This is a genomic window from Pseudomonas putida (genome assembly GCA_041071465.1).
Classification (GTDB): Bacteria; Pseudomonadota; Gammaproteobacteria; order Pseudomonadales; family Pseudomonadaceae; genus Aquipseudomonas; species Aquipseudomonas putida_P.
In genome coordinates this window covers 1,387,672-1,445,342 of the sequence record CP163498.1, presented here as the reverse complement: position 1 = coordinate 1,445,342, position 57,671 = coordinate 1,387,672, and the positions used below count along the sequence as shown (strand labels likewise).

At 59.7% G+C, this 57,671-nt stretch carries 47 protein-coding genes, 1 other RNA gene and 6 pseudogenes (2 of these 54 only partly in view); 26 read left to right on the top strand and 28 right to left on the bottom strand.

Annotation, left to right across the window (positions count from 1 at the left end; translation table 11 throughout):
* The 4 genes and pseudogenes from AB5975_06710 to AB5975_06695 all read left to right on the top strand — a co-directional run.
* Positions 1-1,327 carry the 3' portion of an MFS transporter gene (locus tag AB5975_06710; protein XDR21541.1) on the top strand. The gene continues 26 nt to the left of window position 1, outside the view, so 1,327 of the gene's 1,353 nt are visible here — the last part of the coding sequence; its start codon lies beyond the left edge, outside the window; its stop codon occupies positions 1,325-1,327.
* 19 nt (positions 1,328-1,346) lie between these two features.
* Positions 1,347-2,702, top strand: a complete 1,356-nt coding sequence (gene gudD / locus AB5975_06705) for a glucarate dehydratase (protein ID XDR21540.1) — start codon at positions 1,347-1,349, stop codon at positions 2,700-2,702.
* 387 nt (positions 2,703-3,089) lie between these two features.
* Positions 3,090-4,409 (top strand): amino acid permease, encoded by a 1,320-nt coding sequence (locus tag AB5975_06700; GenBank protein XDR21539.1) that lies wholly within the window; start codon positions 3,090-3,092, stop codon positions 4,407-4,409.
* A 110-nt stretch (positions 4,410-4,519) separates the two neighbouring features.
* Positions 4,520-5,130, top strand: a pseudogene (locus AB5975_06695) (PDDEXK nuclease domain-containing protein).
* Positions 5,131-5,137: 7 nt separating this feature from the next.
* Here AB5975_06695 and AB5975_06690 read toward each other — a convergent pair.
* Positions 5,138-6,007: a LysR family transcriptional regulator gene (locus tag AB5975_06690; GenBank protein ID XDR21538.1), complete on the bottom strand. Its 870-nt coding sequence runs from the start codon at positions 6,005-6,007 to the stop codon at positions 5,138-5,140.
* 126 nt (positions 6,008-6,133) lie between these two features.
* Between AB5975_06690 and AB5975_06685 the strand changes: the two genes are divergently transcribed.
* Together AB5975_06685 and AB5975_06680 are read left to right on the top strand one after the other, a co-directional pair.
* Positions 6,134-7,678 (top strand): MFS transporter, encoded by a 1,545-nt coding sequence (locus AB5975_06685; GenBank protein XDR21537.1) that lies wholly within the window; start codon positions 6,134-6,136, stop codon positions 7,676-7,678.
* Between the two features lie 119 nt (positions 7,679-7,797).
* A complete protein-coding gene (locus AB5975_06680; protein ID XDR21536.1) occupies positions 7,798-10,191 on the top strand; it encodes a TonB-dependent siderophore receptor in 2,394 nt (797 codons plus the stop codon).
* A gap of 98 nt (positions 10,192-10,289) precedes the next feature.
* On the opposite strand, the pseudogene AB5975_06675 reads toward AB5975_06680, so the two are convergent.
* A pseudogene (locus AB5975_06675) lies at positions 10,290-11,164 on the bottom strand (WYL domain-containing protein).
* A 119-nt stretch (positions 11,165-11,283) separates the two neighbouring features.
* On the opposite strand from AB5975_06675, the gene AB5975_06670 reads away from it, so the two are divergent.
* Complete coding sequence (locus AB5975_06670) at positions 11,284-11,544, top strand: hypothetical protein (GenBank protein ID XDR22931.1); 261 nt, start codon at positions 11,284-11,286, stop codon at positions 11,542-11,544.
* 109 nt (positions 11,545-11,653) lie between these two features.
* Here AB5975_06670 and AB5975_06665 read toward each other — a convergent pair whose 3' ends face one another.
* The 13 genes and pseudogenes from AB5975_06665 to AB5975_06605 all read right to left on the bottom strand — a co-directional run bounded on the left by AB5975_06665 (position 11,654) and on the right by AB5975_06605 (position 21,296).
* Positions 11,654-12,550: a hypothetical protein gene (locus AB5975_06665; protein XDR21535.1), complete on the bottom strand. Its 897-nt coding sequence runs from the start codon at positions 12,548-12,550 to the stop codon at positions 11,654-11,656.
* Positions 12,444-13,289, bottom strand: a complete 846-nt coding sequence (locus AB5975_06660; protein XDR21534.1) for a DUF3944 domain-containing protein — start codon at positions 13,287-13,289, stop codon at positions 12,444-12,446. The genes AB5975_06665 and AB5975_06660 overlap by 107 nt, the downstream gene beginning before the upstream one ends.
* A gap of 10 nt (positions 13,290-13,299) precedes the next feature.
* A complete protein-coding gene (locus AB5975_06655) occupies positions 13,300-13,629 on the bottom strand; it encodes a YkgJ family cysteine cluster protein (GenBank protein ID XDR21533.1) in 330 nt (109 codons plus the stop codon).
* Complete coding sequence (locus AB5975_06650) at positions 13,622-14,986, bottom strand: GTP-binding protein (protein XDR21532.1); 1,365 nt, start codon at positions 14,984-14,986, stop codon at positions 13,622-13,624. The genes AB5975_06655 and AB5975_06650 overlap by 8 nt, the downstream gene beginning before the upstream one ends.
* The gene (locus AB5975_06645; protein ID XDR21531.1) at positions 14,953-15,255 is read right to left on the bottom strand and encodes a GTPase; all 303 of its coding nucleotides are present in this window, start codon (positions 15,253-15,255) and stop codon (positions 14,953-14,955) included. Before AB5975_06645 ends, AB5975_06650 begins: the two co-directional genes overlap by 34 nt.
* Positions 15,252-17,015, bottom strand: coding sequence for a dynamin family protein (locus AB5975_06640; protein XDR21530.1), 1,764 nt, complete (start codon positions 17,013-17,015; stop codon positions 15,252-15,254). Before AB5975_06640 ends, AB5975_06645 begins: the two co-directional genes overlap by 4 nt.
* A gap of 7 nt (positions 17,016-17,022) precedes the next feature.
* A complete protein-coding gene (locus AB5975_06635) occupies positions 17,023-17,616 on the bottom strand; it encodes a hypothetical protein (GenBank protein XDR21529.1) in 594 nt (197 codons plus the stop codon).
* An 11-nt stretch (positions 17,617-17,627) separates the two neighbouring features.
* Positions 17,628-18,497, bottom strand: coding sequence for a GTPase (locus tag AB5975_06630; protein XDR21528.1), 870 nt, complete (start codon positions 18,495-18,497; stop codon positions 17,628-17,630).
* A gap of 84 nt (positions 18,498-18,581) precedes the next feature.
* Entirely contained in the window at positions 18,582-18,815 is a 234-nt protein-coding gene (locus tag AB5975_06625; protein XDR21527.1) for a hypothetical protein, read from the bottom strand.
* Positions 18,816-18,872: 57 nt separating this feature from the next.
* Complete coding sequence (locus AB5975_06620) at positions 18,873-19,082, bottom strand: hypothetical protein (protein XDR21526.1); 210 nt, start codon at positions 19,080-19,082, stop codon at positions 18,873-18,875.
* A gap of 315 nt (positions 19,083-19,397) precedes the next feature.
* Complete coding sequence (locus AB5975_06615) at positions 19,398-19,667, bottom strand: DUF3077 domain-containing protein (GenBank protein ID XDR21525.1); 270 nt, start codon at positions 19,665-19,667, stop codon at positions 19,398-19,400.
* Between the two features lie 87 nt (positions 19,668-19,754).
* Positions 19,755-19,997: a hypothetical protein gene (locus AB5975_06610; GenBank protein ID XDR21524.1), complete on the bottom strand. Its 243-nt coding sequence runs from the start codon at positions 19,995-19,997 to the stop codon at positions 19,755-19,757.
* Between the two features lie 733 nt (positions 19,998-20,730).
* A pseudogene (locus AB5975_06605) lies at positions 20,731-21,296 on the bottom strand (WYL domain-containing protein).
* A gap of 416 nt (positions 21,297-21,712) precedes the next feature.
* Here AB5975_06605 and AB5975_06600 point away from each other — a divergent pair.
* The 10 genes and pseudogenes from AB5975_06600 to AB5975_06555 all read left to right on the top strand — a co-directional run bounded on the left by AB5975_06600 (position 21,713) and on the right by AB5975_06555 (position 33,408).
* Positions 21,713-22,003, top strand: a pseudogene (locus AB5975_06600) (helicase-related protein).
* Between the two features lie 454 nt (positions 22,004-22,457).
* A complete protein-coding gene (locus AB5975_06595; GenBank protein ID XDR21523.1) occupies positions 22,458-23,396 on the top strand; it encodes an N-6 DNA methylase in 939 nt (312 codons plus the stop codon).
* Positions 23,285-24,940 (top strand): N-6 DNA methylase, encoded by a 1,656-nt coding sequence (locus AB5975_06590; protein ID XDR21522.1) that lies wholly within the window; start codon positions 23,285-23,287, stop codon positions 24,938-24,940. Before AB5975_06595 ends, AB5975_06590 begins: the two co-directional genes overlap by 112 nt.
* Positions 24,931-25,875, top strand: a complete 945-nt coding sequence (locus AB5975_06585; GenBank protein XDR21521.1) for a restriction endonuclease subunit S — start codon at positions 24,931-24,933, stop codon at positions 25,873-25,875. Before AB5975_06590 ends, AB5975_06585 begins: the two co-directional genes overlap by 10 nt.
* Before the next feature lie 62 nt (positions 25,876-25,937).
* Positions 25,938-26,147: a restriction endonuclease subunit S gene (locus AB5975_06580; protein XDR21520.1), complete on the top strand. Its 210-nt coding sequence runs from the start codon at positions 25,938-25,940 to the stop codon at positions 26,145-26,147.
* A 139-nt stretch (positions 26,148-26,286) separates the two neighbouring features.
* Complete coding sequence (locus tag AB5975_06575) at positions 26,287-27,552, top strand: DUF262 domain-containing protein (protein ID XDR22930.1); 1,266 nt, start codon at positions 26,287-26,289, stop codon at positions 27,550-27,552.
* The gene (locus AB5975_06570; protein ID XDR21519.1) at positions 27,545-29,518 is read left to right on the top strand and encodes a DUF262 domain-containing protein; all 1,974 of its coding nucleotides are present in this window, start codon (positions 27,545-27,547) and stop codon (positions 29,516-29,518) included. The genes AB5975_06575 and AB5975_06570 overlap by 8 nt, the downstream gene beginning before the upstream one ends.
* A gap of 10 nt (positions 29,519-29,528) precedes the next feature.
* Positions 29,529-30,770 (top strand): annotated as a pseudogene (locus AB5975_06565) (type I restriction endonuclease).
* Positions 30,771-30,886: 116 nt separating this feature from the next.
* The gene (locus AB5975_06560) at positions 30,887-32,692 is read left to right on the top strand and encodes a hypothetical protein (protein ID XDR21518.1); all 1,806 of its coding nucleotides are present in this window, start codon (positions 30,887-30,889) and stop codon (positions 32,690-32,692) included.
* On the top strand, positions 32,692-33,408 hold the full coding sequence (locus AB5975_06555; GenBank protein ID XDR21517.1) for a M48 family metallopeptidase: 717 nt from the start codon (positions 32,692-32,694) through the stop codon (positions 33,406-33,408). Before AB5975_06560 ends, AB5975_06555 begins: the two co-directional genes overlap by 1 nt.
* Before the next feature lie 58 nt (positions 33,409-33,466).
* Here the strand turns inward: AB5975_06555 and AB5975_06550 are convergent, their stop codons facing one another.
* The 10 genes and pseudogenes from AB5975_06550 to AB5975_06505 all read right to left on the bottom strand — a co-directional run bounded on the left by AB5975_06550 (position 33,467) and on the right by AB5975_06505 (position 45,718).
* Positions 33,467-33,742 (bottom strand): hypothetical protein, encoded by a 276-nt coding sequence (locus tag AB5975_06550; GenBank protein XDR21516.1) that lies wholly within the window; start codon positions 33,740-33,742, stop codon positions 33,467-33,469.
* Positions 33,739-34,719 carry an integrase domain-containing protein gene (locus AB5975_06545; protein XDR21515.1) on the bottom strand — a complete coding sequence of 327 codons (981 nt, stop codon included), beginning with the start codon at positions 34,717-34,719 and terminating at the stop codon, positions 33,739-33,741. Before AB5975_06545 ends, AB5975_06550 begins: the two co-directional genes overlap by 4 nt.
* Positions 34,697-35,056, bottom strand: coding sequence for a hypothetical protein (locus AB5975_06540; GenBank protein ID XDR21514.1), 360 nt, complete (start codon positions 35,054-35,056; stop codon positions 34,697-34,699). Before AB5975_06540 ends, AB5975_06545 begins: the two co-directional genes overlap by 23 nt.
* A complete protein-coding gene (locus AB5975_06535; protein XDR21513.1) occupies positions 35,040-36,437 on the bottom strand; it encodes a YfjI family protein in 1,398 nt (465 codons plus the stop codon). The genes AB5975_06540 and AB5975_06535 overlap by 17 nt, the downstream gene beginning before the upstream one ends.
* A 966-nt stretch (positions 36,438-37,403) precedes the next feature.
* Positions 37,404-38,660 (bottom strand): integrase domain-containing protein, encoded by a 1,257-nt coding sequence (locus tag AB5975_06530; protein XDR21512.1) that lies wholly within the window; start codon positions 38,658-38,660, stop codon positions 37,404-37,406.
* A gap of 189 nt (positions 38,661-38,849) precedes the next feature.
* Positions 38,850-39,248, bottom strand: a transfer-messenger RNA (tmRNA) gene (gene ssrA, locus AB5975_06525).
* Between the two features lie 99 nt (positions 39,249-39,347).
* On the bottom strand, positions 39,348-39,638 hold the full coding sequence (locus tag AB5975_06520) for a hypothetical protein (protein XDR21511.1): 291 nt from the start codon (positions 39,636-39,638) through the stop codon (positions 39,348-39,350).
* Between the two features lie 316 nt (positions 39,639-39,954).
* A pseudogene (locus tag AB5975_06515) lies at positions 39,955-42,763 on the bottom strand (FAD-binding and (Fe-S)-binding domain-containing protein).
* Positions 42,764-42,838: 75 nt separating this feature from the next.
* The gene (gene lldD / locus AB5975_06510) at positions 42,839-43,984 is read right to left on the bottom strand and encodes an FMN-dependent L-lactate dehydrogenase LldD (GenBank protein XDR21510.1); all 1,146 of its coding nucleotides are present in this window, start codon (positions 43,982-43,984) and stop codon (positions 42,839-42,841) included.
* Between the two features lie 63 nt (positions 43,985-44,047).
* Positions 44,048-45,718, bottom strand: a complete 1,671-nt coding sequence (locus AB5975_06505) for a lactate permease LctP family transporter (protein XDR21509.1) — start codon at positions 45,716-45,718, stop codon at positions 44,048-44,050.
* Positions 45,719-45,973: 255 nt separating this feature from the next.
* On the opposite strand from AB5975_06505, the gene AB5975_06500 reads away from it, so the two are divergent.
* Positions 45,974-46,741, top strand: coding sequence for an FCD domain-containing protein (locus AB5975_06500; GenBank protein ID XDR21508.1), 768 nt, complete (start codon positions 45,974-45,976; stop codon positions 46,739-46,741).
* A 132-nt stretch (positions 46,742-46,873) separates the two neighbouring features.
* Here the strand turns inward: AB5975_06500 and smpB are convergent, their stop codons facing one another.
* Entirely contained in the window at positions 46,874-47,356 is a 483-nt protein-coding gene (gene smpB / locus AB5975_06495) for an SsrA-binding protein SmpB (GenBank protein ID XDR21507.1), read from the bottom strand.
* A gap of 163 nt (positions 47,357-47,519) precedes the next feature.
* Between smpB and AB5975_06490 the strand changes: the two genes are divergently transcribed.
* On the top strand, positions 47,520-47,954 hold the full coding sequence (locus tag AB5975_06490) for a type II toxin-antitoxin system RatA family toxin (GenBank protein XDR21506.1): 435 nt from the start codon (positions 47,520-47,522) through the stop codon (positions 47,952-47,954).
* A gap of 60 nt (positions 47,955-48,014) precedes the next feature.
* On the opposite strand, the gene AB5975_06485 is transcribed toward AB5975_06490, so the two are convergent.
* Positions 48,015-48,551: an outer membrane protein assembly factor BamE gene (locus AB5975_06485; protein ID XDR21505.1), complete on the bottom strand. Its 537-nt coding sequence runs from the start codon at positions 48,549-48,551 to the stop codon at positions 48,015-48,017.
* 97 nt (positions 48,552-48,648) lie between these two features.
* Between AB5975_06485 and fur the strand changes: the two genes are divergently transcribed.
* Positions 48,649-49,053: a ferric iron uptake transcriptional regulator gene (gene fur, locus AB5975_06480; GenBank protein ID XDR21504.1), complete on the top strand. Its 405-nt coding sequence runs from the start codon at positions 48,649-48,651 to the stop codon at positions 49,051-49,053.
* A gap of 116 nt (positions 49,054-49,169) precedes the next feature.
* Here the strand turns inward: fur and recN are convergent, their stop codons facing one another.
* A complete protein-coding gene (gene recN / locus AB5975_06475) occupies positions 49,170-50,843 on the bottom strand; it encodes a DNA repair protein RecN (GenBank protein XDR21503.1) in 1,674 nt (557 codons plus the stop codon).
* Between the two features lie 190 nt (positions 50,844-51,033).
* On the opposite strand from recN, the gene grpE reads away from it, so the two are divergent.
* The 6 genes from grpE to carB form a co-directional block, all read left to right on the top strand.
* Complete coding sequence (grpE, locus tag AB5975_06470; protein ID XDR21502.1) at positions 51,034-51,588, top strand: nucleotide exchange factor GrpE; 555 nt, start codon at positions 51,034-51,036, stop codon at positions 51,586-51,588.
* A gap of 101 nt (positions 51,589-51,689) precedes the next feature.
* Positions 51,690-53,615 (top strand): molecular chaperone DnaK, encoded by a 1,926-nt coding sequence (dnaK, locus tag AB5975_06465; GenBank protein XDR21501.1) that lies wholly within the window; start codon positions 51,690-51,692, stop codon positions 53,613-53,615.
* Between the two features lie 194 nt (positions 53,616-53,809).
* The gene (gene dnaJ / locus AB5975_06460; GenBank protein ID XDR21500.1) at positions 53,810-54,934 is read left to right on the top strand and encodes a molecular chaperone DnaJ; all 1,125 of its coding nucleotides are present in this window, start codon (positions 53,810-53,812) and stop codon (positions 54,932-54,934) included.
* A gap of 13 nt (positions 54,935-54,947) precedes the next feature.
* Positions 54,948-55,751, top strand: a complete 804-nt coding sequence (gene dapB / locus AB5975_06455; protein XDR21499.1) for a 4-hydroxy-tetrahydrodipicolinate reductase — start codon at positions 54,948-54,950, stop codon at positions 55,749-55,751.
* Positions 55,752-56,015: 264 nt separating this feature from the next.
* Entirely contained in the window at positions 56,016-57,152 is a 1,137-nt protein-coding gene (gene carA / locus AB5975_06450) for a glutamine-hydrolyzing carbamoyl-phosphate synthase small subunit (GenBank protein ID XDR21498.1), read from the top strand.
* Between the two features lie 105 nt (positions 57,153-57,257).
* On the top strand, positions 57,258-57,671 hold the 5' end (the start) of the coding sequence (gene carB, locus AB5975_06445) for a carbamoyl-phosphate synthase large subunit (GenBank protein ID XDR21497.1). Its footprint extends 2,808 nt past the window's final position; only the first 414 of its 3,222 coding nucleotides appear in the window; its start codon is at positions 57,258-57,260; its stop codon lies off the right edge, out of view.

Sequence of the window (57,671 nt, the reverse complement as noted above, 5' to 3'; positions counted from 1 at the left end):
CCGACATGACGGCGACGCGTTGGCCAGCGCCGTGGCCAAGGTCAAGCGCCACGTACTGCCGCTGTTCGTCATCATGTTCATCGTCAACTACCTCGACCGCGTCAACATCGGCTTTGTCCGCCCGCACCTGGAAAGTGACCTGGGCATCAGCGCTGCGGCCTTCGGCTTTGGCGCCGGCTTGTTCTTCATCGGCTACGCACTGTTCGAAGTGCCCTCCAACATGCTGCTGCAAAAGGTCGGTGCCCGCCTGTGGCTGACCCGCATCATGTTCACCTGGGGGCTGGTGGCCACGGCCATGGCCTTTGTGCAGAACGAAACCCAGTTCTATGTGCTGCGCTTTCTACTGGGTGTGGCCGAAGCGGGGTTCTTCCCAGGGGTGATCTACTACTTCACCCGTTGGTTGCCGGCTGCCGAGCGCGGCAAGGCCATTGCCATCTTCCTCAGCGGTTCGGCACTGGCTTCGTTGATTTCCGGGCCGCTGGCCGGGGCGCTGATGCAGCTTCAGGGCTTGGGCCTGCATGGCTGGCAGTGGATGCTGTTCATCGAAGGCATGGCCTCGGTGGTGCTGTGCTTCTTCGTGTTCTTCTGGCTCGACTCCAAGCCGCAAGATGCCAAGTGGCTGAGCAAGGCCGAACAGGACGCACTGGTCGCCACCATCGACCGCGAGCAGCAAGCACGCGAGGCCGTTGGCGCTGTCAAACCGTCGGCCTGGAGCCTGCTCAAGGACCGCCAGATCGTGCTGTTCTGCCTGATCTACTTCTGCATCCAGTTGACCATCTATGCCGCCACGTTCTGGCTGCCGAGCATCATCAAGCGCATGGGCGATCTGAGTGACATGCAGGTCGGGTTCTTCAACTCGATCCCGTGGCTGATCTCGATCCTGGCCATGTACGCCTTCGCCGCCGGTTCCACACGCTGGAAATTCCAGCAGGCCTGGGTGGCGGGTGCCCTGCTGGTCGCCGCCATCGGCATGTTCATGTCCACTACCGGTGGGCCGGTGTTCGCCTTCGTCGCGGTGTGCTTCGCCGCGATTGGCTTCAAGTCGGCGTCGTCGCTGTTCTGGCCAATCCCCCAGGGCTACCTGGATGCCCGTATCGCGGCAGCGGTCATTGCCCTGATCAACTCGGTCGGCAACCTCGGCGGCTTCGTCGCCCCCACCACCTTTGGCCTGCTGGAGCAGCAAACCGGCTCGATCCAGGGTGGGCTGTACGGCCTGGCGGTAACCTCGGTGCTTGCAGCCATCGCCATCTTCTTCGTACGCATGCGCCCCAAAGGCGCCCCTTCCGATGACCTCAAGGCCCCTTCGGCCCTGGGCCAGACCCACTGATGACTGCGAGACAACAACCATGAACATGCAGACCAACCCAGCCGTTCACACCAGCACCCCGGTGGTCACCGACCTGCGCGTGATCCCCGTCGCCGGCCATGACAGCATGCTGCTCAACCTCAGTGGCGCCCATGGCCCGTACTTCACCCGCAACGTGGTGGTGCTGCGCGACAGCGCCGGCAACACCGGCCTTGGCGAAGTGCCCGGCGGCGAGAAGATTCGCCAAACCCTGGAGGACGCCCGCAGCCTGGTGGTCGGCCAGCCAATCGGCCATTACCAGCGTGTGCTCAATGCCATGCGCCACACCTTTGCCAACCGCGACTCGGCCGGCCGTGGCCTGCAAACCTTCGACCTGCGCATCACCGTGCACGCGGTGACCGCCATCGAGTCGGCGCTGCTCGACCTGCTCGGCCAGCATCTGAACGTGCCGATGGCGGCACTGCTGGGCGAGGGGCAGCAACGCGATGCAGTGAAGATGCTCGGTTACCTGTTCTATATCGGCGACCGTCAGCAGACCGACCTGGCTTACCGCAACGAAACCGATAGCGATGAAGACTGGTTCCGCCTGCGTCACGAAACGGCGCTGACCACAGAGGCGGTGGTACGTCTGGCCGAGGCCGCCAAGGCGCGTTATGGCTTCAGCGACTTCAAGCTCAAGGGCGGGGTATTGCGCGGCGAAGAAGAGATGGACGCGGTAACGGCCTTGGCCGAGCGCTTTCCCGAAGCGCGCATCACCCTCGACCCGAACGGCGCCTGGTCATTGCAAGAGGCCATTGCCCTGTGTCGCGACAAGCACGGCGTGCTGGCCTACGCCGAAGACCCGTGCGGTGCCGAGAACGGTTACTCGGGCCGTGAAGTGATGGCCGAGTTTCGCCGCGCCACTGGTCTGCCCACCGCCACCAACATGATCGCCACCGACTGGCGACAGATGGGCCATGCCATCCAGTTGCAGTCGGTGGACATCCCGCTGGCCGACCCGCACTTCTGGACTTTGCAGGGTTCGGTGCGGGTGGCGCAGATGTGCAACGACTGGGGGCTGACCTGGGGTTCCCACTCCAACAACCACTTCGACATTTCGCTGGCGATGTTCACTCAGGTGGCGGCTGCGGCGCCGGGTGAGATCACCGCCATCGACACCCATTGGATCTGGCAGGACGGCCAACGCCTGACCCGCGAGCCGCTGCGTATTGTCGACGGGCATGTGCGGGTGCCGGCGCGGCCAGGGCTGGGGGTGGAGTTGGATGAAGACCAACTGGCCAAGGCGCATGAGTGCTACCGCAACATGGGCCTTGGCGCGCGGGATGACAGCGTGGCGATGCAGTACCTGATACCGGGGTGGTGCTTCGATAACAAGCGGCCTTGCCTGGTTCGTTAAGGCGGGTTCAAGACTTTGCAAGGAAGGCCTCGGGAAACCGGGGCTTTTTTGTATCTGACCGATAGGGCCAGTGCAGGCAACACACATCCAAATGAAAAACAAAAGCGCCAAACGGCCCGGTGACGCGATCGGGCATGCCATTCGCGACATCTGGCGTTAATGGAAACGCCCTGTCGTGATCGAACAGTTCCGGGGCGTTCTCGTGTAATTACCCACAGCCATGCGGGGCTTAAATGAAGCCCGTCCTGCACTGACAGCTGCTCTGTGATGCGTGCCAAAGATCAACAACAGAACGCGAGTAAGCTGTCGACTTATTGAATTCAAAGGAGATATTTTCGCCTACGCCTGCCCGTCCATCCTTGTGTCAGCAAAAAGAGAACAACATCAATGAACACCGTGGGATCTGATGGCAACCTTGCACAAGGTTTCAAGCCACGTCATGTAACGATGCTGTCCATCGCCGGCATCATCGGCGCCGGACTTTTCGTAGGCTCCGGCCATGCCATCGCGGCAGCCGGGCCAGCAACCATAATTTCCTATTTCGTGGCCGGGACCCTGGTGGTACTGGTCATGCGCATGCTCGGCGAAATGGCCGTGGCACACCCTGACACCGGATCGTTTTCCACCTATGCCGACCAGGCCATTGGCCGCTGGGCCGGGTACACCATCGGCTGGTTGTACTGGTGGTTCTGGGTGCTGGTCATCCCTATCGAAGCGCTGGCCGCCGGGCATGTGCTGAACGCCTGGTTCCCGCAGGTGGACAGCTGGATCTTCGCCTTGGCTTCGGTGCTGTTGCTGGCCGGTACCAACCTGTTCAGTGTGGCCAAGTACGGCGAGTTCGAGTTCTGGTTCGCCATCCTCAAGGTCACCGCCATTCTGGGTTTCATCGGCCTGGGTTTCGCCGCGCCGAAGGGCTGGTCGGCCGTGGTCGGTGCGTTCATTACCGTGATGTTCAGCTTCATCGGCACCGAGGCGGTGACCATCGCGGCCTCCGAGTCCAGCGACCCATCGCGCAACATCGCCAAGGCCACCCGCTCGGTGATCTGGCGTATCAGCACCTTCTACATCCTGTCGATCTTCGTGATCATCTCGGTGGTGCCGTGGAACGACCCGCAGCTGGCGGTGGTGGGTTCGTACCAGCGTGCGCTGGAAATCATGAACATCCCCAACGCGGCGTTCATGGTCGACCTGGTGGTGCTGGTGGCCGTGACCAGTTGCATGAATTCGTCGATCTACATCGCTTCGCGGATGATGTACTCGCTGGCCAAGCGCGGTGACGCCCCGGCCTTCCTCAACAAGACCTCCAAGGTCGGTGTACCGCGTGCCGCGGTGTTCGGCAGCACGCTGATCGGTGCGGCCATCGCTGTGCTCAACTACTTCGCGCCGAAGGGTGTGTTCGAGTTCCTGCTGGCAAGCTCCGGCGCCATTGCCTTGCTGGTGTACATGGTCATCGCCATCTCGCAGCTGCGTATGCGCCGCCGCCTGGAGCGGGAAAACACCGAGCTGAAGTTCCGCATGTGGCTGTTCCCGTACCTGACCTGGGCGGTGATCATCTTCATTGCCGGGGCGCTGGCGGTGATGATGTACACGCCTGAGCACCGGGCGGAAGTGAGTTCCACGTTGGGCCTGGCGATCGTGATTTCCTTCCTGGGGATCGTGACCTCGCGGGGCCATGCGCAACCGGTGGGGGCGCGGTCGATGGGGTGATTGAGTTCACCGGGTGGTAGGGCAAAGGGCACTCGTGGATGGGTGCCCTTTGTTTTTTGAAACACTTGTTTGGCAGCACGAGCGGTCGGCGTGGGGCTTGCCAGGCGTAGACGCGGCGTGAGCTTGAGCGTCAACTTAAAGCCGCTCTGTATGAGCGCTGCGTTGCTAACCCGGCAAAAGTTTCGGCAGCGCTGAGGCAGAACTATCCTGCGGCCATGGACGTTTTTCGGGATACCTACATGGTCGAATTTCTTGGTCTGCCTGGTGTGCATGCCGAATCAGACCTGCATTGCGCATTGATGGACCGGCTCAAACAGTTCCTGATCGAGCTGGGCCGGGATTTCTGCTTCGTCGGCTCACAATACCCGCTTCAGGTCGGCGGCCGTGACTTCGCACTCGACTTGCTGTTCTTCCACCGTGGCCTCAACTGCCTGGTAGCGATCGAACTGAAAGTCGGTCGCTTCGAGCCAGAGTACCTGGGCAAGCTGGATTTCTATCTTGAAGCACTGGACTGCAATGAGCGTAAGCCTCATGAAAACCCGGCCATCGGTGTGTTGCTATGCGCCAGCAGAGACGACGAGGTGGTTGAGTACGCACTCAATCGCTGTTTGTCCCCGCGCTGATTGCCGAGTATCAAACGCGCTTGCCAGACAAGGCACTGCTGCAAGCCAAGCTGCATGAGTTCTATGCCTTGGGTACTGCAGACGATCCGAGCGTTTGAGCAGCCATCAAGTGCCGCCCATCACGCTTTGCACATACCGCATCACTGCCGGCGCTTTTTCGAAGCGTCGATGGATCAGGCTCAGCCACGAGCTGGCCTGGCAGTCGACTATTCGCCGGAAGTTCACCTGCGGCAGGCTAATGCGCTGCACGACCGATTCCGGGACCACGGCAATGCCTTGGCCAAGGGACACCAGGGTAATCACCGCCACCAGGCTGCCAGGTTGCGGGCCGAGCCGTGGCACGAAACCACCTTGCGCGGCCACCTCCAGCGTGCCGGAGATCTGCTCGGGCAGGATGAAGGTTTCATTGGCCAGGCGCGCGGCCGGGATCTGTGGTACTTCATTGATGCGCGAGCTGGCGGGCAGGGCGAGCACGAAGCCTTCCTGGCGCAAGGCAATGGCTTCGAGCGCTTCCGGCAGCTCCATGGGCGAGCGCACATAGGCCAGGTCGAGCAGGCCATCGCGAACCATGCCGGGCAGATCGGCCATGGGCAGTTCGCGGATATTCAGGCGCACGCCGGGGCAGGTTTCGCTGTAGTGGCTGACTTGCTGCTGAAGCATGCCCGAGTAGGCGGCCGAGGCCACGTAGCCCAGCTCGATGCGCCCGCTTTCGCCACGGGCGGCGCGCTGCGCGCCCAGTTGTGCGGCGTCGAACTGGCGCACGGCCTGTTCAGCCTCGATCAACAGCGCCTGGCCGGCGGCGGTAAGGTTGACCTCGCGCTGGTTACGCTCGAACAGGCGCACGCCCAGCTCGCGCTCCATGTCCTGGATCTGCCGGCTGAGGGTGGGCGGGGCGATGCCCAGTTGCTCGGCGGCCCGGGTGAAATGGCCGTGGCGGGCGACGCAGAGGAAGTAGCGGAAATGGCGGATTTCCATGGGTGTTACCTACAGGGTAATGACGCAGGCCGCCGGGGCTAACAAGGCTTGGTGTTGGCGGCGTTATGGTGGGGTCAACACTACAAGGCTGGCGCTGATACGACCAGCCTGCTTCTGGAGCCTGCCATGCCTGCCCCTTCAGCACGCTTTACCTTGCTTACCGCTTCCCTGGTCTGCGCCCTGATCATCCTCGACACCAACATTGTTGCGGTCAGCCTGCCCAGTATCGCGCGAGACCTGTCCGGCTCGTTCGCCGACATCGAATGGGTAGTCAGCGCCTACCTGCTGGCCTTCGCCGCTTGCCTGTTGCCCGCCGGTAGCCTGGCCGACCGCTTCGGCCGGCGGCGCATGCTGCTGCTCGGCCTGGTGCTGTTCGGCGTGGCTTCGCTGGCCTGCGGTGCGGCGCCCAGCCTGCTGTTTCTCGACCTGGCCAGAGCCGCCAAGGGGGTAGGCGCTGCGTTGCTGCTGACCTCGGCCCTGGCGGCGATTGGCAACCGGTTCCATCAGCCACAAGAACGCATGCGTGCCTGGGCCTTCTGGGGCGCCTGCATGGGCGCCACCATCACCTTCGCGCCGCTGCTGGGCGGGGTGATTGCCAGTACCTTGGGCTGGCGCTGGATCTTCTACATCAACCTGCCGCTGGTGGCACTGCTGGCGGTAATGGTCATGCGCAGTATCGAAGAGTCTCGGGACAGTGCGGCGGCACGCCTGGACCCTTGGGGCAGCCTGACCTTCGCCGGCAGCCTGGGCTACCTGATCTGGGCGATGATCGATGCCAACCAGGTGGGCTGGGGCAGTGCGCAAACCCTTGGCCGGTTGGTGATCAGCGCCTTTCTGTTCAGCCTGTTCATCATGGTCGAGCGCAGCCAGCAGCGGCCGATGATCGACTTGCAACTGATGCGTAGCGGGCGTTTTGTAGGGGCTCTGCTGGGCATGTTTGCCTACGCCGCCTGCGCCCAGGTGATGATGACCCTGCTGCCGCTGTATTTGCAGAACGGCCTGCAACTGTCGGCCCTGGCCGCGGGGGCGGGCATGTTGCCGTTCGCCGTTGCCATGCTGCTGACGCCGCGCCTGGGCATGCGCCTGGCTGCCCACTGCAGCCCGGCGCAGGTGTTTGCGCTGGGCCTGGTGCTGGTGGGCACGGGCAACTTGCTGTGTGCCTGGGCCACGCGCCACGGCGGTTATGGGGCATTCGCCCTGGCCAGCGTGGTGTTGGGGGCGGGCGCCGGGCTGCTCAATGGCGATACGCAGAAAAACATCATGGCCTGCGTACCGCGTGAGCGTACCGGTATGGCCTCGGGCCTGAGCACCACCACGCGGTTTGGTGCGATCGTGCTGGCCATTGGTGTGCTCGGGGGTGTGCTCGCTGCCCGTAGCGGGCAGTTGCTGCAGGAGGCCATGGCCACTGTGGCACCCGCACAATCGAGCCAGGTTGCCGCGATGGCCACGCGGGTTGCAGCGGGCGACTTGCAGGCGGCGCTGGCCCTGCTTGAGCCAGGCTTGCGTGAGGCGGTGACGCCATTGGCCCGCCAGGCATTCATGGGCGGTTTCGAGGCTGTGTTACAGGTCGCGGGTGTGGCGGCGTTGCTGTTTGCGCTGCTGGTCGGCGTGTTGCTGAGCCGGCCACTGCCTGCCATGCAGGAGGGGCTGATGGCCGAAGGGCGACCTTGAAACGGCCAGGGTCCGTGCAACGATCTAAAAATAAATGAGGTGTTTTATCATTCTCGTTCGGCTTGTAGAGAAGGCCGGAATACAGGCCAGCCCGCCGACCCCTCTACGGAGCGAGAAAAATGAGTTCGACCCCGGTTCCACAGCGCCACCCATTGAGTCGTGCTGTGCACGGTGCTTTCCTGGGCCTGGTTGTCAGTAGCTGTGCGCTGCCTGCCCTTGCGCAATCTGCAACTGCTGAACACAGCAACCAGGCGCAGCAATGGAACATTCCTGGCGGCCCACTGGCGCCGGCGCTTGACCGCTTTGCACGCCAGGCGGGCATTAGCCTGTCCTTCGACGCGCAGCGCATAGCCGACCGCAACACGGCAGGTGTGCAAGGTACGCTGGGCACGTCGGCGGCTCTCTCGCAGTTGTTGCAGGGGACCGAGCTTCAGGCGCAGCAGCAAGGCCCCAGTGCTTACCTGGTGGTACCGCAGCCCAAGCCTGCCGGCCCGCTGGAGCTGGGGGCGACCGAGGACTACCGCCTGGCGCCCGTCATCATCAATGCCAAGGTCAAAGCCAGCGCCGACGAAGACAGCAACTCGGTGGTTGCCAAGGAGCTGTGGGTAGGCGGCAAGGTGGCGACCAGCATCCTCAACACGCCAGCCTCCGTGTCTGTGGTGACCAACAAGGAAATGCAGCAGCGCAGCGTCAGCACCACCGAAGAGGCGCTGCAGTACACCCCCGGCGTGGTCAGCGACTACTACGGTTCGGACGACCGCAACGATTACTTCCTGATCCGCGGCTTTCAGGCCACCACCTACCGTGACGGCCTGACCCTCAGCTCGATGCGCGGTGTGCGTGAAGACCCTTACGCCTACGAGCGCATAGAAATTCTGCGTGGTGCCAACTCCACGCTGTTCGGCCCGGCAGACCCAGGTGGCTCGGTCAACTTCGTGACCAAGCAACCGCGCTTCGAGAAGTTTGGCCAGGGCTACGTGACCTACGGCTCCTACAACCATGCCGAAACCGGTATCGATGTAGGTGATGCCTTGAACGACGAGCAAACCCTGGCCGGCCGCTTCACGGCCAAGATGCAGAACAGCGACCGCGAGTACGACCACTCCCAGGACGACAACCGGTTCGTGATGGGCGGCCTGACCTGGGCGCCCACCGACTTTACCTCGGCCACCATGGTGCTCGACTACCTGAAAACCGATAGCTCGCCGAACAGTGGCGGCTACCCGCTGGACAAGGAATACGACCGCAGCGATTTCTATGGCGAGCCCAGCTACAACTTCCACAATGTGGAGCGCACCAGCCTCAGCGGCAACATCACCCACGACTTCGACAATGGCTTCGTATTGCGCAGCAACCTGCGTTACAGCGAGCTGAGCGATGACTTTGGCTACGCGTACCTGAGCGACAGCACCTCGCGTGTCGGCACTACGATTCCACGCTACATCTTCGGCACCGACAGTGATGCTGATCAGCTCAATGGCAACCTGATGCTGCAGTACGATGCCCAATTCGAGCATATCGACAGCAGCACCCTGGTGGGCGTGGAGTACCTCGACTCGACGTCCAAGCAGAGTTCGGTCTACGGCCTGGCGCCTTCCATCGACATCGCCAACCCGGTATTCACCGGCGTGCCAGGCGGCATCACGCCCTATACCCGCAAGAAGAATGATGCCACCACCAAGGCGGTGTTCCTGCAGCAGAACCTGTCGTTCTTTGACCGCGTCATCGCCACCGCAGGCGTGCGTAATGACTCGATGGACCTGTCCAGCAAGGAGTACATCGGTGGCGAGCAGACGGAAAAGGACAACTTCTCCGAAACCTCTTATCGCGCGGCACTGACCTATATCGTCAACGATGAAGTCTCTACCTATGTGAGCATGGTGGAGTCCGTATCACCCCCGCAAGTTGGCGTTACGCCGCAAACGGGCAGGCAGTATGAAGTGGGCGTGAAGTATTCGCCCTTGGGCATGGACGCACTGTTCTCGGCTGCCGTTTACGACCTGACCCAGGAGAACGTGACCATTGCCGTGGTGCTGCCAAGCGGCATCATCGAGCAGCAGACAGTGGGCGAGTCACGCGTGCGCGGTCTGGATCTGGAAGCCAAGGCGCAAGTCACGCAAGACATCAGCGTGATCGGTGCTTACTCCTACATGGAGTCCGAGGTGCTGCGCGGGTCGTTGTGGAACGGCGACTCGCTCAAGGGCAATGAATTTGCCACTGCACCGAAGCACACCGCATCGCTGTGGAGCTATTACGACGTACCGGGCACGGATGTGAGCGTGGGTCTGGGCGCGCGGTACGTGGGTGCCTACTACATGGATGCTGCCAACACCAAGAAGAGCGACGGCACAACACTGTTCGACGCGGCGCTGAACTACAAGATCGCCAAGGGGACCGACCTGGCGCTGAATGTCAGCAACCTGTTCGACGAGCAACATGTGGTTGGGTCGGGGACGGCGAACTACTACAACCCGGGGCGCGAAGTGACGGCCAAGTTGAGTTACAGCTGGTGAGGTGGGGCGGGCTGGCACGGGCTTCGCCCGTGTTCGCGGGCAAGCCCGCTCCCACAGAACAACACATGACGCGTTGCAGCTAGAGCAAGCGCCCTGCGTCAGTACTTCATCAACCACGGTTGCAGTTCCTGGAGGTTGCTCACCACCAGTTGCTGGGCCTCGGGCAGTATCGCCATGTTGCGGTGGTCGATTTGATACCGCTGCAACACATACTTCACCAATGCCCTGCGGCTAGGCACCACCAATTGGCCATCGGTCATGCCGAAGTCGGTTTCGATGATTGCCTGCTGCGCCGTGTTCAACCGCCCATCAGGCGCGAAGATGACCGGCACCTCGACATTCCAGTCTTCATCCTGCTCACGCGTGTTCGGCGACGCGTCGAGCAAGCCTGGCTGCCCACGCAGGCGGCTGAGGACGAAGTCGCGGTACTGGCCGTTCTTTTCGCAGTAGGCCCGCACGTGCCAGCGCATGCCGGTGTACACCAGCGTGTGCGGGGCGATCAGGCGCACCTCGACGTTGGGGGTGTTGAAGGATACGTATTCGGTTTCCAGGCGCAGGCCTTCACGGCAAGCCTTGAGCAATGGGCGCAGCACCTCTGGCCGAATAGGGCGGTCAGGCACCTCCAGTACACGGGGTGCGCGTAGGCCAGTGCCAACCCGTCGATGTGCGGCGCCCGTTCGTTGTTCTGGTAGAGCAGGTGCAGATAGGCGCTGGCGCTGTTATCGATGAACAGCGGCTCGAACTGCTCGCTCGGTACATAGCCCTTGATCTGCTTGTCATACGTCAAGTTTTCGGGCGCATGTTCGGTGATGTAGGTATTGATGTCCTTCGACGCCTGCTGGCGGCTGATGCCAAAGCTCTGCATCAGGTGGCCCGTGGTCAGCCGGCCTTCCCACCAGGCAACGGTTTCGATCAAACGATAGCGAAGTGCCAGGTCCCAGCGTACCTGCTCGATGGATTGCTTGCGTTTCATACCCTCTCCATGTGCGCGATTACTTTACCTGTATAAGTCTACATTCTAGACGTGTAGTTATGCATTACATATCTTTGGTTCGTCTTCGGAACGCTCCGAAGGTAGCAAAGGACATGAGCATGACGATGCCGGAAGTGGTTGCGACGGGTGCCTTGGTGGCGATGGGGATCATCTTGCTGGTGCTGATTCAGCAGGGGTTGAGGCTGGGCGAGCTGGGCAAGAAGGTGGAGCACTGCCAGAAGGATTTGCGCTGGTTGCAGATTTGGGAAATGGAGAACCGCGAGCTGAGGGCGGCGTTGCGGGCGGAGCGGGAACATGTGGGGCAGTTGCGGCGCAAGGTGGAAATCTTGCAGGGCATGACCCATGCGAATGAGCGTTGAGTATGGGCAAAACTGAACGGATTGGAGGCTGCTCAGGCGAGCCATGCTTGAACTGGCCGGGCATGGGGCTCATGTTCGAGCCCCTTATCAACGGTGCTGGCCAGTGAACTTACGCAGCTTCGAGCACTGCCATACGGCCATTGGGCAACGTGAGCAATAGTTGATTTTCTGTCGACTGAATCAGTTGCCGTGCCCTATCTTCGATGCGCTGCAGGACTACGGTCTTGTCGCCCATGTTTCCCCGCACCAACTCGCGATGTTGGGCATTGAGGAACCCCTTGTACTGTTGCATTGCACCCTGATACCGCTCTGCGCCATCTTCCAGTATCTGCTGGGCGAGCATCGGCTTGCCTACACGGGCGGCCAGCAAATATTCCGTGTGAATGCCCAGCGGCATGATCTCCAGCATCATGTGGGCGAAGTTGACCACCAGCTCGTAGTGCTTACTGCTTACCTCGCTGCTGTTTTGCGCCAATGCCAGGACGTTGTCGATGAACGACATCGCATGGTTACGCTTGGCTGCAGCTGATGCCAGCAAGGGGTAAGCCACATCCTTGATTTCGCTTGCCAGGCTGCGGTCTTTGAGCAAGGTGCGGGCGACTTCGATACTGCCGATGTAGTCGGTGACCTTGTCCATGTAATAGACGATGTTCTGGGTATGCAGCTCTTTGGCGATTTCGTCGACCGTGTTCTGAATCTTGTCGAGTTTTGCCGCCAGGTACTTGGTCTGGATGATCAGCGCCCCGAGAATCACGCAGGTGGACGCGGCGGTGGCCATGACGGTAGTCATCTGCGCGGCCTTGAGTGCTTCTTCGGCGGACTTGAACACGGCTTCTTTGAACGGCAGGTGCTGGATGACGCCCGTCTTGCCACTGCCCGCCGCGTAATACGCCACGCCGTCATGGATGACTGCCTTGCCTGCCGCCAGCGCATCCAGGAGGGGCTTCGAAAAGGCCGCCTCGTCGAGTACCCAGATTTTGCTCAGAAGTTCTGCTGCTGCCTGCATTAGAAGTGATCCTCTTTTCATACTGGCGCCGCATGAACGCGATTTGAATGACTGCCGGGATCGTGACCCGATAGGCCGTACCGCTGAGCAGAGGAACGGTCACAGCGATCGCTGCCAAAGGCCCGGCGATGGCCGCTACCGCGCGCCCGCCTACCAGCGCTGCAGCACCGCCGAGGGTCACCCCGATCGCATTGCTGAATGACGCAGTGGTACCCCTTGCAAGCCACGATGACCACTGCAGCGAACCCAGACCACCTGCACGAATGGCATTGATGATCGCGGCCAGCGGCAGCGCGCCGAGCGCGCCATTGAGGTTCATTTCCTCGGCTGTGCTACGCCGCTGTTCCGGCGACATTTGTTCCCAGCTCTTTTCTACCAGTTTTTCGATGAGCTGGTTTTCGATGGCGTAGGCGCTGGCTTTGCTGTCGTACTTCACATCGGTCTTGTCGCAGACGTCGCAGAGCATTTCCTTGTAGAGCACACCCTGACGGCGGAACAGGTTGACGATGGAGTCACCCGCGAAATGCTGCAACTCACCGGCAACCAGTTGCCAGCAGCGACGCCATTGATCTGGCTGGCCCTGCAGTTTCTTGAATTGCGGCTCATCGGCGATTTCGCTTGCTCTGCGCTTTTCTCCGTCCTTGTCGAACATGAGATAGGCCGCCAGGTTGCGGATGTCGTCTTCCCGGCAGTATTGCAGGAAGGCCAGGTCATCATCCGCGCGGTAGCTGATACCCATTCTGAAGTCCCTATGGTTGTGTAAAGCGGTTGTCTGTAGAAGCCAGGATTACCCGGGTGGCCTCGCCAGCGCCGAGCGCCTGCAATTGCTTGCACCCGGCTTCGTTCTTCTTGACGTACGTTTCCCAACTCATTGCCTGGCGATAATGCAGTTCGTACTGCCTATCGATGCGACAGGCGTCCGGCCGCTGGTCGTAGATGCGGCACCCGGCGTTGGCTTCATCCAGGTGCCGGCATACACCGTCGCCGCGGTCCATCACCGCGGTTTCAGCAAGCAAGTGCACACGTCGGCAGCATTCCATGCAGCGGCTGCAGGCAAAGGGCGTGGGGGTATCAGGCATACTCACCCATCGCGGCCTGGGCCTGGACCAACCGTTCACGGTCCTCGCTGAGACGGCGCTGGTCCTGGCCAAGGCTGCCACGCAGGCTCTGCAGTTTGTCCTTGATATCGGCAAAGTTGGTCTTCAGGTGACTATCGACCATGGCGTTCAGCGACCGCGAGAATTCCCAGGCCGTTTCGTCGGCGAATGCTTGGATTGCCTGTTCGCGGCGCTCGCGCTCCTGCTCCTCGCGTTTGGCTTGTTCTTCCAGTCGCTGCTGCTCAGGGTCGCCGGCAAAGGCGGAATACAGCGCACTGCCTACCTGGAAAGCAATACCGATGACGGGGATGACCTTACCGACGATCTGTTCGGCAACCTTGCCCATGGTGACCGGCCCGACCCCTTTGAACAGTGTCGGCAGCCACTGTTTGCCGACTTTCAGCGCGCTGACGACATGCTCGGCCTTGAGCATGCTGCTGGCCTGACGGACACCGGATTCGAGCAGGCTCAAGTCGACGCCCTGCGATGCGGGCAACTGGTTGGCGGGGGCCTGCGCTGTATCGAGGTCGGGTGCAGCCTGAGCGTTGTAAGCCTGTGGTTGTACCTGTACCTCTCGAATGACCTCGTCGAGCATCTCGGAGGCGTCCAGGCCCAGGCGGGTGAGTGCGTCTTCGAGCTCGCTGCAGACTTGTTCGTTGGCCTGCCCGATAAGCTGCTCGACCTTGCCTTGAGCGCCTTCGATGTTTTGGTTAAGCGCTGTGATCGTGCTCTTGGCAATGTAGGCGGCCTTGGCTTCGATCAGCGATTTCAAACCATGGCGAATATCGATTTCGCGGCGCGCGATCTCGCCATAGAAGGCGTCCAGGCGTTTGATCGCAGCTTGGTCCTGGCGTTTGTCCAGCTCGGCTACCGTTGCATCGAGGAAGCTGCGCAGTTCGTTAGCGACACGCGCCACGATTGCCTTCTGCTCCACGGATGCGAAGAACCCTTCCAGATCGCGTTCAAACTTTGGAAAGCCCGAGCTGTTCAGCAGGTTCTGCTTGTTCTCCAGTTTCGCCTTGAGCGCGGAGCGGGCGTTAACCTCGACGATCGGGATATGCCCCAGCACCTTCTGGGAGCCGGCCTTTTGTTGAATGCGCTCGCTGAGTTCGTCCTTGATGCGGGCCAGGTCGATCGGGTCGAAGCGGCTTTTGCAGTTGAGCACCAGAAAGATCATCTTGCCGGCAAGCACCAGTTCCAGCAGCACATCGAGGGTTTTTTCCTCCTCGACCACACCCAGCGGGTTGACCACGAAGATCACCACATCCGACTGCACCAGCTGTTCGCGCGTGATGGCCTCGTGCTCTAGCGGCGCGTCGATGCCGGGTGTATCGAGCACTTCGAAGTCCCCCAGCGATAGCCCTGCACACGGGCGGTCTCCGGCACATCGGCTACCGCAGCCAACTCTTTGCCAAGCAAGGCGTTGATCAGCGTGCTTTTACCGGCGTTATAGACGCCGTACACCATGATGCTCGCACCCGCTTGCGCCTTCTTCGCCCGGCTCAGTTCGCGAATGCTGGCGACAGTGTGCGGGTTGTAGGTTTCACACAGACCATCCACTTCGTCGTAGAGGGCTAGCAGTTGGGTCATCGGGCCTGGTTGAGTCATTGCGCGGTGCTCGTTTCAAGGGTTATGAGCGCCTGACGCAGGCGCTCCATTTCGATGGTCAGGATTTGGCAGTATTCGAGCATGGAGTCCCGTAGGGGATCGTAGATGCCACGTACCTGCTCGTTGAGGTAGGCAGGCAGGGCGTCGGCGTACTGCTCGAGAGCTGCCTGGCGTTGTTCTTCCAGGTTGTCGCCGACCACCACATTGTGTTTGGCGCGGATGGCCTCGGCGCTGCGACCAATCATGCTCGCGGCACTGCCCAGCGAAGCCCCGGCTGCGGCGCCTGCGGGGCCGCCGACGAAGAAGCCAATGACACCACCGACAACCGCCCCGCCCGCTCCCCAAGCGGTTTTGGTGCTGCTGCGAGTGCCGCTGATGTATTCCTTCTCGACCGTGACCTCGCGGTACGCCGGAATGGCGCCGATGCGGCTGGTATCGAAGGCACGTTGCAGCGCATTTTGCTGGCTTTCGCCGATACCCTTCATGGCCTCGCCGGTCAGGCGGCCCAGCAGGGTGGCCAGGCGCTCGCGCAGCTGAGGCTGTGCGTCGCCGGGGCGTGGCCCGTTGTAGAGCTGGTTGACGAAACTGCGCATTTCCGTGACGCCCTTCTGGCTCAGGGTCCGCAGCTCGCGCTCCACTGCCTGCTCCTGCTTCTGGATCTGCAGCTCGAACGTCTCGGTCAGTTCCTTGATCAAGCTCAGGTCGTCGCAGGTTTCAGCCACGGCCTTGCGCAGGTTGTTCAAGGGGGTGGTCAGCTTGAGGTTGAGACCTTCACCTTGCGACAGCGTCTTGAGGGTTTGGAACAGGGTGCCCAGGCCACTTTCCTGCAAGTGCGAGGGGTGGCGCTCGGCGAAGCGGGTCGAGATGGGCAGGATGCGGACATGGCTGGCAGCGTCCTTCTGCATCTCCACCAGGTTGCCGGTGACTTCCTGGATTTGCCGCTGCTGGGTTTCCTTGGATTTCATCAATACTTCGGTGACGAGTTGCCCATCATCGTCTTCGTCTTCTTCGGTGATATCGCTGCCGGTCAGCAGAATCATCAACGAGCGTTTGCCATCGAGCAGGCTCCTGACCTCGCTCATGTCCGACTGGCGGCCAGGCGCTTGCGAGTTCATGGTGTAGAGAATCAGGTCCGCCTGGTCGACATACTTGCGCGCCAAGTTGCCATTGGCCGCATTGGTGGAATGCAGCCCAGGCGAGTCGACCCAGGTGAACCCAGGCAGCTTGAATCCTTGAATCGAACTGGTGGCCTCAGTGGCACCGACCCTGAATTGCTTGGAGCTGCATGCCTCGCCTTCTTTGTCGCCACTGGCGACGTCGGTTCGGTCATGAGAAAAGTAAGTGGGTTTCAGCGTGGCCTGGGCTTTCAGTTGCGCAGTGGGTTCACTGTGCCCCCAAGCCACGTAGTTGCCCAGCGAGCTTTTGCCTGATTTGACCTTGCCGTACACGAACACCAGTAAGGAGTCGTTGAAGTTCTCACGAAAGACCGCGCCCTTCGCACGCACCTCGGCGCGCTCTTCCCAGACCATGAATTGGTCAGTCAGGCGCTGCGCCATCTGGGTCGCACCTTCCTTGAGCGGATTGTTGTCACTGACCGCGCTGGCCATGCTTTCGGTCTGCTGACGCAAGTGCTTTACAAAACCGGTGCGCAGCGTGTCGAAGCGTTGCTGAGCTTGCGCGAGGTTTTGCTTCTGGCTGGAGAATTGCCCCTGCAGTTGTTGAAAGACCTGCATCAATTCATCACGAGTAACGGTGCTCATCGATCTATCACGCCTTAAGCAGAAGTTGACGTTTCAGTTGCTGCAGGCGCTCGATACGTGCCTGGGCGACTTGCGCTTGGGCGAGCGCCGCCTGGTCGGAGGCAGATGCTTCGGCAGGCGCGGTCACGGATTCGAGCAGGTTCACGCCCTGCATGAAATGAACGATGTGCCCACCTTCCATAGTGGGCGACGCTTGGAGAATAGCTTTGACCGTCTTACCGTAATTGGACGTCGACGACGCGGTGCTGCGGATACGTTGTTCAAGCTGATCCCCCGTCACCCCTTCGAGCGTCAAGCGCGTCATCTTGGTTACGCCTTCAGAGACCGGGTTGTGCTTGTCCAGCGAGGCGGCCAGTGTCGATGCCGCCCCTCTGAGCTGGGCCTTGAGCTGTTCCCGCCGCTCGCCGGCCAGAGACTGGACGCGGGCTTTGAGGTTTTCTTGCTCGCGCAGGCGCTTGGCTTCCCGCTCCTGCTCAAGCCGCTCGCTATCGTCGTAGTGGGTGGTGGTGCTTGAAGACGAAGGGGTGTCGTCACTGACCGCTTTAGCAATGGCGGCGGCAGCAGCGACTGCCGCAACGCCGATCAACCAAGGTAGAGGCATTGCAAGTCTCCTTACTTGAGGCTGTCGAGTTTGGTGCGTGCTTTCTGCATGTCGGACGTATGGGTCTTGAAGGTCCGGCGAGCGCTGTCGATGTGCTCGACGAAGGCTTTGGCCTTGACCACATACGGCTCGGTGATCTGCTCGATCAGCTTGAGGTCCTGTTCAATCAATGCGTCGATACGCGTGCCCAGCTCCAAGGCGCGCCGTGCCAGGCGCTGTTGCCGGGCGTCAGCGAGCGACTTGGCGAGGCGCTTCGAAAGCGATTGCAGGTGTTGCGCCAGCTGTGGAATGCCGCTTTTTTCGCAGAGCCCTTGCTTGTTTTTCTCTACACCGCTTTTGAAACGCGTGTTGGAAATGACAAAGCATTCAGGCGCCGTGCCTAGATGGATCAGGGCCTGACGTTCGATGGTGTCCTTGACTGCGGCGAGGTCGGCGTCTTGCAGCTTGTCCAGCTGGCTGATCACCAACACCACGCGTTCACCCACGTCTTGGCCATAGGCGCTGCGCAACTGATCGAGCAGGGCCACTTCTTCCTGGTCAAGCTCACCAGGTGGGGCATGGACGAACAGCACGACATCAGCGGCATCAAGGCCCTGGTTCGCTTGCAGAGTGTCGTCCTGGTCATAGCCCAAGCCTGGGGTGTCCACTAGCACGTAGTGGTCTAGTTCCAGTGCCTGGTTGGTACGGGTGGTACGCACATCACCCGTTTGGAAATGCTCGTCGCTGGCATGGCCGCTGAGCATATTGAGCAGGGAGCTTTTCCCTGCTTTGACCAGGCCCCAGGCGGCAATGCGGGGCTTGGCCGGGGAAGCCTCGTCGCGCTGGCTGGCAAACAGCTGGTACTCCGCCTCCAGCGCCTCAAGTCGTTTGGTTCGGTCCATCAGTCAGCGTCTCCTGTCGCATCACTGTTGCTGCAGTGCATCAGCCCACTGCAAGGCTCCGGGTGCCGGCATGATGTCATATGGCTAGTAACTTTGCTGTTTGACTTTTGTTGGGCGGGAAGGGGCACTGCTATGGTCTTTTGCTGAAAGCGAACGGCTTGGGTGGGAACGGGGAATGACTGCAGCGATTACCGGCACCATCCGTTCGGTCGTCATGACTTTAGGCAGCAAGGTTTGGTCGAAAGTGACCATCTGGCCTTCGTGCAGCCCCTGCATTTTCTTCAGGTAAGTGGCGAAGGCTTTTTGGCTTTCGAGCATGGTGATAATCCTTTAAGTGCCGGGCGTGTTCGCAACAACAGGGCTAGTGCAAGGCGCTTAATGCTTGCGGATGTGCAGATGCCGGGCGGCTTTGGCCAGCAGGCCGGCAAGGGCACCGGCCCGAGCAACTTGCAGGTTGGGGTTGCCACACTTAGGGCAGCTGTGATGCCAGTCTCCTGGGCCCAGCGCGTCACTGGCTGGGGCCACGGTCATGCTCCAGTTGCATTGATCGCAGTGGAAGGTCATGGGGCTAGGAGGGATAGGCATTCACACATCCTGTATGAGTTCAGAGTGGGCGCATGATGGCACTCTGATTACCCTTCGTAAACTGTCAATAAAACGCACTGTTATTGGCGAGAGTAGGGGCTGGAAGCGGCTTTTTTGACGGGTTTTTTGAAGTTATGTGTGCGGATGATTTACCTGTTTATCTAGACAGGTTTGGGCTGATGGATTGTTGTTGAAGCGTTGACCTGTTGCAGGTCGGCTCTTGGACATTTATGCGGGAGCTTGGACCGCTAGGGCCGCTTTGCGGCCCTTTCGCGACATGAGGCTGCTTTCAGAACGCGGGGCTGTAGGGCTATTTCAAGGCGTTTTCATCATGCCCAGCTCGGCATCGTCCAGCAGCGCTTTGCCCAACGCGCACAGGTAGTGCGCCGCCCAAATCAGCTTGGGTTTATCTTCCATCAGACCGTCGATGGTCAGGTCCCGCGCGTAGCCCATCAGTTCCGAGGCCTGTTCGCGGGCGTTCTGGCAAGGGATGCCGGCCTCAATGCGAAACAGTGGGTGGGTTTGGTTTTCGCCTTGAAAGAAAATGGTTTTACCGACAGTGCATTGGGGGGCTTCGGTGGTCATTGATCAATCTCCCTGGTCTTTTTGATGCCTGGGTTGGCCCCGTCGCCGATGAGCCGGGCTTCCACAGGTTTTGGTTCGGCATGTGCATCAATGCATCGGTTGCCGGTTCGCGGGCTGCTGCATTTGCGCCAGCGCTGATTCGAGGAGTCGGCGCAAGGTTTCAAGCTCGTGCATCGAGGCCATGATCAAGGCCGATGCGGGTGATCTGGGCTGCAGCAGCATCGCTTGCTGGGCTACGGCTTCTGCACAGAGTGCGTAGTCCGAGGCCAGGATGATTGTGTCTTCCAGGGAATGGAGATGGTGGGGTGGGGCGGGGACAATTTTTAGCATGGTGTGGCTCCTGTCGTAGTGAAGCAACCACCCACCGCGGCTAAACAGTAAGGTGGCAGCTGTACGCGGGTTAGCCGACCGGGACGTCAGGCACCCGGCGCACCCGAAGGTGCCCCACGCACAGCCGCCATAAAGCGCCAATGCCGATTGCTCGGTATTGCATGGCTGTGTTGTCTGACGAAGTCGGGCGGCTAAACCCGGTCGTTGAATGGCAACGACACGTCGAGACTAGAGACCGTGTTTTGCGTGTGCAACGGAAAATAGGCGCTGCGAGTATCTTTGGGAAACGTCCTACACGGAAGGGGGTAAATCCGGTTTTTGAACTGTGCATTCCACAGGCGAAAAAAGACGTTCTTTGGGCTATTATTTTTTGGGATTTGGTGGGCCGGGGTAATCTGAATCAATACTCTATCTGTATGACTTTTATGAAAATTCTTTGGTTTAAAAAACTAATGGAATACCTTTTGGAATACCGCTTGATAAAGCTCTTAAATTCGTCTTTCTAAGACGTTCACAAAGCTTGCTCCCTTGTAGTGCTCCAGCTCAGGTTTGGACACACTGCGTCAAGGTAAGGGATCCCACCTCCTGCCACGCTGAGTGAATATTTCGGCCGTGCTCTGTGGTTGTGATGGGGTTAAATTCTAAGTCGGGATACCAACTGGAATGTTGCCATACCTAGGGTCAAACCTGTGGCCCGTAGTAGGCAAACCTATGGGCCGATCTAGTCGTATAATTAGCTTTTCAATCCCCTTAGATTCTCAACCAAAATCTGCTGCGCCTCAGGCTTGGGGTCTAGTTTCTTCGGGTCGATCTGATAGCGCTGTAGCACATACTTTACCTGGGCTTGACGGCTGGAGATTTCGAGCTCTCCGCCCACCATCCCGAAATCGGTCTCGATAATTGCCTTCTGCGCAGGGGTTAGCCGCTCATCCGGCACGATCAGCACGGGTACCTCGGTGTTCCATTCGTCATCTCCGTCGATACCGTTTCGGTCACGTCATCCATGAACTCCGGTACACCGCGCAGGCGACTCAGCACGAAATCGCGGTACGCCTGGTTCTCCTCGCAGAACGCGCGCACGTGCCAGCGCATGCCGGTGTAAATAAGCGTATGAGGCGCGATCAGCCTGACTTCAGGCTCAGGGTTGGCCAACGAAACGTATTCGACTTCCAACCGTAGGTGTTCGCGGCAGGCTTTCAGCAAGGGTCTCAGAATCTCGGCATTGATCAAGCGGTCTGGCACCTCCAGCACCCGCGTATGGGCATAGGCCAATGCCAGCCCCTCGATATGCGGCGCGCGAGGCGGCGGAGCCAGAGCAGCATGCAGCGTGCAGCGAGGGCCGAAGGCTTTATTGACCTGCTCTGGCGTATGCGTGTGCTGTGGGATGAATATGTGATCAAGTGGGTAGATCAGGGTGATGACGAGATCCACCAGATCTACCATACCTCGATTTCTGCCAGTGATGACAAGCGTTACATCAACCGTAGACGTGATGCCGCTCAGCATCAGGGTTTGTCGTTGCTGCAGGGCATGCTCTACCACTCATTATTGGCTCACGCCATTTCTCTACTTCATCCACAAGCATGCGCAGACACTGCGTGGCGGCCTTGGGGAGGTGGAGCGCTATTACGGCTTCCTGCGCCATCTGGACAACCAGTTGCTGGGGGAGGTGACAAGCGATCCGTTGGTGATACGTACTCGCGCGTTCATGAACGACCCTTGCCATCGGGTTTGGGGTGAACGTGCAAGCGGCCAACCACATTATTCACTTCACTCGTTGCTGGAACCCGGCCAAGGAAGATCAAGCGACAGATCGGGCTTATCGGATTGGGCAGCAGAAGGATGTGTATGTGTACTACCCAACGGTTCGGGATGTGACCATGCCGCCGTTTGAGGCGACGCTCGATGAGTTGCTGAGTAAGCGACGGGCGTTGGCGCGGGACATGTTGAGTGGGGCTTCGGAGATTCAGGCTTCGGATTTTGAGGGGTTGCTGAAAGCACGCTGAGCCCGCCTGCGGAAAACCAGTGCTGGGCGATATGTAAACTATGAGTACAGGTAAGTTCATCTTCAGCTTTGCAAATTATCAAAAATCAGCGAAGTGGTGTTTGCCTAGCGGCGTAGTGCTATCGGTATGTGAGCGGATTACTTACCTGTGCACACGTCCAGTATTGGCGCCGAAAGCTCAGCGGCTTACTGTTCGCGGCATCCAAGTCCGCCGGCCACGGTCTGCGACCTTCCGGGTGATTGAACTGTGGCCGTGGATGAAGACCAGAATCAAGGGCGAAATGCTGGCCAGACGAAGCCGAAGTAGATAAGGTTCACCCATTAACCGCAGGTAAAGCACCGCTTCGCTACAAATATCTGTCGACCCCCGACTAATGTTGGCGCCATGGGCATTTTCCCGAGCGCGTAACAGGGGGCGCCTGCGCACTTACTCGTTACCTCAGTCAGGGTTGCCAATGGCTATCAAGAAATCCGATCTTTACTCCTCCCTCTGGGCCTCGTGCGATGAGCTGCGCGGTGGGATGGATGCCAGCCAGTACAAGGACTACGTCCTGTTCATGCTGTTTATCAAGTACATCTCCGACAAGTACGGGAACTCGGATGACTTCGCTCCGCCGGTGACCATCCCGCCGGGAGCCAGCTTTAAAGACATGATCGCCCTCAAGGGCAAGTCCGATATCGGCGACAAGATCAACACGCAGATCATCCAGCCGTTGATCGATGCCAACACCCGGCTTGCGCGCAGTGACTTCCCCGACTTCAACGACCCAAACAAGCTGGGCGAAGGCGATGCGATGGTGCAACGTCTTACCAACTTGGTGGCCATCTTCGAAAAACCCGAGCTGGATTTCTCGAAAAATCGCGCCGAAAACGATGACATTCTCGGCGACGCCTACGAATACCTGATGTGCCACTTCGCAAGCCTGAGCGGCAAAAGCAAGGGCCAGTTCTACACCCCGTCCGAGGTCAGTCGCATCATTGCCAAGGTCATTGGCATCAGTCCGACCAATGCAGTGGGCGCCACGACTGTGTATGACCCCACCTGCGGCTCAGGCTCGCTCTTGCTAAAAGTGGCTGACCAGGCGGGCAAGCAGATCACCTTGGAAGGTCAGGAGATGGACGTGACCACCGCCGGTCTCGCCCGCATGAACATGATCTTGCATGACTTTCCGACTGCCAACATTCAGCAGGGCAACACGCTGTCCACGCCCAAGTTCAAGGACGGCGAACAGTTGCGTACCTATGACTACGTAGTGGCTAACCCTCCGTTCTCGGTCAAGTCTTGGAGCGTCGGCCTGACGCCAGCCAAAGATCCCTATCAGCGCTTTGCCTGGGCGAGCCACCGGCAAAACAGGGTGATTACGCCTTTCTGCTACACATCATCCGCTCGTTGAAGGGCACCGGCAAAGGTGCCTGCATTTTGCCCCACGGCGTGCTGTTTCGGGGTAATGCCGAGGCGGTGATCCGTGAGCAACTGGTGCGCTCTGGTTACCTGAAGGCCATTATCGGTCTGCCGGCCAACCTGTTTTACGGCACTGGTATTCCCGCCAGCATTCTGGTATTGGACAAGGAAAACGCAAGCGCCCGCAAAGGCATTTTTATGATCGATGCCGCCAAGGGCTTTATCAAGGACGGCCCGAAGAATCGCCTGCGCGATCAGGATGTGCACAAGATCGTCGATACCTTTACCCGAATGGCCGATGTGCCGCGTTACGCGCGTATGGTTTCCTTCGACGAAATCAGTGATCCGAAGAACAACTTCAGCCTCAACCTGCCCCGCTATATCGACAGTAGCGAGCCTGAGGACATTCAGGATATCGACGGCCATTTGCGCGGTGGCATTCCCGAGCGTGATATCGATGCGTTCGATAGCTACTGGCAGGTCATGCCTGCCCTGCGCGCGGCCCTGTTCAAGCCGGCCAGCCACCTCGGTTACTTTGAGCTCGCCAGTCGCGAGGTGAAGCCGGTTATCTTCGCTCACCCGCAGTTCACCGCCTTCAAGGCGGGTGTGGATACGCTGTTCAACCAGTGGCTGGCCCGCAGCATCCCGCTACTGAAAAGCTTTGCTGCCGATGAGGCCAGCAGCCACCCCAAGACGTTGATCGCCATACTGTCTGAAGATCTGCTCAGCGCCTTCGCCAAAGCTCCCTTGCTCGACTATTACGACATCTACCAGCATCTCATGGATTACTGGACTGGGAGCATGCAGGATGACTGCTACCTGATCAGCGCCGACGGCTGGAAGGCCGGCGCTAAAGTGCGTGAAATCCTGAAGGTAAAGGACAAGACCAACAAGCTGGTTTGGGCCGAGAAGCATGACTACTGCCAAGGCAAGCGCCGCTTTAAGTCCGACCTGATTCCGGTCGAGCTGCTGGTTGCCCGCTACTTTACGGCTGAGCGCATCGCCATTGAGGAGCTCGAAACCCAGCTGGTAAGCGTCGAGCAAAGCATGAGCGAAATGATTGAAGAGCATAGCGGTGAAGATGGCTCGCTCAGCGAAGTGATAGATGGCGAGGGCGATAGGCAAAAGGTCACCGCCAAAGCGATCAAGGCGCGCCAGCGCGAGATTGGTAAAGACCCTGACTATGAGGACGAACTCAAGGTCCTGACCGAATATGCCATCTTGCTCGACCAGCAAAGCACCTTCAAGGCCAAACTCAAAGCGGTAGAAGAAAGCCTCGACGGCAAAATCCACACTAAATACCCGCAGCTTAGCGAGGCTGAAATCAAAACCCTGGTGGTTGACGATAAGTGGCTGGCCACCCTGGCTGCAGCTGCACAGGGTGAACTGGATCGCGTCTCCCAAACCCTGACCGGACGTATTCGTGAGCTGAGTGAGCGCTACGCCACCCCGTTACCGCAGCTCGAAAACGAAGTCGCCACGCTTGCCAGTCGCGTGGAAGAACATCTGAAAAAGATGGGGGCGGTATGGCAGTGAAGCCGGGTTATAAACAAACGGAGGTGGGCGTAGTTCCGGAACAGTGGGATGTCTCTACTTTCAGCGAATTGTTCAATATTACCGCAGGGGCCGATTTTGACCCGAAGCGCTCTCAATCATTCCAAGACTCCATCCATCCGTATCCGATTTATTCAAATGCACTGACGAACAGCGGTCTATACGGCTATTGTTCCTATGCCGACCACCCGGCAAACTCGATTACGATTACAGCTCGCGGTATGGTTGGTAGAGCGAATTTCCGCGACCATCCTTATACCGCAATCGGTCGAGTTCTGGTGCTAAACCCAAAGTGCGAGATGGCTGGTTTTTACTTCGCACAAGTCATTAACAATAGCGTCAAGTTCGCAAATGAGAGCACTGGCGTACCGCAGCTGACCGCTCCGCAGATTTCAAAATATCGACTCCCTGTTCCTCCTCCGGAAGAACAACAGGCCATCGCTACGACTTTGAATGATGTGGATGCGCTACTGGGTGCGTTAGAGCTGCTTATTGCCAAGAAGCGCTACCTTAAGCAGGCCGCCATGCAACAACTTCTCTCAGGCCAGATTCGTCTCCCTGGTTTCCATGGAGAGTGGGAGTTCGTGCAGGTTCAGGATGTGATCTCGGGTTTTTTCTGCGGACCGAGCCCAACTTGCGAGGAGCGGAATATCCAAGACGAGTCCGAGTGGGGCGTTTTAAAAACGACTGCTGCAACCAAAGAGAATGGCTGGGATTGGACTAAGCATAAGACGCTGCCGCGAGTGTTTTGGAACAAGCCTCAGATCGAACTCAGGACGGGCGATGTTATCGTCACGAAGGCTGGACCTCGGCACCGGGTCGGCGTGGCCGCTTGGGTTAATTATGTGCCGCCGCGAATCATCCCTTCCGGCAAGATGATCGCACTTCGACCCGTCCGAATAAAGTTGAGTCACTGATGTTGGCTACCGCGATCTCCGCCCGTGACGCTCAGACATACTTGGACCAGCGGACAACTGGCATGGCAGAAAGTCAGGTTAACTTCGAAAATACTGCGCTTCTGGAAGCACCGATACGAATCCCTCGCATCGAAGAGCAAACCGCTATCGCCGCAGTACTGACCGATATGGACGCAGAGCTGACCTCGCTGGAACAGCGTCTGGTTAAGACCCGAGCTCTTAAGCAGGGGATGATGCAAGAACTGTTAACCGGAAGAACCCGACTGCTATGACCAACCTGAGCATGGATGCGCCTCAACTGCTACAGGCTACTGAGCTCTCCAGCAATATCATCAGCGTTTACGAACTGCTCATGGATTCTGCGCTGGATATCCCCAGTACCAGCGCCCCTACAAGTGGACCGGCAAGAACATCAGCCAACTGTTCTCCGATATCGCTATCCATAAGGACAAGTCCGCCTACCGCCTGGGCACTATCGTATTTCACCACGAAGGTGGGACCAGGAACATCGTCGATGGCCAGCAGCGGACCATCAGCCTGCTGCTGGCGGTCCGTGCGCTGATCCAGCGGAACAAGGAAAAAAAGCTCGAACGCAAAGACTTGCGCGAACGCCTGCTCGAGCTTGAGCAAGCGATGGTGAACCCCGGTTTTACCAGCGAAATCTCGCAGAAGAACATCCACAGCAATTACCTTGAGGTGGCCCGCATTGTTTCCCGTGCGGACTTTACCGAGGCGCATATAGACTTCTTCCTGAACAAGTGCCAGGTCGTGGCCGTGGCTTTGAACGATGTGTCGGAAGCCTTCCAGTTCTTTGACTCGCAGAATGCGCGGGGCCGGGATCTGGAGCCCCATGATCTGCTCAAGGCTTACCATCTGCGTGAGTTCGGCCCGCGCGACGAGCAGTTTAAAGCGGCCACGGTGGCGCGCTGGGAAAGCAGTGATACCGAGGAGTTAGCCACGCTGTTTTCGCAGTACCTGTACCGCATCCGCAATTGGTCGAAAGGGGTTTCGGCGCGTTACTTCAGCAAGGATGACAGTGACTTATTCAAGGGCGTAAACATCGACACGGTGACCAGCTACCCCTATGTGGAGCAGTTGCGTATCGCCCACCATTTTGTCGATAACTACAACGGGCAGTACGAGCGCAAGATCGACTCGCGCGAGCTTGGTTTTCCCTTCCACCTGGATCAGATCATCATCAATGGCCGGCGCTTCTTTGAGTTGATCAGCCACTATCAGGGCAAAGTGGCGCGGATCAGCGCCGAGTCCTGGAACGGGCATGAACTGGTGGGTGCTGAAGGGCTCGATGGCTATGCGAAAACCATCATGGATACGCTCAATAGCTATCCGGCAAGAACCCGCACCGGCGATTGTTATGTGCGGGCGATGTTCGATTGCCTGTTGATTTACTATATCGACAAGTTCGGTCAGGCGGGCATTTCCCGTGCCATCGAGAAGATTTTTATCTGGGCCTACAGCCTGCGCCTGAAGATGCAGGTGGTGCAGCTGGCCAGCATGGATAACCACGTACTGGAGAACAATCTGTTCCGGTTGATCAAGGACGCCACACGTCCGGCTGACTTTATTAGCTGCACCCTGCCGGTATTGAGTGGCCAGAAGTCAACCAGAACCGGTGAGATCGAAGCTCTGTTCAAGGCGATGAAATATTATGAGTAGCGAAATCAGTCAGCTATCCATCAAGGCGCTGCTCAGCGGTCGGGATGAGTACGTCATCCCGATGTACCAGCGTAATTACGCCTGGGAGGAGGGCGAAATCACGCAGCTGATTCAGGACGTGATCGATTACCTGCCGAAGAAGGACGATAAAGAGCGCAATTACTACATTGGCACCTTGGTGGTGTATGAGCGCCCGGATAGCAAAACACCGGTGTTTGAAACCATTGACGGCCAACAGCGGCTGACGACCCTCTCGCTACTGACTTCGTACTTGAAAAACACCCGGTTGGTTGATCTTGCCTGGTACTCGAACCTGAGTATCCACTTCGATAGCCGTGAGCATTCGCGCGCCACCTTTTCGGCCATTTTCGAGGGGAAATTCAACGACGACCCTGCCGAGGTGCTGGCTGAGAAACAGATCAATACTGGCATTCTCAATGGCTACCGCCTCATCCAGAAACTTTTGCCGCAAAAGCTGAAAGAGAACAGCGTTTCGCTTCAGCAGTTCTACGACTACCTGTTCCGCTACGTGCAAATCATGCGGGTGAAGGTTCCGGCGGATACGGAGCTGAACCATTACTTCGAGATCATGAATAACCGCGGTGAGCAGCTGGAAAAGCACGAGGTGCTCAAGGCGCGGATGATGAAGGAGTTGCAGGGCTGCGAGCAGAGCCAGAACTGCCTCCATGCCGTTTGGGAAGCCTGCGCGAACATGGAGCGCTATGTGCAAATGGGCTTCACGCCTGGCCAACGTGGCAGCATTTTTGGCGACAAGGACTGGGGACAGTTTGAGCTTGCTGACTTTGATGCGCTGCGGGCTGCGCTGCACAGTTCGCAAGAGGAGGCCGCCAAGCAGGAAACCCGCTTAACCCTTGATCAGATCATTGCCAAGGCACCGGTTGCTGCGAAGCAGGATGAGTCAAGTGAGGATGCGCCAGAGCGTTTCAACACGGTTATAAACTTCCCGAACTTCTTGTTGCATGTACTGCGTGTCGATACGAAAGCTGACATCCCATTGGATGACAAACGTCTGCTCGATACCTTTGAAGCTTATGTGCTCAAACAGCCAGATCCTGTAGCCGCGGTGAAGCGTTTTACCTTTAGCCTGCTGCGCTGCAAGTATCTGTTTGACCAGTATGTAATCAAGCGTGAGTTCATCAAGGGCGCAGATGGCTGGAGCCTCAAACGCTTCAAATGGAATGACGGCGGAGAACGTAGCCGGGCGGGGCGGGGGAGTTATGTGAATACCTTCGGCGAGGAGGATGGCAACGAGGGCATCAACCGCCGCATCCTGATGCTGCTGTCAGCGTTTCATGTTTCTACGCCAACGCTGGTTTACAAGCACTGGTTGAATGCGGCGCTGTTTCACCTGTTTTATGTTGAACAGATTGAGGCTCAGGCTTATCTGCAGCACATGGAGTCGGTAGCAAAAGCGTTTGTCTTTGACCGTATTCTGGCTCAAGGGGCGGGTCTTGATTACTTTGCGATGATTTATACCAACCGGGGCGTCTGTCAGACGCGCCGCGAAAGTATTGCGGCAGAGACGATTGAGTCTAGGTTGACGTTCGGCAACATCGAAAACAACCTGGTGTTCAACTTTCTGGACTACTTGCTTTGGCTTGAACACAGGGCGAAGGAGTCGGTTAAATCCTATGAATTCACCTTCCGTAGTTCGATTGAGCATTACTACCCGCAGCATCCGCTAGACGGACAAGTTCAGCTGGATGCTGACACGCTTAACTCGTTCGGCAATCTGTGCCTGATCAGCCACAGCAAGAACTCTCGCTTGAGCAATTTCATGCCTTCGGCCAAGAAAGAGTTTTATAAAAACAACACCATCGATAGCGTTAAACAGTATCTGATGATGGAAATAGAATCTTGGGATGCCGACGCCATACGCGCCCATTCCGAACAAATGAATAACGTGTTGCTCAACAGTCTCGTCAGCAAACACGAATCCGAGTAAACCCTGCAGGATGCACCTGATGATTCAACAACCTCGCTCCGAACGTCGCACCCAGAATCGCATTGTGGCCTTGTTTACGGACAAGTCGCGGCCTGATTGTCTTGGCTACAACTACCTGGGTGAGTGGAGCAAGCGTGGGCAAAATCGCAACATTGAAGTCGAGCTGTTGCAGGCAAACCTGAAGCAGCGGGACTACTCCGATGCGCAAATTTCAGCAGCGTTGCAAAAGCTCATGGCTGCGGCTGATTCCACCGGCATCACGCTGTATCAAGCTAATTTGCGTACCTACCAACTGCTGCGTTACGGCGTGCCGGTACAGGTAGCCGTTGGGCAGGCCCACGAAACGGTGCATCTGATTGATTGGGAGCACCCTGAGGACAATGACTTCGCCATTGCCGAAGAAGTGACCTTGCGCGGTGGCTATGAGCGCCGCCCTGATTTGGTGATTTACCTGAACGGAATCGCCATCGGCGTGATTGAGCTCAAGCGCAGTTCGGTTGAGGTGGCCGATGGTGTTAACCAGTTGATCACCAACCAGGAGGAAATCTTCAACAAGGGCTTCTTCAGTACAGTGCAGTTGGTCTTCGCTGGCAGTGACTCCCAAGGCTTGCGCTATGGCACCGCGACTACCCGCGCCGAGTTTTTTGTCGAGTGGAAGGCGACAGCATTAAAAACAGAGTCAGAAGAGCTGAATATCCAGCGCGAGATGCCCGCCCACTATCAAGTGACTCCTTTCCCGGAAGCGGCACAGTCGGGCTATCTGCTAGATGTCCCCTTGGCTCAGATGTGCGAGAAGTCGCGGTTGCTTGACCTGGTCCGCAACTTCATCATCTTCGATGCGGGTATCAAGAAGGTGCCGCGCCCTCATCAATACGCTGCAGTGAAGGCCGCGCAGGAGCGGGTTCGGCGTAAAGAGGGCGGGGTTATCTGGCATACCCAGGGCAGTGGCAAGAGCATTCTGATGGTGCTGATCGCCAAGTGGTTGCTGGAGCATGATCCTGAGGCGCGCATTCTTGTCATCACCGATCGCGATGAGTTAGACAAGCAAATATCCGGGGTGATGCGTAATGCCGGGGTAATCGGTAACGACTCGCCCTCGCCACGCATTGTCTCGCGTGCCGATCTTGTGCAGAAACTATCCGCCAGTACGCCACGATTGCTTTGCGCGTTGCTGCACAAGTTCGAGCCTGATTTGAGCGTACCGCCACCGCCCATGCATGGGCGCTTCTATGTATTCGTGGATGAACGTCACCGCACCCAAGGCGGTGACATGAACAAGCAAATGAAGCAGTGGCTGGCCAATGCCCTGTGTTTATTGGCTTTACCGGTACACCGCTGCTGCGCAAGGACAAACAAACTACACGTGACGTGTTCGGCACCAACATTCACACCTACAAATTCCACGAAGCTGTCGCGGACAAGGTGGTACTGGACCTTAAGTACGAGGCGCGCGACGTACCGCAGCAATTGGCTTCGCAAGAGGCTATCGATAAATGGTTCGAGGGGGCAACCAAAGGGTTGAACAACTACCAGAAGTCGGTCCTGCGTAAGCGCTGGGCAACTATGGAAGGGCTGATGAGTGCGGGTGAGCGTAAGCAGCGCATCATCGCCAGCATCATTGAGGATTTCAGTCTGAAACCACGGCTGAACAATGACCGGGGCACAGCCATCCTGGTGGCGGCCAGTATCTACGATGCCTGCCACTACTTTCGCTTGTTTCAAAACACCTCGTTCGGCACGCACTGCGGAATCGTAACCTCCTATGAGCCGAATCACAACTTGATCTCCCGAGAACCGGCGAAAAGCGATGAGCGTTACAAGTTCGATACCTATACGCAGCACGTGTTGAAGCAGGGGCAGACTACGACTGCCTATGAAGAAGAGACCAAGCGTCGCTTCATTGAGGAGCCGGCCAACCTGAAGCTACTTATCGTGGTCAGCAAGCTGCTAACCGGCTTCGATGCGCCAAGTTGCACCTACATCTATCTGGACAATGAGCTGCGGGACCATAACCTGTTCCAGGCAATTTGCCGCACCAATCGGCTCGACGGTGATGATAAGGACTTTGGCTATATCGTCGATTTCAAAGAGCTGTTCGGCGATGTGCAAGACGTCATTTCGGTTTACACCTCTGACGAGTTGGATGAGGAAGCTGGCAGTGGTGACGGCAACAACGTTGAACTGAAGAACTGGCTAGTTGAGGGCAAGAAACAGCTGGACGCCGCCCGAGAGGCATTGAGTTACTTGTGCGCCCCTGTGGCACCGCCGCGTGAGGTTGAGCAGTTTATCCATTACTTCTGTGGTGCTGCCGCAAACGCCAATGGGCTGGATGAGACGGAAGCATTGCGAGTGTCCTTCTACAAGGCGGTGGCTTCGTTTGTGCGGGCGTTTGCCGACTTGGCGCAGAACCTGACCGAAGCCGGTTACTCGGCTGCTGAAGCCGGCAGGCTTCAGACAGAAGTGCAGTTCTACGCTGACCTTCGTGAGGCGATCAAAAAGCATTCGGGCGAAGAGCTAGATATCAAGCCATTCGAAGCGGACATGCGGCATCTGCTCAATACCTACATTCAGGCAGATCACGCGAACCCGATGAGCACCGTCGATAATTTCTCGCTGGTTGAGCTGATCGTTCAGACTGGCGTTCACGATGCCATCGCCAAAAAGCTCAATGCCAAAGGTAACCTCTCCAAGGGTGCGATTGCCGAAGGCATTATCAACAACGTGCGCAAGACCATCATTCGTGAACAACTGACAGACCCGAAGTTCTACGAGGGTATGTCGAGGTTGCTCGAGGACCTGATCAAGCAGAGTCGTGAAGATGCAGCCGCTTACGAGGAGTTTTTGCGCAAGGCCGAGGCGCTGGTCAAACAGCTGGCGCAGAAGGGACCGGGAAGCTCTCCAGCTGCATTGAACGGACATCGGGAAGCCATCGTGTTGTTCAACAACCTGGACAGCATTGCAACGACCACTTTCCAGTGCCCGATAGATGAAGAGGCAAAGGTGAAGCTGGCTTTGGATATTGATCTGGCCATGCGCGGCTCGGCTCCTTCATCCTGGCGAGGAGACCCAGCGCGGGAAGCGCAGGTTCTGAATGCGCTGTTCCCTCTGATGGGGCGTGACCGTGTAGCGACTTCGGCAATATTCGAGATCATCAAGAACCAACAGGGATATTGATGAACGAGATTATTGAGCTAGGCGATATTTCAATTTCAGTGACCAGGAAAGACATCAAGAATGTTCACCTGAGCGTGCACCCGCCCGATGGGCGGGTAACGTTAGTCGCCCCGACAAGCACTCGGCTTGAAGTCGCCCGGGCTTATGCTATTTCCAGGCTGGGCTGGATTCGCGAGCAGCAGAACAAACTGGAGGCGCAGGCGCGTGAAGCGCCGCGTCAGTTTGTGGAAAGAGAAAGCCACTATGTCTGGGGTCGGCGCTACCTGATGGTGGTTAACCACTTGGACACCAAGCCATCGGTGGTGCTTGACCACAAACGCATCACCTTAACCGTTCGCCCGGGCAGTGATGCACATAAGCGCGCCGAAGTGATCCATGAATGGCAGAAGCGGCAACTGCACGCCGTGGTGCCGTTGTTAATCGAGAAGTGGGAGCGCAAGCTGAAGGTGAAGGTGGTGGGTTATTACCTGCAGCGGATGAAAACCAAATGGGGCAGCTGTAACCATCAAGCAGGGAACATTAGACTGAACACCGAGTTGGTGAAGAAGCCTAAAGACCTGCTTGAGTACGTGATCGTTCACGAAATGGTTCACCTGCTCGAACCCACCCACAATGAGCGCTTTATCTCCATCCTCGGGGAGCATTTTCCAACCTGGCGCGAGGCCCGCGCCGAGTTGAATGAGTTGCCGTTGGCTGCTGAGGTTTGGAAAGAGTGAGGTTGCACTTGCCCGATTGTAAGTGCGACTGGTGGGCTAGGCTAGGACTCGGCGAATATCACATCAGCAGCTCTCGGACTCTCCCTAATCGCTTCCAGAGCAAAAGAGCTGTGAGTCGATAGTAATACCGGGTGGCGTCGGTATGGTCTTTCAGGTGCTGAGTGAGAAACCAGCGCAAATGCTTGAGCTGCCAGGTCCAAGGATTATCTCGCTGCCATCGCTGTTGAATGGCAGCTTGCATGATTCGGGCTTGCCGTAGATGTCGTTGCTGGGTGGCCTTCGAGCCAGTCAGTACGCCGCTCAGGAACAGCGCCATATCGAAGGGCTTGGTCACGCTCGACCTCCAATGTAGGCCGAAACCACATCGATCCGGTTATGCCCAAGCTCAAGGCTGATCTGTTGGCGCGCCAGTTGATCAAGGCCGCGGTCAATGCGATAGCAGTGGCTACGATTGACCGGGGCGGTATGGCCCGTGAGTTGCTCATAACGCTCGCATGCGTAGGCTGCTCGTAGGTCATGGAGCCCCTTCAGTCCGTGTTCATGCAGCGTTTCGCGGGCGGGGAGCACGGTCTTTTGCAGGAATGCGGCGTAGCTTTCGTCGCTGGCGAGCAAGTTGCGGCTTCGGGGCGGCGACGCATCAAGCGCAAATTGGAGGGCCGCGTTAACTTGTTCAGTGGCAATGATCCAACGTGGTGCAGATGCCCCTGAGCGGCCTCCTTTGGTACCGTCCTGAATATTGATGCGGCCTAGGTGCACTGCTTCGCGTTGCAGGCGTGGCAGATCCGCCAGGATCGCTTCACGCAGGCGCATACCCGTTGCGCGGGCCAGCATGACAACGGCCGCTATTCGCTCGTGTTGCTGCTCAACAAGCGAATGAAGCACTCGCTGTACTTCTTGATGGTCTTGGCCATCTGGTGCTCGAGTGCGTACGTTGGAGCGCTGCTGCCCTAACGCCTGGCACGGGCTGATGACTCTCACGTGCTGATCACCGCGCAGCGCAGCGAGGGTGCGGTTAACGCTGCTCAGGCGGTTTTGCGCGGTAGCGATGCACAGATCGCCTTGCTGGATCTGCTGACGTAGGTACGCGACGTACTCTAGCAGCGTCTGTCGATCAATCTGGCGTGCATCGTTGTAACCGGGGCCGTCCTCTGACCGGCACCAGCGCACGAAGGCTTGCCAGCGATCGCTGTGTGCTTTGACGGTGGAGAAGTGGCCGCCGGCAAACAGATCTTCCAGTGCCTGCCGACCGGCATAGCTCAGTTGGCGACCGTAGCCAAAGTTGCGACCGTCACGCCGACCGACCAGCGCCATTGTCTTCACCTTGATCATTGGTTTGAAGGAGCAGCAGCAGGGCTTTCCAATGGGGGCCGATGGTGTCCAACTGTCCCCAGTGCGCTGGGCGGATGAGGAGGGCATTTTCGCTGCGTTGCAGCAAAGCCCCTTCTTCTTGCAACTGCTCGATAAGCCGAGTGAGGTCGATTGACTCAGATGTTGGAGCGGCGACAGCGGCGACACTGGCGACAACCCCCGCCGCATCTGGATTGGCACGTGGCGACAAAGTGGTGGCAGTGGCGGCGACACGCCGTAACTCGGTCGGCGAGCAATGTTGCGCCTGATAGCGGCGCACGGCGTCATTGAGTCGGAACATGGCGCACCTCGAATATGTCCCCGTCATTGTCCAGCCAGTTATGGGCAACCAGTTGCAGCAATAACTCGAAGGTGTGCCGCGTGCTTTTACGGGCAAAGCGGGGGCCGTTGCGCGTAAGGTCGCGTAGGCGAAACGGTGGCCAGTTCTTCTTTATCAACCAGCGCAGCAGGCAATCAGCCTCTGCGCGAAGCTTATTCAGTGGTTCCTGTTCAGTCAGGCGTTGGTTCTCGGCCAGGTAGTAATCCATCAGCGTGGAGGCGCGCTGAATGTGCATGTCTTCCAATACAGTCGATTCCTCAACCACCGCCATCACACCAGCCATGCGTAGTACGTTCGCGGCGGCTTTGCCCGCGGCAGCTTGCACGTTGACCAACTCGCCGAACTCCCCTGACTCGCATTCAATGGTGTCGTGAATGGCAATCCAGGCCTCACGGGCGCGGGGGCTCAACTCCAGGGCCGCAGGGTTGAGGCCGCCGTCTTTATGGCGTGACCAAGGCTTCTGCATCAGCGCGGCAATGCGCTGCTGGTACAGGTGCACCTTTGGATCTCGGGTCAGGTCGATGGCTTTGTACAGCCGTTGTCCAACCAGACGCTCGGGCCAACTGATCAGGCAACGTCCCAGGATGCCTTGGTCTTTGATATCAGCGTCCTGCAGCAAGCGGTCTGCCAGGCGTGGTTGCAGCATCAAGTGCATGCTGAGGCGGCGGTCATAGGCACGCAGACTTTCCCCAGCCATCGCGCGTGACCGATCAATCGGGCTACCGTCCCATAACGTCGACAAGTGAGTGATCGCCTTGATCATGTTGTCCTTGCTCATGGTGCTGCCGCCCAAAAACTGCCCGCCTTCATCGCTGAACAGCCCCATGCTCGGCAAACCATGGCAGAGGCTTTTGACCAGGCCTTCAATGGTCGGCTCAGCACTGAGGAGTCTCGGTTGGACGGGTTCAGGTTGGGCGTCCAGCGCTAGCTGTGCTGACTTCTTCGAGGTCGGTGACTTCGCGGTGAGGCTCATTGCAGCTCGGTGCGCCTTGAGCTGTTCGCCATAGGCGATCCACTGCTGTCTTTCCCAGTCGCGTACGGCCTGCAGTGCAATATGGTCCACCGCGCTTTTGCGATCACCCGAGCAAGCCACCGTCAGCAAGTACAGCGACAACGGATAGATTCGGCCGTCGAGGTGAACATTGGCGTGCGCCTGGCTCGCTAAAGCTGCCGTGGCCAGAATGGATTGCGCGGCCATGGCGCAGGGCACGCCGATCACATCGGCCATGCGTTCCACGGCAGGCCCCAATAGATCGCCCAGCGCCGCGACCGGGTAGGGTAGGGGCGTAACCTGCTGTTCCAACAAGGGGCGTGGTGGCCCTTGTACTTCGCGCAGTTGCATAGCCGTCCTCCATAAATTACCGATCTCTCCCTCACGTCATCCCGCCAAGAATGCTGAGTGTTATCAGGGATCAAGGCCCCTGCGACCTGTGAGGGTGTCCACTGACGCGGGACTGGCGGCTCCTTACGACCAGGAGCAAGGGCATCTCATGATCTGGCCTCCTGAGCACCGTTACCGGTGGGCGGGTGGAGGCTGCATTGGCTGACGAGACCCGTGCCGCGAGATCCTGAGCCATGTGCAAGCAGCAATGCGATGACTGGGGCATGCCTGACTGTCAGTCAGGTGCAGTCCATTCCCTGGTCTGCGGCACCATCATCTACAGCGCTGTTGCTGGTGACATCGGCGCTTGTCACGCCGATTGTCACGAGGGGAATTGCCGCAAAGCCATGTACGATGAGGGCTGCAGCAGTGGTAGGAGCGCCCGTCTCTTTTCTGGAAAAAGAGACGGGCGAACGGTTGGCGCAAAACATTGGCCGAGCAGGTTCGTTGCTGCAGGGCTAAAGGGTTAGCGGGCAGCCGCACTAGGCGGATTGTTTAGAGGGCGTCCATCATTCTGGCGAATGACTGTGCGAGCCTCCGGGCGCGAATCGCACTTTGGGTTGAACCACCGGGTTAGCGGCATGACCTTGAAGGCTCTGGTCATCTGGGGTGCTGCCTAAGGCAGCGCTTTGAATCTTCGTTCTATCGGTCGCCGCGGCACGGGTCAATTGGTGACGGGCACATGGAAATGCGCCAGATTCCACCTCTGGCGTGCTTTGGAAGTCGGTGGGTGTCAGTGGCAGAGTGGCCGTTTGTCGCTTTTCTAGTGTTAGCCCGTGAGCATGGGGATGCGAAGCCTCCCCATGCTCACGGGCTTAGCCGGAGAAGCCAAAATCGAGGCGAGTTGGCGACTGTCGCCATCCGCTCAGACGGCAAGGATGTAGATGGCACGCGGTCTGTCGCCAGTGTCGCCGTTGTCGCCGCGCCCTATCGGATGGGTACTACGTTCCGATCCCTAGCCACATTCATCGCGCTGGCCGAGAGATTGCCCGTCGACGCCTTCAGAATGTACTCGCTCCACCAAGCCATCATCGGCCGCCGTCGCTCGATGTAGTCGGCTCGGTTGTAGGCACTGCGCACCTCATCCTTGTCGACGTGCGCCAGCGCCACTTCGATGAGCTCCGGGTCCCACCCATGTTCATTCAATATGGTGCTGGCCATCGAGCGCATGCCGTGGCTGACCAAGCGGTCCTGGAAGCCCATGCGTTTCAACGCCATGTTGGCGGTCTGGCTATTGGCATGAGTACGAGGGTTTCGGTCTGCCGGGAAGACGTATTCTCGATGACCACTGTGGGACCTCAGTATCTCCAGCAATGACATGGCTTGATCGCTCAACGGGATGCTGTGCGGTCGGCGCTTCTTCATCCGCTCCGGTGGGATGGTCCAGACACGCCTTTCAAAATCGATGTCTGCCCAACGAGTAGTCGCCGCCTCGGCGGGGCGAGTCATGGTGTGCAACTGCCATTCGATCAGGCAGCGGGTCGTGCGCTTGATACTGGCGTTCGCTATTTCCAGCATGAGTTCAGGAAGCTCCTCGGGTGGTAGCGCCGCCATGTTTTCTTTCTTCGGTTTCTTGAATACCGCCCGAATCCCGCTGAGCGGGTTCGCGAAGATCATTCCCGAATTGACCCCATAGGTCATGATCTCGTTGAGGCGCTGGCTAAGACGCTTCACCGTTTCCAAGCTGCCTTTGGCTTCTATAGGGCGAAGGATCTTTATCACCATCGGTGCGCTGACTTCCGAGATCGGAGTCGATTTCATACTCGGGAAAACGTGCAGAGTGAGTGAGCGCCAGATGTCCTCAGCATAGGCCGGCGTGACCGAGTCCTTTTTCAGCTCGAACCAGGCGCTAGCTACTTTCTCGAACGTATGTTCCGTCTCGGCTAGCTTGGCCTGCGCGAGCTCATTGCGCTGAGCTTTGGGATCAATCCCCTGCGCAAGTACTTCCCTAGCCTCAACCGCTTTCCGCCGAGCTTGCGCCAGAGAGACCTCAGGGTAGGAGCCGAGCGCCATGTTGATTCGATTTTTGGTGACCGGATGCCTGTAGTTGAAATTCCACTGCATCGAGCGGTTGACCCGGACTCGGAGCTGGAGGCCGTCGCCATCCGTGAGGACATAGTCCTTGTCTTTGGGCTTGACTGCCTTGAGCTGGCGGTCGGAGAGGCGAGCTGTTTGAGCGCACATGGGAGAAGCTCCATGACACCTTTTGGTATTCCCAAGATTAGCCCCAGGTAGGCTGGAATACCACCGGGAATACCGGGATGGCTGGAACTCAAAAAACCATTGTGGTCCTCAAAAGAGCAGTAAGCCCTTGATTTCACTGACTTCCAGGCACAAAAAAAAGACGTCCGTGGACGTCTTTGATTGATCATTTGGTGGAGCCGGGGGGATTTGAACCCCCGTCCGCCAGTACTCCGCTGTCGGTACTACATGCTTAGCCGTGTCTACTGATTTAATCCGCAGCCGCCCGACGGGCAGGGTGCTTTGGATGAGTTGTGTAAGTTTTAGTCACTTCGCCCACAACGTGCTACGCGACGATCCTGTTCTGTATGACAATCAGTTCGGGTTTACAGGCATCCCCTAGTGATTGCTGGAGCCGAAGCTACCAGAAGCAACGGGTCAAGAGGACCGCTTAAGCGGCCAGCTTGAACTCCGCGCCGTAGTTTTCGTCATTGGCAACTATAAAAGTTGCAACAGTGGATTTACGAGTTCTGTTACCAACTCGGCATGCACCTAGAGTTTCGCTACCGGCGTCGAATCCTAATCGGCCCCACACTAGCGTTACGCTAACGCACCTTACGGCGCGTGGGATGGAGTATACGGCATTGCGCGGGCGACGTCGACAGCCGGTCCTGTCGCCCGCCTTCGGGCTTACGCACCGCCGCTGCCGGTGCCGCTGCCTTTCTCGGTTTTTTCCAGGCGCTCCAGCACTTTGCTGGTGATGGCGATGCATTCCTTGGTGTCGCCCGAGGCCTGGGCGGCCTTGGCTTTGTCGACGTGCTCGGTGATGGCTTTGTCCAGGCCCTCGGAGGTGGCGCCGGCAGTGGCCATGCTGTCGTCGATCTTTTGCAGGTTGGTGGTGCAAAGGTCTTCGGCGGCGAACACCGGCGAAGCCAGCAGGGTGGCGGCCGCGAACAGGGCCGAAAGCGCGGTACCTTTCATGGGTGTCTCCTCTGGGGCCTCTGGAAGGTGGGCCTGTAAGGTGGACTGTGGGGGATTGGCGGGGGTTCAATCGGGATGGTGGCGGGGCGATATGAGAGGGGGATGGCACCGGCTTTGCCGGTGTTCGCGGCTGAAGCCGCTCCCACTGGACCGTGCTTGGCCCGGGCTTGCGCTGTACCTGTGTAGGAGCGGCCTTGTGTCGCGATCGGGCTGCGAAGCAGCCCTAGGATGTCAGCGTGGGTGCATAAATCGTGGGGCCGCTTTGCGGCCCGATCGCGACACAAGGCCGCTCCTACAAAGGTGAAGGTGCCAGCCTTCAGATGCTGCGGGGGCGGGTGACGCGGTCTACTAGGTAGACCAGGCCGTGGTAGTCGATGCCGCTGTGGCTCGACAGGCCGATTTCGCAGGTGCGGCTGGTGGAGATGCCTTCGCTGCAATACTGCACGGCATCTTTCAGGCTGCGCAGCGAATGGGCGTTCAGCTCGGGGGTGGTGAAGCCTTTGTCGCCGGCAAAGCCGCAGCAATGAATGCCTTCGGGGATGACCACCTGTTTGCTGCAACGCCGCGCCAGGTCGATCAGCGCCTGGCTTTCACCCAGATGCTGGGTGCTGCAGGTCACGTGCACGGCTACGGGTTCGTCCTGGGGGGTGAATTCCAGGCGGTCGAGCAGGTGGGTGCGAATGAAGCGCACCGGGTCGTACAGGTCCAGCCGGTTGTCGCCCAGGTCTTGCACCAGGCGCAGGGTGCAGGGGCTGGTGTCGCAGTAGATCGGGTCGAGGCCGCCACGGCTGGCGTGCAACAGGGCGTTGATCAGTTCCTGGCGCTTGTGTTCGGCCTGCTCGGGGTAGCCCTTGGAGGCGAACGGCTGGCCGCAGCACAAGCTGTCGGCGTTGTCGGGGAACACCACTTGGTAGCCGGCCTTTTCCAGCAGGGCGCGGGTTTTGTCCAGCAGCGAGCTTTGTTCGCGGTCGGCGTAGGCCGGGCCCATCACCCGTGAAACGCAGGCCGCCAGGTACACCACGCGGGGGCGGGCATCGTTGCTGGCCGGGCCGAAGCTGATCGGGCGCAGCGGTTGCGGCATGGCCGGGTCCACTGTGGCAGGCGGCCTTTGCTGGCTTTGCTCAGCGAGGCGCTCAAGCGGCCCAGGCGCGGGGCACCCAGCAGCTTGCGGGCGGTGTTGGCGGCAGTGAGTGTCAGGCGCGCACCGCTCAGGGCGGTGTGGAAATGTTCGGCCAGCCAGTCGGCGGTTTTTTTGTGGTCGGCGGCCTGGCTACACAGTTTCTTCACCAGTTCGCCGGTGTTGATGCCGACCGGGCAGCGCTGGGCACATAGGCCAGTGGCGGCGCAGGTGTCGATGCCCTGGTACTGGTAGGTCTGCATCAGTTCGCGGGTGTCGATGCCGGCGCGTTGCTTGGCCTTGATGTCACGCCACATGACGATGCGCTGGCGTGGGCTGAGGGTCAGGCCCTTGGACGGGCACACCGGTTCGCAGAAGCCGCATTCGATGCACTTGTCGACGATTTCGTCGGCGGCAGGCAGTGGCTTGAGGTTTTTCAGGTGGATGTCCGGGTCTTCGCTCAGCACCACGTCGGGGTTGAGAATGCCGTTGGGGTCGAGCAGGCGCTTGAGCTGCCACATCAGCTGGTAGGCGTCATGGCCCCATTCCAGCTCCACGAACGGCGCCATGTTGCGCCCGGTGCCGTGCTCGGCCTTGAGCGAGCCACCGAACTCCACCGCCACCAGTTGCGCCACGTCGTCCATGAACGCCTGGTAACGGGTGACTTCTTCGGCGCTGTTGAAGCCCTGGGTGAAGACGAAGTGCAGGTTGCCTTCCAGTGCATGGCCGAAAATGATCGCTTCGTCATAGCGGTGCTTGTCGAACAGCTGGATCAGGCGGTTGACGCCTTCGGCCAGCTGTTCGACGGGGAAGGTGACGTCTTCGATGATGACTGTGGTGCCGGTCTGACGCACAGCGCCGACAGCGGGGAAGGTGTCCTTGCGGATTTTCCACAGCTGGTTGTACACGGCCGGGTCTTCGCTGAAGTCCACCTGTTGTTCCAGTGGGTAGTCGGCGATCGAGGCCATCACCTGTTGCAGTTGCTCGTGCAGCAGGCTTTGGCTGGCGGCGCGGGACTCGATCAGCAAGGCGCAGGCGTTGTCCGACAGGCCTTTTACCCACAGCGGCATGCCAGGCATGTTCTGCACCGAGCGCAGGCTGCGGCGGTCGAGCAGTTCCACGGCCGAGACTGGCTGGTGCTTGAGCACGGTCACCGCGCGGCAGCAGCTTTCGACGCTGGGGAACACCAGCAGGGCGCTGGCCTTGTGCGGGTGGTCGGGCACAGTGTCGTAGGTGACGGCGCTGATGAAGCCCAGGGTGCCTTCGGAGCCAACCAGCAGGTGTTGCAGGATATCCAGCGGCTGGTCGTAGTCCACCAGTGCGTTCAGTGACAGGCCGGTGGTGTTCTTCAGCCGGTATTTGTGCCGGATGCGTTCGGCCAGCGCGGTGTTGGCGCGGGTTGCGCGGCCCAGGCGGGCCAGCGCCTCCAGCAGCTCGGCGTGGCTGGTTTCGAAGGCGGCCACGCTGGCCGGGTCTTCGCTGTCCAGGCGGGTGCCGTCGGCCAGCACCAGGCGCAGGCCGGCCAGGGTGTGGTAGGTGTTCTGCGCGGTGCCGCAGCACATGCCACTGGCGTTGTTGGCGACGATGCCGCCGATCTTGCAGGCGTTGATCGAGGCCGGGTCCGGGCCGATCTTGCGGCCGAAGGGGGCCAGCCAGGCGTTGGCCTGGGCGCCGATCACGCCAGGTTGCAGGCGGATCTGCTCGCCTTGGCCGCGGATTTCCTTACCCCCCAGCTGTCGCCGAGTACGATCAGCACCGAGTCAGTGATGGCCTGGCCGGACAGGCTGGTGCCGGCGGCGCGGAAGGTGACCGGCACCCGCTCGCGCTGGGCCAGTTTGATCAGGCCGACCACTTCGTCCTCGGACTCGACGCGTACCACCAGCTTGGGGATCAACCGGTAGAAGCTGGCGTCGGTGCCGAAGGCCAGGGTGGAAGTGGGGTCGTCGAAGCGGCGTTCGGCGGGTATCAGGCGCTCGGCATCACGCAGGAACGCGGCGGGCAGGCTCATGCAATCTCCTCGCGGGGCTGTGGCGTCTGTGCGCCACATGCCCCGGGTCAATCAGGCGGTCGTTCTTGCAGGCGGTCAGGCGCCCAGTTCGCGTACCAGCGAGTCACGGGTGATCTCGCTGATCGACTTGGCACCGGTCAGCACCATGGCCACGCGCATTTCTTTCTCGAACAGCTCCAGCAAGTTCTTCACGCCAGCCTGGCCATGCACGGCAAGGGCGTAGAGGAAGGCGCGGCCGATCAAGACGGTGTCGGCGCCCAGGGCGATCATGCGCACCACGTCGAGGCCGCTGCGAATGCCGGAGTCGGCCAGAATCTTGAGGTCGCCCTTGACCGCGTCGGCAATCGCCGGAAGGGCGCGGGCACTGGACAGCACGCCGTCGAGCTGACGCCCGCCGTGGTTGGACACGACGATACCGTCGGCACCGAACTTGACCGCATCGCGGGCGTCGTCGGCGTCGAGGATGCCCTTGATGATCATCGGGCCGTCCCAGTACTCACGAATCCATTCCAGGTCTTTCCAGGAAATGGACGGGTCGAAGTTGTTGCCCAGCCAGCCGATGTAGTCGGCAAGGCCGGTTGGGTTGCCACGGTATTTGGAAATGTTGCCCAGGTCATGCGGGCGGCCCATCACGCCGACATCCCATGCCCACTCTGGGTGGGTCATGGCTTGCAGCACGCGGCGCAGCGGGCCGTTCTTGCCGCTCATGCCGGAGTGGGCGTCGCGGTAGCGGGCGCCGGGCACTGGCATGTCGACGGTGAATACCAGGGTCTTGACCCCGGCAGCCTTGGCCCGCTCCAGGGCGTTACGCATGAAGCCGCGGTCCTTGAGCACATACAGCTGGAACCACATCGGCCGGTCGATGGCGGGCGCCACTTCTTCGATCGGGCACACCGACACCGTGGACATGGTGAACGGGATGCCATGGGCGGCCGCCGCACGCGCCGCCTGCACTTCGCCACGGCGGGCGTACATGCCGGTGAGGCCGACCGGGGCCAGGGCCACCGGCATGCTCAGGGTTTCGTCGAACAGGCGGGTGGAAAGGCTGAGCTCGGACATGTTGTTCAGCACGCGCTGGCGCAGGGCAATGCTGGCCAGGTCCGAGACGTTGTGGCGCAGGGTGTGCTCGGCGTAGGCGCCGCCATCGGCGTAGTGGAACAGGAAGGGAGGCAGCTTGCGTTGGGCCGCGGCGCGATAGTCGGTAGAGGCAGAAATGATCATGGATTCTCGCAGCGTTGCTTGTGGGGAGTGCCGGGCGCGCGATGGCGCCCGGCCCCTTTCACTTTAGTGATGAACCAGCATGCCGGTCAGCCAGTAAGCCTGGATCAGGGTGATCAGGCCGACGATGGTGGCGAAGAACAGGCTGTGCTTGACGGTGAAGCGGAACAGGTCCGATTCCTTGCCCACCAGGCCGGTGGCGGCGCAGGCCACGGCGATCGATTGCGGCGAGATCATCTTGCCGGTCACGCCGCCGCTGGTGTTGGCCGCTACCAGCAGGGTGTCGTTAACCCCGATCTGGTGCGCGGTGGTGGCCTGCAGCGAGCTGAACAGGGCGTTGGACGAGGTGTCCGAGCCAGTCAGGAACACGCCCAGCCAGCCGAGGAACGGCGAGAAGAACGGGAATGCAGCGCCGGTGCCGGCCAGCACCAGGGCCATGGTCGAGGACATGCCGGAGTAGTTGGTGACGAAGGCGAAGGCCAGCACCATGCCGATCGACAGAATCGGCCAGCGCAGTTCCCAGAAGGTTTCTTTGAAAGTGGTAAGACCAGTTTTGAAGTTGATCTTCAGCACCGCCATGGAGATCAGTGCCGAGAGGAAGATCGCGGTGCCGGTGGCGGAGATCGGGTCGAGCTTGAACACCGCAGGCATGGCGGTCGGCGCGGCAACGATCGGTGCGGTCTTGATCACCAGCTGGTCGAGGTGTGGGATGGCGAAGTTGAACACGAAGTTGTACATCGCGCCGCCTGGGGCGAACGCTGCCTTGAACGGCTTCAGGGTCCAGATGGTGACCAGTACGGTCAGGATCAGGAACGGCGACCAGGCCTTGAAGATCTCGCCAAAGCTGTACGGGCTAGGCTGGCTGCCGCTTGGCTGCACCACGGCGGCGCCGACGCTGCCCTTGGCTTCGCTGAACGAACGCTTGGGCTGCCAGACCTTCAGGAACAGGGTGAGGCAGATCAGGCTGGCCAGTGCCGAGGTGATGTCTGGCAGCTCTGGGCCGATGAAGTTCGAAGTGAAGTACTGGGTGACGGCGAAGCTCAGGCCGGCGACCAGCGCGGCAGGCCAGGTTTCCTTCACGCCGCGCAGGCCGTCCATCATGAACACCAGCCAGAACGGCACGAACAGCGACAGCAGTGGCAGCTGGCGGCCGGTCATGGCGCCGATGTGGAAGGCGTCGATGCCGGTGACCTGGCCGGCCACGATGATCGGGATGCCCAGGGCGCCGAAGGCCACCGGTGCGGTATTGGCGATCAGGCACAGGCCGGCGGCGTACAGCGGGTTGAAGCCCAGGCCCACCAGCAGCGCGGCAGTGATTGCCACGGGTGCGCCAAAGCCTGCAGCGCCTTCCAGGAAGGCACCGAAGCAGAAGCCGATCAGCAGTACTTGCAGGCGCTGGTCGTCGGTAATCGACAGCACCGAGCTGCGGATCACCTCGAACTGGCCGCTCTTGACCGTGAGTTTGTACAGGAACACCGCGGCAACGATGATCCAGGCAATTGGCCAGAGGCCGTAGAGGAAGCCGTAACCCGCGGCGGCGAAGGCCATGTCGACAGGCATCTGGAAGGCGAAGATCGCCACCAGGATCGACAACGCGAGGGTGATGCTGCCCGCTACGTGGCCCTTGAGGCGGAACACGGCGAGGGCCAGGAAGAAGAACACGATGGGGATGACCGCCGCCAGTGCGGACAGGCCAAGACTACCAAGCGGGCTATAGAGTTGTTGCCAGGTTTGCATATGGGGTGGCCCCTAATTGTTGTTGGTCAGCACTGGCATTGGATAATTGGTAAGACCAATTTACAATGGCTGGTCGCTAGGTTAAAAGCGCTGTCGTGGGTGTGTCAATTTGTCCTGCGCAAAACTTTGGTCGCGTGCCGATGAGCGGGCACCTGATGCGCTGGGAAAATCGCGGCTTGATGGGTGTGTGCGCGTCCTGGATCGGCGAGAATAGGCGCCCCCTGAAATTTGCTGGGGGTTTGTGGAGAGCATGTGATGGTTTTTGATCAGGTCCGCCAACGGCGCCTGTCCGACGACATTGTCGATCGGTTGGAAGGGATGATTCTGGAAGGCACGCTGACCTCGGGGCAGCGGCTGCCGGCCGAGCGCGTCCTTGCCGAGCAATTTGGTGTGTCCCGCCCGTCACTGCGTGAGGCGATCCAGAAGCTGGTGGCCAAAGGGCTGCTGGTCAGCCGTCAGGGCGGGGGCAATTTTGTTGCCGAGTCGCTGGGGTCCACCTTCAGCGACCCATTGCTGCAGTTGCTCGAGCACAGTGCTGAGGCGCAGCGTGACCTGCTCGAATTCCGCCATACCCTGGAGGCGTCGTGTGCCTACTATGCTGCCCAACGTGCCACCGAGCCTGACCGAGCGCGGCTGAAGGCGGCCTTCGATGTGTTGCAGGACTGCTATGCCAGGGTCGACGAAGTGACCCGGGCGGAGGAGGGCGCGGCGGATGCACGCTTCCACTTGGCGATTGCCGAGGCCAGCCATAACGCAGTGTTGCTGCATACCATTCGGGGGTTGTTCGACCTGCTCAAGCGCAACGTGGTGACTAACATTGGCGGCATGTACCAGCAGCGCACCGAAACCCGGGACATGCTGATCAGTCAGCACCGGGAGCTGTACCTGGCGATTGTCGAGGGCAGGGCGGAGGATGCGCGCGAGGTGTCCAGCCGGCACATTCTGTATGTGCAGGAGGTGCTGGAAGAGGCGCACGAAGAGGCGCAGCGGGTGGCGCGGGCAGAGCGGCGTAGCGGGCGTTGAGATTTGTGGTGGCAGTGCTGGCCTCTTCGCGGGTGAACCCGCTCCCACAGGGTTCTCACAGCCTTCAAGGGCAGTGATATACCTATGGGGGCGGGTTTACCCGCGAAGAGGGCCGAACAGGCGAAAGAAGATCTAGTCTTCCTTGCCCTTGTTCCGCACAGCCCGCTGCAGCTCGCGGTTGGAGTCGCGCTCGCGCATGGTGTCGCGCTTGTCGAACTCCTTCTTGCCCTTGCCCAGTGCGATTTCGCACTTGATCAGGTGCTTGCTCCAGTACAGCGCCAAGGCCACGCAGGTGTAGCCTTTTTGCGCCACGGCCGCTTCCAGGCGCTCAAGCTCGCGCTTGTTCAGCAGCAGCTTGCGGGTGCGGATGGGGTCGGCGATGACGTGGGTGCTGGCGGTGGTCAGCGGAGTGATGTGGCTGCCGAACAGCCAGGCTTCACCGTCCTTGAGCAGCACGTAGCTGTCGGTCAGGTGCGCCTTGCCAGCTCGCAGGCTTTTTACTTCCCAGCCGGACAGGACCAGCCCGGCCTCGAACTTGTGTTCGATGAAGTAATCGTGTCGCGCTTTCTTGTTTTGCGCGATGGTCCCGGTCGGATGTTTTTTTTGCTTAGCCATAGGGGCGGCATTATAGGCAAGTCCGCGCGTCGTCCGCTATGGGATTTCGGTGTGCTTGAGCCACCGGAATGAATACCGGACAATACAACCCCTGTCATACGCACAGAACCTGTTTTCGGCACGCTGCGAAGCGCCGCCACCCAGCCTTGGAAGTGACGCCTGGATGACTACCCATATTCAACGCTCCGCCCTGCTGCCATACCCCGCCCAGGCGCTCTACGATCTGGTCAACGATGTGGCCAGCTACCCTGAGTTTCTGCCGTGGTGCTCGGCCTCGACGGTGATCGAAGCCAGTGACACGCACATGCGGGCCAAGCTCGAAGTGGCCAAGGGCGGCATGAGCCAGCACTTCGTCACGCGCAATGTGCTGGTGCCGGGGCAGTCCATCGAGATGAACCTCGAAGAGGGGCCATTCACTCAGCTGCATGGTGTGTGGGTGTTCAAACCGCTGGGTGAAAAAGCCTGCAAGATCAGCCTGGACCTGTCCTTCGATTATGCCGGGCCGATCGTGCGTGCCACGTTGGGGCCGCTGTTCAATCAGGCAGCCAACACCCTGGTCGATGCCTTCTGCCAGCGCGCCAAGCAATTGCATGCCTGACGGATAAGGCGCAAAAAAAAGCCCGGACCAGGTCCGGGCTTTTTTGTATCTGCTGTGCGATTACCGGGTTTCCAGTGGTGCTGGCGTCGGGACTGGGGTGGTCTCGATGGTATCGATTTCGCGCTGGATGGACTCTTCGGTCGAACCAGGCTTGGCTGGTTTTTCCACCGGCTGTGGTGCCGGCTGTTCGGCCTGGCCTGGCTCGGTGGCTGGGCTGACGGTGGTGTCGCTGCTGCCGCCGAGGATTTCCTGGTCGCGGCTTACGCCCGGCATGAAGTCGCCAGACAGGCTGACCAGTTGGTCGCTTTCGTTGAAGAAGATGCTCATGCGCTCTTGCTGGCGTTTACCGCCACCAGGCTGCAGGCTATACAGGTAATCCCAACGGTTGGTGTTGAAGGTATCCTGAATCAGCGGGTTGCCCATGATAAACCTTACTTGCCGTCGGGTCATTCCCGGGCGTAATTGGTCTATCATGTCTTGCGTGACGACATTGCCCTGCTGGATGTCGATTTTGTAAACCCCGGGAAACGAGCAACCGGCGAGTGCGAGCAGTCCCACTAGGGTGAGGCTGGTTAGCAAGAGCTTGGTGTTTTGCATCGGTGGGCGACTTCCACTATCTTGGCTGGACAACGTAAACCCCGATCATACCCGTATTAAGAGAAGCTGCGAAGCAGCATCGGCGAGAAAGCTGACCATGGTTGAAAATAGCGAATTGCGCAAAGCCGGTCTCAAGGTGACCCTGCCTCGAGTAAAGATCCTTCAGATGCTCGACTCTACCGAGCAGCGTCACATGAGTGCAGAGGATGTCTACAAGGCGCTGATGGAGGCTGGCGAAGATGTGGGCCTGGCCACCGTCTATCGCGTGCTGACTCAGTTCGAAGCGGCGGGTCTGGTGGTTCGCCACAACTTCGACGGCGGCCACGCGGTGTTCGAACTGGCCGATGGCGGTCACCACGACCATATGGTGAACGTGGATACCAGTGAAGTCATCGAGTTCATGGATGCCGAAATCGAGAAGCGCCAGCGCGAAATCGTGGCCGAGCATGGCTACGAGCTGGTGGACCACAATCTGGTCCTGTACGTGCGTAAGAAGAAGTAACGATTTATATCGTTATGAATAGCAAAGGCGACCTTCGGGTCGCCTTTGTGCTTTCTGAGGGTCTTAAGGCAACGCAGGTCGCTTTCACAACAACTGCATTGGCCTGGTAGAGCAGCTCAAGCCTTTCCAGAAACCACCATCTTGCGCGCATGCGCCAAGGACTCTTTGGTCAGGTCGATGCCGCCCAGCATCCGCGCCACTTCTTCTACCCGCTCACGTTTGCCCAGGCTGGCCACGGCGGTGTGGGTGGTATCACTGTTGCGCACCTTGTGTACGAACAGGTGATGATGCCCTTGTGCTGCTACCTGTGGCAGGTGTGTCACGGTCAGCACCTGGCCACGCTCGCCCAGGCGACGCAGCAATTGGCCGACGATTTCGGCAGTGGGGCCGCCGATACCCACGTCGACTTCGTCGAATACCAGGGTCGGGATGCGCGAGGTCTGTGCCGTGATCACCTGGATCGCCAGGCTGATACGCGACAGTTCGCCGCCCGAGGCCACCTTCGCCAGGCCTTTGAGTGGTTGGCCGGGGTTTGCGCTGACCAGCAGCTCGATCTGCTCCAGGCCATGGGGTGAGAGGTCGGAGCCCTCGTTAGGTGTCAGCTCGATGCAGAAGCGACCGCCAGGCATGCCCAGGCGCTGGATTTCCTGTTCGACGGCGCCCGCCAGTTGCTGGGCTGCCTGCTGACGCAGGCCGCTGAGTTCGCGGGCCTTCTCTTTATAGTGCTGGGCGAAGGCGGCAAGCTCTTCACCCAGGCGCTCGATCGACTCGTCACTGGCGTTAAGGCCTTCGATTTCTTCCATCAGCCGTTGCTGCAGGTGAGGCAGTTCGGTGGGGTGCACGCGGTGTTTGCGCGCCAGCGTATAGAGGGTGTCGAGGCGCTCTTCCAAGGCCTGCAGGCGCATCGGGTCGGCATCGAAGTTGTCGAGGAAGCGGTTGAGTTCGCCCACGGCTTCCTCGACCTGGATTTGCGCGCTGGCGATCAGGTTGGCTGCTTCGCCCAGTGCCTTGGGTGAGTTGGTGGCGGCACCCAGACGATTGAGGCAGGAGGTGAGGGCACTGAGCACGTTGCCCGAGTCGCTCTCGCTGCACTGGTCGATGACCTGGCGACAGATGCCGAACAGGGCTTCGGCGCTGGTCAGGTTCTTGTGCTCCTGTTCCAGCTGCTCCAGTTCGTGCTCGCCAAGGCCCAGGTTGTCCAGTTCTTCCAGTTGGTAGCTGAGCAGTTGGTGGCGGGCGCGCTGCTCGTCGCCGGAATTGGACAGGCGCTCCAGCTCCAGGCGGGTTTGGTTCCAGCGCTTGGCTGCCAGCTGTACCTGGCGGGCCAGGTCGACGGCGCCCGCATACTCGTCGAGCAAGCGGCGATGGGTGTCGGTCTTGAGCAGCGACTGGTGCTCGTGCTGGCTATGGATGTCGATCAGCAGTTCGCCCAGCGCTTTAAGGTCGCCAAGCGGGCAGGGCGTGCCGTTGATGTAGCCGCGGCTGCGGCCTTCGGCGGTGATCACCCGGCGCAGGATGCACAGGCCGTCGTTGTCCAGGTCGCGCTCGGTCAGCCAGGCATGCGCCTCGGGGATGTCCACCAGGTCGAAGGTGGCGAGGATGTCTGCCTTGTCGGTGCCGGGGCGCACCACACCGCTGTCGGCTCGGTCGCCCAGGGCCAGGCCAAGGGCGTCGAGCATGATCGATTTGCCGGCGCCGGTCTCGCCGGTGATGACAGACATGCCACGGGCGATTTCGAGGTCGAGGTGCTCGACGATGGCGTAATTGTGAATGGACAGGTGCACCAGCATGGGGCGGCTCCCGAAAGTCAGGTCTGGTTATTTATACAGTACTTTTTTCAGGCCTGCCAATGCCCCTTGGCAGATTCTGTTGCGGCCCTGAAAACCACCTTGCCCCTTGAAGCTGGTTTTTCAGGCCCCATATAGCCGGCAGACACGGCGAGCTTTGCTCGTACTACAGAAATTGCGGAGGAGAGAACCCATGGCTGACGATCAGCTGAACGAGAAAGACCTTAATGCCGAAGAAGCCGCTGCAGTGGATAACGGCGCCCGCGTTCAGGAGCTCGAGGAGCAGCTGGCCGCCGCCAAGGATCAGTCCCTGCGTGTCGCAGCAGAAGCGCAGAACAGCATTCGCCGCGCCGAGCAGGAAGTCGACAAGGCCCGCAAGTTCGCCCTCGAGAAATTCTCCAGCGACCTGCTGCCGGTGATCGACAGCCTGGAACTGGCCTTGGCTCACTCCAGCGCCGACGACGAGCACGTCAAGCAGATTCGTGAAGGCGTCGAGCTGACCCTGAAGATGTTCCAGGACACCCTCAAGCGCTACAACCTCGAAGCTGTCGACCCGCACGGTCAGCCGTTCAACCCTGAGCACCACCAGGCCATGGCCATGCAGGAAAACGCCGAAGTAGAGCCAAACAGCGTGCTGAACGTGTTCCAGAAAGGCTACCTGCTGAATGGCCGCCTGCTGCGCCCCGCCATGGTGGTGGTCAGCAAGGCGCCGGCTGCCCCGCAACCTTCTATCGACGAGAAGGCTTGAAATTAGTCCGGGCATCCCCATCTAGGTGTCAAGCGATCAAGTATTACCGCAGTTGGCCGAAGTAGCCGCTGCCGCCAAATTCAAGTTTCGGGAGAGTTAACATGGGCAAAATCATCGGTATCGACCTGGGGACCACCAACTCGTGCGTCTCCATTCTGGAAAACGGTAACGTCAAGGTCATCGAAAACGCCGAAGGCGCGCGTACTACCCCTTCGATCGTGGCTTATGCCAACGACGGCGAAATCCTGGTTGGCCAGTCGGCCAAGCGCCAGGCTGTGACCAACCCGCACAACACCCTGTTCGCAGTGAAGCGCCTGATTGGCCGCCGCTTCGAAGAAGAGGTCGTGCAGAAAGACATCAAGCTGGTGCCATACAAAATCGTCAAGGGCGGTAACGGCGACGCTTGGGTACAGGCCGGCGGCAAGGACATGGCGCCACCGCAAATCAGCGCCGAAGTGCTGAAAAAAATGAAGAAGACCGCCGAAGACTACCTCGGCGAGCCTGTCACCGAGGCGGTCATCACCGTTCCGGCCTACTTCAACGACAGCCAGCGCCAGGCCACCAAGGATGCCGGCCGCATCGCTGGTCTGGACGTCAAGCGCATCATCAACGAGCCGACCGCCGCTGCTCTGGCTTACGGCATGGACAAGGCCAAAGGCGACCACACCGTCATCGTTTATGACCTGGGTGGTGGTACCTTCGACGTTTCGGTCATCGAAATCGCCGAAGTCGACGGTGAGCATCAGTTCGAAGTACTGGCCACCAACGGCGACACCTTCCTGGGTGGCGAAGACTTCGACATGCGCCTGATCGACTACCTTGTCGACGAGTTCAAGAAAGAGTCCGGCATGGACCTGAAGAACGATCCGCTGGCCCTGCAGCGCCTGAAAGAAGCTGCCGAGAAAGCCAAGATCGAGCTGTCCTCGACTCAGTCGACCGACGTCAACCTGCCGTACATCACCGCAGATGCGACAGGTCCGAAGCACCTGAACGTGAAAATCTCCCGCGCCAAGCTGGAGTCGCTGGTTGAAGACCTGGTTCAACGTACCATCGAGCCTTGCCGCATCGCCCTGAAAGACGCCGGCATCGACGCCAGCAAGATCGACGACGTGATCCTGGTCGGTGGCCAGACCCGTATGCCGCTGGTGCAGAAAACCGTTGCTGACTTCTTCGGTAAAGAAGCGCGCAAGGACGTCAACCCGGACGAAGCAGTTGCCATGGGTGCTGCCATCCAGGGCGCGGTATTGGCCGGTGACGTGAAAGACGTACTGCTGCTGGACGTCAGCCCGCTGACCCTGGGTATCGAAACCATGGGTGGCGTGATGACCGCGCTGATCGAGAAGAACACCACCATCCCGACCAAAAAGTCGCAGGTGTTCTCGACCGCCGATGACAACCAGGGCGCCGTGACCATTCACGTGCTGCAGGGTGAGCGTAAGCAGGCTGCGCAGAACAAGTCGCTGGGCAAGTTTGACCTGGCTGACATTCCGCCAGCACCACGTGGTGTACCGCAGATCGAAGTGACCTTCGACATCGACGCCAACGGCATCCTGCACGTTGGCGCCAAAGACAAGGCCACCGGCAAGGCTCAGTCGATCGTGATCAAGGCCAACTCCGGTCTGTCGGACGAGGAAATCGAGCGCATGGTGCGTGACGCCGAGGCCAACGCCGAGGAAGACCGCAAGTTCGAAGAACTGGCCGCTGCCCGTAACCAGGGTGACGCGCTGGTGCACTCGACTCGCAAGATGGTCGTTGATGCCGGTGACAAGGTCACTGCTGAAGAGAAGGCCGCGATCGAAGCTGCCGTGGTTGCCCTGGAAGCCGCTGTCAAAGGCGACGACAAGGCCGCAATCGACGCCAAGGTCGAAGAGCTGTCCAAGGTCTCTGCCCCGGTTGCCCAGAAGATGTACGCCGAGCAGTCGGCCGAACAGCCTCAGGGTGGCGCGCAGCAGGCCGAGCCGGAAGCCAAGCACGATGACGTGGTTGACGCCGAGTTCGAAGAAGTGAAAGGCGACGACAAGAAGTAATCGTTGCATGTTGTCGGCCAGTTCACCGGTGTTTGCCGGTGAACTGGTAGGATGTCGCCGCGCGGGGGCTTGCTCCCGCGTTGGCGTATCTGGAATTCGAGAATTTTTACAGCATCTGTCAGCGCTCCTTGGGGGTGGGCAGGTGTTGACGGCGCGGCGCAGATGCCTGACGCCTAACAAGGTGCAAATGACCTATGTCCAAGCGTGATTATTATGAGGTCCTGGGTGTCGAGCGCGGCGCCAGCGAAGCTGACCTCAAGAAGGCGTATCGCCGTCTGGCGATGAAGTATCACCCGGACCGCAACCCGGGCGATAAAGAGTCGGAAGACAAGTTCAAGGAGGCCAACGAGGCCTACGAAGTGCTGTCTGACGCGAGCAAGCGCGCGGCCTTCGACCAGTATGGCCACGCTGGCGTCGACCCAAGCATGGGTGGCGGCGGTGCCGGCTTCGGTGGCGCCAACTTCTCCGACATCTTCGGTGATGTGTTCAGCGATTTCTTCGGTGGCGGCCGCGGTGGCGGACGTGGCGGTGCCCAGCGCGGCAGCGACCTGCGCTACACCCTTGAACTGAACCTGGAAGAAGCGGTGCGCGGCACCACGGTCAGCATTCGCGTGCCTACCTTGGTCAACTGCCAGCCTTGCGACGGTTCTGGTGCCAAGAAGGGTTCGACCCCTTCGACCTGCCCGACCTGCGGCGGCATCGGCCAGGTGCGCATGCAGCAAGGCTTCTTCTCGGTGCAGCAGACCTGCCCGCGCTGCCATGGCCAAGGCAAGATCATTACCGACCCGTGCACCTCGTGCCACGGCGAAGGCCGTGTCGAAGAATACAAGACGCTGTCGGTCAAGGTGCCGGCGGGTGTTGATACCGGTGACCGCATTCGCCTGTCGGGCGAGGGTGAGGCCGGTACCCATGGTGGCCCGACCGGTGATCTGTACGTGGTGATCAGCGTGCGTGAGCACGAGATCTTCCAGCGCGACGGCAAGCACCTGTACTGCGAAGTGCCGATCAGCTACACCGATGCCGCCCTGGGCGGCGAGCTGGAAGTGCCGACCCTGGATGGCCGCGTGAAGCTGAAAATTCCGGAAGGCACCCAGACCGGCAAGCAGTTCCGTTTGCGCGGCAAGGGCGTTGCTCCGGTACGTGGTGGTGGTGCGGGCGACCTGCTGTGCCGCGTGGCGGTGGAAACCCCGGTCAACCTCAGCCGCCGCCAGCGCGAGCTGCTCGAGGAGCTGCGTGATTCGCTGGAAGGCGACAGCTCCCACTCGCCCAAGGCCAGTGGCTGGTTCGATGGCGTGAAGCGCTTCTTCGGCGATCTCTGACAAGGAAATGGCTATGCGACGTATTGCGGTAATGGGTGCGGCTGGGCGGATGGGCAAGACCCTGATCGAAGCCGTACAGCAAACCCCTGGTGCTGGGCTGACGGCGGCGATCGATCGCCCTGACAGCTCGCTGGTGGGCGCTGATGCTGGTGAGCTGGCGGCCCTCGGCCGGATCGGAGTGTTGCTCTCCGATGACCTGGCCAAGGTGGCTGACGAGTTCGACGTGCTGATCGACTTCACGCACCCTTCGGTGACCCTGAAGAACCTGGCGTTCTGCCGCAAGCACGGCAAAGCCATGATCATTGGCACCACGGGCTTCTCTGTCGAAGAGAAGCAGTTGCTGGCCGAGGCCGGCAAGGACATTCCAATCGTGTTCGCCGCCAACTTCAGTGTGGGTGTGAACCTTAGCCTCAAGTTGCTGGATATGGCGGCGCGGGTGCTGGGTGATGATGTCGATATCGAGATCATCGAGGCGCACCACCGGCACAAGGTCGATGCGCCGTCGGGTACTGCATTGCGCATGGGTGAAGTGGTTGCCAATGCGCTGGGGCGTAACCTGCAGGAAGTGGCGGTGTATGGCCGCGAAGGCCAGACCGGCGCGCGTGATCGCAAGACCATCGGCTTCGCTACCGTGCGGGCCGGCGACGTGGTGGGCGATCACACCGTGTTGTTTGCTGCCGAAGGCGAGCGCCTGGAAATCACTCACAAGGCCTCCAGCCGCATGACCTTCGCCAAGGGGGCCGTGCGTGCGGCGCTGTGGCTGGATGGGCGTGAGCCTGCGCTGTACGACATGCAGGATGTGCTCGAGCTGCGTTAAGCCGCTACGCGGTGTTGGTTTCTTCGCGGGTTTGCCCGCGAAGAAACCAACATGGACGTCAGCCTGTCGCATTCATGTGTTTTAGAGACACATCCACGGTAGACCGAAAACGCACTTTTCTGTAAGCTACAGCTTTAGTGTGTCCACTAAAAGCGCGCAGCGAATTGAATTCAGCACATGAAAGCGGGGTGACGTGTCCATACGTCACTCCGCTTTTTTGCAACCTGCGATCGCCCTTTCATGCTTGATTTACGGGAGGTCTTCTTGACAAAGCCAGCCATACTCGCCCTTGCCGACGGCAGTATTTTTCGCGGTGAAGCCATTGGTGCCGACGGTCAGACCGTTGGTGAGGTGGTATTCAACACCGCTATGACCGGCTACCAGGAAATCCTTACAGACCCTTCCTATGCGCAGCAAATCGTTACCCTGACCTACCCGCACATCGGCAACACCGGCACCACGCCGGAAGATGCCGAGTCGAACCGCGTCTGGTCCGCTGGCCTGGTCATCCGTGACCTGCCGCTGCTGGCCAGCAACTGGCGTAACACCCAGTCGCTGCCTGAGTACCTCAAGGCCAACAACGTCGTTGCCATCGCCGGCATCGACACCCGCCGCCTGACCCGTATCCTGCGTGAAAAGGGCGCCCAGAACGGTTGCATCCTCGCCGGTGACAACATCAGCGAAGAAGCCGCCATCGCCGCTGCCCGTGGCTTCCCAGGCCTGAAGGGCATGGACCTGGCCAAGGTTGTCTCCACCAAGGAACGCTACGAATGGCGCTCCAGTGTGTGGGAGCTGAAAACCGACAGCCACCCGACCATCGACGCTGCCGACCTGCCGTATCACGTGGTTGCCTTCGACTATGGCGTCAAGCTGAACATTCTGCGCATGCTGGTTGCCCGTGGCTGCCGCGTGACCGTGGTGCCGGCCCAGACCCCGGCCAGCGAAGTGCTGGCACTCAACCCGGACGGCGTGTTCCTGTCCAACGGCCCTGGTGACCCCGAGCCGTGCGACTACGCCATCCAGGCGATCAAGGAAATCCTCGAAACCGAGATCCCGGTATTCGGCATCTGCCTCGGTCACCAGCTGCTGGCCCTGGCTTCCGGCGCCAAGACCGTGAAAATGGGCCATGGCCACCATGGTGCCAACCACCCGGTCCAGGACCTGGACACCGGCGTGGTCATGATCACCAGCCAGAACCACGGCTTTGCCGTTGACGAAGCCACCCTGCCGGGTAACGTCCGCGCCATCCACAAGTCGCTGTTCGACGGCACCCTGCAAGGTATCGAGCGTACCGACAAGAGCGCGTTCAGCTTCCAGGGCCACCCTGAAGCGAGCCCAGGCCCGACCGACGTCGCGCCACTGTTCGATCGTTTCACCGATGCCATGGCCAAGCGCCGCTGAGCATCCTGCATCAAGGCCCCGGGCCGGCTCCTGCCGCGCCCGGAAGCGCCTGACCCAGATTGTTCAAAGCGGCTTGCCGACTGACCCCGGATTTGAGTGACCACCATGCCAAAACGTACAGACATCAAAAGCATCCTGATTCTCGGCGCTGGCCCGATCGTGATCGGCCAGGCCTGCGAATTCGACTACTCCGGCGCCCAGGCCTGTAAAGCCCTGCGCGAGGAAGGTTTCCGCGTCATCCTGGTGAACTCCAACCCAGCCACCATCATGACCGACCCGGCCATGGCCGACGCCACCTACATCGAACCGATCAAGTGGCAGTCGGTGGCCAAGATCATCGAGAAAGAGCGCCCAGACGCCGTATTGCCGACCATGGGTGGCCAGACTGCACTGAACTGCGCCCTGGACCTGGAGCGCCACGGCGTTCTGGAGAAGTTCGGCGTAGAGATGATCGGTGCCAACGCCGACACTATCGACAAGGCTGAAGACCGTTCGCGCTTCGACAAGGCGATGAAGGAC

Coding starts and splice junctions, on each gene's coding strand:
- AB5975_06700 (XDR21539.1), top strand. CDS start 3,090: ATGAACACCGTGGGATCTGATGGCAACCTTGCACAAGGTTTCAAGCCA.
- AB5975_06620 (XDR21526.1), bottom strand. CDS start 19,082: ATGCCTATCCCTCCTAGCCCCATGACCTTCCACTGCGATCAATGCAAC.
- AB5975_06520 (XDR21511.1), bottom strand. CDS start 39,638: ATGAAAGGTACCGCGCTTTCGGCCCTGTTCGCGGCCGCCACCCTGCTG.
- AB5975_06530 (XDR21512.1), bottom strand. CDS start 38,660: ATGTGCGCTCAAACAGCTCGCCTCTCCGACCGCCAGCTCAAGGCAGTC.
- AB5975_06630 (XDR21528.1), bottom strand. CDS start 18,497: ATGGACCGAACCAAACGACTTGAGGCGCTGGAGGCGGAGTACCAGCTG.
- AB5975_06680 (XDR21536.1), top strand. CDS start 7,798: ATGAGTTCGACCCCGGTTCCACAGCGCCACCCATTGAGTCGTGCTGTG.
- AB5975_06615 (XDR21525.1), bottom strand. CDS start 19,667: ATGACCACCGAAGCCCCCCAATGCACTGTCGGTAAAACCATTTTCTTT.
- AB5975_06540 (XDR21514.1), bottom strand. CDS start 35,056: ATGTTCCGACTCAATGACGCCGTGCGCCGCTATCAGGCGCAACATTGC.
- AB5975_06545 (XDR21515.1), bottom strand. CDS start 34,719: ATGGCGCTGGTCGGTCGGCGTGACGGTCGCAACTTTGGCTACGGTCGC.
- smpB (XDR21507.1), bottom strand. CDS start 47,356: ATGGCTAAGCAAAAAAAACATCCGACCGGGACCATCGCGCAAAACAAG.
- dnaJ (XDR21500.1), top strand. CDS start 53,810: ATGTCCAAGCGTGATTATTATGAGGTCCTGGGTGTCGAGCGCGGCGCC.
- gudD (XDR21540.1), top strand. CDS start 1,347: ATGAACATGCAGACCAACCCAGCCGTTCACACCAGCACCCCGGTGGTC.
- AB5975_06555 (XDR21517.1), top strand. CDS start 32,692: ATGAACGAGATTATTGAGCTAGGCGATATTTCAATTTCAGTGACCAGG.
- AB5975_06645 (XDR21531.1), bottom strand. CDS start 15,255: ATGACTCAACCAGGCCCGATGACCCAACTGCTAGCCCTCTACGACGAA.
- AB5975_06635 (XDR21529.1), bottom strand. CDS start 17,616: ATGCCTCTACCTTGGTTGATCGGCGTTGCGGCAGTCGCTGCTGCCGCC.
- AB5975_06625 (XDR21527.1), bottom strand. CDS start 18,815: ATGCTCGAAAGCCAAAAAGCCTTCGCCACTTACCTGAAGAAAATGCAG.
- fur (XDR21504.1), top strand. CDS start 48,649: ATGGTTGAAAATAGCGAATTGCGCAAAGCCGGTCTCAAGGTGACCCTG.
- AB5975_06660 (XDR21534.1), bottom strand. CDS start 13,289: ATGGGTATCAGCTACCGCGCGGATGATGACCTGGCCTTCCTGCAATAC.
- AB5975_06595 (XDR21523.1), top strand. CDS start 22,458: ATGGCTATCAAGAAATCCGATCTTTACTCCTCCCTCTGGGCCTCGTGC.
- AB5975_06610 (XDR21524.1), bottom strand. CDS start 19,997: ATGCTAAAAATTGTCCCCGCCCCACCCCACCATCTCCATTCCCTGGAA.
- AB5975_06485 (XDR21505.1), bottom strand. CDS start 48,551: ATGCAAAACACCAAGCTCTTGCTAACCAGCCTCACCCTAGTGGGACTG.
- AB5975_06535 (XDR21513.1), bottom strand. CDS start 36,437: ATGCAACTGCGCGAAGTACAAGGGCCACCACGCCCCTTGTTGGAACAG.
- AB5975_06500 (XDR21508.1), top strand. CDS start 45,974: ATGGTTTTTGATCAGGTCCGCCAACGGCGCCTGTCCGACGACATTGTC.
- grpE (XDR21502.1), top strand. CDS start 51,034: ATGGCTGACGATCAGCTGAACGAGAAAGACCTTAATGCCGAAGAAGCC.
- AB5975_06640 (XDR21530.1), bottom strand. CDS start 17,015: ATGAGCACCGTTACTCGTGATGAATTGATGCAGGTCTTTCAACAACTG.
- AB5975_06655 (XDR21533.1), bottom strand. CDS start 13,629: ATGCCTGATACCCCCACGCCCTTTGCCTGCAGCCGCTGCATGGAATGC.
- AB5975_06505 (XDR21509.1), bottom strand. CDS start 45,718: ATGCAAACCTGGCAACAACTCTATAGCCCGCTTGGTAGTCTTGGCCTG.
- AB5975_06490 (XDR21506.1), top strand. CDS start 47,520: ATGACTACCCATATTCAACGCTCCGCCCTGCTGCCATACCCCGCCCAG.
- dapB (XDR21499.1), top strand. CDS start 54,948: ATGCGACGTATTGCGGTAATGGGTGCGGCTGGGCGGATGGGCAAGACC.
- recN (XDR21503.1), bottom strand. CDS start 50,843: ATGCTGGTGCACCTGTCCATTCACAATTACGCCATCGTCGAGCACCTC.
- AB5975_06665 (XDR21535.1), bottom strand. CDS start 12,550: ATGCAGGCAGCAGCAGAACTTCTGAGCAAAATCTGGGTACTCGACGAG.
- AB5975_06685 (XDR21537.1), top strand. CDS start 6,134: ATGCCTGCCCCTTCAGCACGCTTTACCTTGCTTACCGCTTCCCTGGTC.
- AB5975_06690 (XDR21538.1), bottom strand. CDS start 6,007: ATGGAAATCCGCCATTTCCGCTACTTCCTCTGCGTCGCCCGCCACGGC.
- dnaK (XDR21501.1), top strand. CDS start 51,690: ATGGGCAAAATCATCGGTATCGACCTGGGGACCACCAACTCGTGCGTC.
- AB5975_06585 (XDR21521.1), top strand. CDS start 24,931: ATGGCAGTGAAGCCGGGTTATAAACAAACGGAGGTGGGCGTAGTTCCG.
- AB5975_06670 (XDR22931.1), top strand. CDS start 11,284: ATGACGATGCCGGAAGTGGTTGCGACGGGTGCCTTGGTGGCGATGGGG.
- AB5975_06570 (XDR21519.1), top strand. CDS start 27,545: ATGAGTAGCGAAATCAGTCAGCTATCCATCAAGGCGCTGCTCAGCGGT.
- lldD (XDR21510.1), bottom strand. CDS start 43,984: ATGATCATTTCTGCCTCTACCGACTATCGCGCCGCGGCCCAACGCAAG.
- AB5975_06580 (XDR21520.1), top strand. CDS start 25,938: ATGGCAGAAAGTCAGGTTAACTTCGAAAATACTGCGCTTCTGGAAGCA.